Raw genomic sequence first — 56,131 nt, 5'->3', positions numbered from 1 at the left:
CGGCCCATCGCGTCGGCTTGCGGCGCGGGCAGGCGCAACAGCCGGTCGAGGGCGTCGGCCCAGTCGCCGACGTCGTGTCCGGACACCAGCGTGCCCGAGATCCCGTCGGCCACCGCCACCGGCAGACCCCCGACCGCGGCGGCCACAACCGGGGTGCCGCACGCCTGCGCCTCGAGGGCGACCAAGCCAAACGACTCCGAATAGCTCGGCACCGCAACAAGATTCGCGGCACGAAAGAGGGTGGCGAGATCCGCGCGGGACTGCGGCGGCAGGAAGGTCACCCGGTCGGTGATGCCGAGTTCGCCGGCCAGCCGCACCAGTCCGTCCGGGGAAGCCAGCCCGCTGCCCGACGGCCCGCCGGCCACCACGATGCGCAGCCCGGGCAGCTTCGCCGCGGCGCGCAACACGATGTCGGGGGCCTTCAGCGGCTGGATCCGCCCGACGAACGCCACGATGTGTTCGTGCTCGTCGATCGCGAGCCCCAACTCCGCGCGGGCCGCCCGCCGGTCACCCGGGCGGAACGCGTCGAGATCCACACCGGGGTGGACCACGTCGATTCGCGCGGGATCGGCGTGATGGATCGAGATCAGTTGCCGGGCTTCGTCGTCGGTGTTGACGATCAACCGGTCCGCCTCGTCGACGACCTGCTGCTCCCCCACCGTGCGCAGCGGCGGCTCGGGTGAGTCCCCGTCGGCCAGGGCCGCGTTTTTCACCGCGGCCAGCGTGTGGGCGGTGTGCACCAGCGGCACCGCCCAGCGGTCCCGCGCCAGCCAGCCGACCTGACCCGACAGCCAGTAGTGGGAATGCACGATGTCGTAGTAGCCCGGTTCATGGGACGCCTCGGCGCGCAACACCCCGGCCGCGAACGCGCACAGCTGGGTCGGCAGGTCGTATTTGTCCAGCCCCTCGAACGGCCCGGCCACGACGTTGCGGACCAGCACGCCCGGCGCCACGCGGGCGACCGGCGGATCGGCCGAAGCGGTGGCGCGGGTGAAGATCTCCACCTCGATGCCGCGCCGGGCCAGGTGCAACGCGGTCTGCAGCACGTAGACGTTCATCCCGCCCGCGTCGCCGGTCCCCGGCTGGGCCAGCGGTGAGGTGTGCACCGCCAGCACCGCGACCCGGCGCGGGGCGTTCAGCCGGAAGAGCTCGTCGTGGCGCACGCTCTCATCTTTACAGGACGGGCCGCGGCCGGACTCAAGCGCGCTGGTCTCGCTACGCGGGCGACTCGTCGGCCGCGACCTCCGGCAGCCGCGACTCCAGCGCCCCCGCGCGTCGCATCGCGCCCAGCGGGTCGGCATACAACCCGCCCAGCGACACCGCCCCGGCCCCGGCCTCCTGCACCCGGTTGCCGAAGGCGGCGACGCGGATGTCGCGCGGCGCCAGCAACGAGCGCGCGGCGAACGCCGCCTCCACGTGCTCCATCGCCTCCGGGTACTCGGTGAACGCCTGTCCGCCGACCACCAGCTCGTCCGGGTTGAGCATGTCGCGCAGCAGCGCGACGGCCTCGCCGAGCACGCGGGCCCGCTCGGCCAGCAGGTCGCGGGCCTGCTCGTTGCCGGCCCGGGCCACCCGCAGCAGGTCGGTCATCGCGGTCGTGGACCCCGAGCCGCGGGCCCCGGGGGCCGCCGGCGGGAGGCCGGGCAGGATCTTCAGCCGGCGCGCCGCGGCCAGCACCGCTTCGTCGCTGACCGTGGACTCCAGCTGACCGGTGCCGCCGAGCAGCTCGGAGTGGACCGGCAGCGCCGCAATGGTGCCCGGGCCGCTGGCGGGGCAGTGCACCCGGCCCCCGATCACCAGCGCATAGCCCACGGTCTCGCGGGCGTAGACGTACAGGCTCGTCGGCGAACTCGGGGCGAACCGCCGCAGGCCGAGCAGCAGCTCGGCGCCGGCCATGGCGTCGACGTGGGAGGCCACCGACAGCGGCAGGCCCACCGCGTCGGCCAGCACCGGCCCGACCGGCGCCTGCCGCCAGCCGAGCCGCGGGTGGTCGACGAGTCCGGAGGCGCTGTCGACGGTGCCACCGATCGCCACCCCGACCCACAGCGGGCGCCGCCGATGCCAGCGCCGCAGGTACCGGCAGGCGCTGTCGGCCAGCGACGCCAGCGCGGGCCCTGCGGGGCTGAGCGGCGTGGGGGTCTCGACGGTGTCCAGCGTGCGGCCGAACAGGTCGGTCGCCACGATGCTGGTGGTGCGCGCGCCGACGTGGATGCCCAGCGTCACGAACGGTTCGTGGTTGATCTCCACCGGCACCCGCGGGCGGCCGATGGCCCCGGAAACGGCCAGGTCGGCGCGCTCGCGCAGCAGGCCGGCGTCGAGCAGCGCGATCACCTGGCGGTTGACCGTCGCGATGCTCAGCGAGGTGACCGCGGCGATGACGTCACGGCCGACCGGGCCGCGCAACCGCACGGCCCGGAAGACGGATGCCGCCGCGGAATCCGAGATGTGCAACGCAGGCGGCAGGATCTGACGATGCATCCGCACACCGCCTTTGCGGCTGGGGGAATGGTGGCTATGGGTGAGGGTAGTCGAGCGCACGGGCGTCCTTTGTCTTCAATTCCTGATGGCCGGTCCTGGCCACACCTGAATGTCAGGAGCGGCAAAGTGCGCGGCAACAACACGCACTCGCCGCGTAAAGACACGCGGCGGTGTTGTTGAACAGGGCGCTGTGGTGCACCCGGAGAATTTAGCATGTTCACTAAAGTTGTTCCGATGAACGCGACTGGGGTGCCACAACGGGTGGCGGTGGTGACCGGCGCCAGCTCGGGAATCGGTGAGGCGACCGCCAAAACGCTTGCGGCACAGGGTTTTCACGTGGTCGCCGTGGCGCGCCGGGCCGACCGCGTCAACGCGTTGGCCGACGAGATCGGCGGCAGCGCCGTTGTGGCCGACGTCACAGACGACGACTCGGTGCAGGCGCTGGCGGGCGAATTGGGCCGGGTTGACGTGCTGGTCAACAACGCCGGCGGCGCCCGGGGCCTGGAACCCGTGGCCGACGCCGACCTCGAGCACTGGCGGTGGATGTGGGAGACCAACGTGCTGGGCACGCTGCGGGTCACCCGCGCGCTGCTGCCCAGCCTGATCGACTCCGGTGACGGCCTGGTCGTCACCGTCACCTCGGTGGCGGCGATGGAGACCTACGACGGCGGCGCCGGCTACACCGCGGCCAAGCACGCCCAGGGCGCGCTGCACCGCACGCTGCGCGGCGAGCTATTGGGAAAACCGGTGCGGCTCACCGAGATTGCCCCCGGGGCGGTCGAAACGGAGTTCTCCTTGGTGCGCTTCGACGGCGACCAGGAGCGCGCCGACGCCGTCTACAGCGGGATAACCCCGCTGACGGCCACCGACGTCGCCGAGGTGATCGGGTTCGTGGCCTCCCGGCCGTCGCACGTCAACCTGGACACGATTGTCATGCGTCCACGCGACCAGGCCAGTGCGTCGCGCTTTAACCGCCGGGCCTAGAGGTCGTCGTGGTCGTCGTCGTGGTGGGAGTGCCCGACAGGGTCGGCGCGTCCGTCGGGGTGACCGGGGCGGTGACGGGGATCTGCGACGCGGGCGGGTGCGCCGTCGGCGGCGGCAGCGCCGACATGGCCACCCAGGTGTCCCAGTCCACGGCCCAGTCCCAGATGTCGCCGTCGGAATAGGACAGCTGGATCGAGCTGCCGGTCACCTCGACCGGGTCGCCGTAGATCGCGGTGTGGTAGTACTCCTCGGCGTCGCCGGTGGACAGGTTGATGCAGCCGTTGGTGACGTTGGTGTTGCCCTGCGCGCCCGAACTGGCGGGGTTGGCGTGGATGAACTCGCCGTTGTTGGAGATCCGCACCGCCCAGCGCTCGTGGATGTTGCTGTAACCGGCGGCCGGGTTGGACATGTAGAAGTCGGAGTACTTCTCGGTGACCACGTGGATGCCGTTGCGGGTGACGTTGCGCGCCTTGTCGGCCTCGCCGTAGCTGCACGGGAAGTCCATGATGACGCCGGCGTCGGTGACGACCTGGATGCGGTGCGAGGAGACCTCGGCCTTGACCACCTGGCGGCGGCCGATCTGGATGTGCAGGGAGATGTCGTCGGCGCCGTACGCGCCGTCGCCGAACGGGCGCCCGTAGAGCTTGGCGTCGACGTTGACGGCGGTCCCGGCCGGGTAGTACTCGCGCGGGCGCCAGTGCGCGCGTGCGCCCTGCGCCTCGTCGGGCAGCCAGGCCCAGCTGCCCTCGACGGGCGGGTTGGTGGTGACCGTGAGCGCCTTCTCGACGTTGGCCTTGTCGCTGATCGGACCGTCGAACTGGATGATGACCGGCGCGGCGACCCCGACGGTCTGGCCGTCGGCCAACTGGAAGGCCCCTCCGATCTTCTTGCTCGGCGACACGGTGGCGAACTTGCCGGCCACCGGGATCGCCTTGCCCTCGTGGCCGACGGCCGAGCCGCTCCACGTATAGGTCGTGTCGTAGCCCAGCGGTTCGGTGGTCGTGTAGACGGTGCGGTCGGCGTTGAACGCCCCGGCAACCACCTTGCCCGACGCGTTCGTCAGGGCCACCCTCTGGAACCAGCCGTCGGTCACCTGGACGCTGATCGGTGCGATGGGAACCACGTCGGTGGCGTCCGGGCCGTCGAGGGCCGGCTCGAACTTCAGCCGCGGCGCCGGCGTCTCCTTCTTCTCGGCCTGCCTGGCCGCCGGGCCGCCGGCGCACGCCGCCAGCACGCCGGGCGCGAACACGCTCACTCCCAGGGCCGTCAAGGCCAGGCGCCGGTTGATCGGCGGCGGGGAACCGGTGGTGCTCACGAGTCTCCAAGATACCGGGAGAAAAGACCCCTACCGCGCCACGACAATTCGAGGTCGGCGTGCAATTCGCGGGGTTAACCGCTACAGCCTGCAACCGAGCAAAACGGGCTCGGGTGTCAGTGTGATGCCAAACACATCGCGTACCCCATCGCGGATGGTGCGGGCCAGCGCCATGACGTCTGCGGCGCTGGCGCCGCCGCGGTTGGTCAGGGCCAGCGCGTGCTTGGTGGACAGCCGGCAGGGCGCCCTCTCGTCCTCGGGATAGCCCTTGGTGAAGCCGGTCCGCTCCACCAGCCAGCCCGCGGCCAGCTTGACGCCGTCGGGCGCGGGGAAGTGCGGAACCGGTCCCTCGAAGCTGCCGGCGAGCCGCTCGTAGACCTCCGGTGCGACCACCGGGTTGGTGAAGAACGAACCCACGCTCCAGGTGTCGTGGTCGGCGGGATCGAGGACCATGCCCTTGCGGGCCCGCAGCGCCAGCACCGCCTCGCGAACCGCTTTCGGGTCGGCGCGCTCGCCGGCGCTTGCGCCCAAGGCGGCCGTCAGCTCGCCGTAGCGCAGCGGCGCGCTGCGGCCCGACGCGTCCAGCACAAACTCGACTTCCAGTACGACGGAAGGGATTTCGCGCCCCGACTGACCGGACCGCTTGAACACGCTGGTGCGGTAGCCGAAGCCGAGCTGTTCGCCCGGCACCCAGCGCACCTCGCCGCCGGCGCGATCGAGGACCCGCACCCGGGTGATGGTGTCGGACACCTCCGCCCCGTAGGCCCCGACGTTCTGCACCGGGGTGGCCCCGGCGGATCCGGGGATGCCGGACAGGCACTCCAGCCCGCCCAACCCGTGCTCGATGGTCGTGACCACCACGTCGTCCCAGACCGCGCCGGCCTCCGCGCGCACCACGTTGCCGTCGACGGTGATGCCGGCGTTGGCCAGCCGCACGGCGGTCAGGTCGGCCAGGGTGTCGGCGATCACCAGATTGGAGCCGCCGGCAAACACCAGCGCCGGTTGTGGGCCTGCTTCGGAGTCCAGCCGCCGCAATACGTCGACCGCCTGCCCGGTGCTGGTGCACGTGATCAGCCGGCGCGCCACCGGCCCGACCCGCAGGGTCGTCAACGGCGCCAGCGGCACCTCCTCGGCGACTTGCGCACCGGCAAAGAGCGAACCGCCCACAGCCCGTAACGGTAGCCTGACCAGCTATGCCGCGCTCATTCGACTTGTCGGCGGACTACGAGAACAGCGTCGAGCAGATCCATCGGGCCTTCCTTCAGGAGCGGTATTGGAAGGCCCGGCTGGCCGACATTCCCGTGGACGAGGCGCGGCTGGAGTCGCTGCGAGTCGGCGGCGGCGAGGGCGCCGACGGCACCGTCGAGGTGACCACGCTGCAGCTGGTGCGCAGCCACAATCTGCACGCCGTGGTCAAGCAGTTGCACCGGGGCGATCTGTGCGTCCGGCGCAAGGAGACGTGGGGGCCGGTCACCGACGGCGCCGCGAGGGCCTCCATCGCGGGCTCGATCGAGGGCACCCCCGTGACGGTGTCGGGCACCGCCGACCTGACGCCGATCGCCGGGTCCGGCGGCGCCCGGCTCGAGTTCCGGGTCACCGTCGAGGTCCGGGTCCCGCTCATCGGCGGCAAGGTGGAAAGGCTCATCGGCACCCAGCTGGCCGAGCTGGTGAGCCGGGAACAACGGTTGACCGCGGACTGGATCGCCGCCCACGCCTGAACCCACGCCTAGGCTGAATGCCATGCGAATCGCTTTGGCGCAGATCCTCAGCGGCAGCGATCCGGCGGCCAACCTGGACCGGGTGCGCGAGTATGCCGCGCAGGCCGCCGACGCGGGTGCCCGGCTGGTGGTCTTCCCGGAGGCGACCATGTGCCGGTTCGGCGTCCCCCTGGCGCCCGTCGCCGAGCCGGTGGACGGGCCGTGGGCCGACGGCGTGCGCGCGATCGCGACCGAGACCGGGATCACCGTGGTCGCCGGCATGTTCAGCCCCGCCGGCGACGGGCGGGTGACCAACACGCTGATCGCGGCCGGACCGGGCACGCCCAACCGGCCGGACGCCCACTACGACAAGATCCACCTCTACGACGCGTTCGGGTTCACCGAGTCGCGCACCGTCGCGCCCGGCCGCGAGCCGGTGGTGGTCGAGGTCGATGGGGTCACGGTCGGGTTGACCGTTTGCTACGACATCCGCTTCCCGGCGCTCTACACCGAATTGGCCCGCCGCGGTGCCCAGCTGATCGTCGTATGCGCGTCCTGGGGCTCCGGTCCCGGCAAGCTCGACCAGTGGACACTGCTGGCCCGGGCCCGGGCGCTGGACTCGATGAGCTACGTGGCCGCGGTCGGTCAGGCCGACCCCGGCGAGGCCGCGACCGCGTCGGGGTCCGGCTCGGGCGCGCCGCTGGGGGTGGGCGGCAGCCTGGTGGCCTCGCCGCTCGGCGAGGTGGTCGCCTCGGCCGGCGGAAAACCGCAGCTCGTGGTCGCCGACATCGACGTCGACCGGGTGGCCGCGGCGCGGGACAGCATCGCGGTGCTGAGAAACCGCTCAGACTTTGCTCAGCTGGATAGGGCAGAATCGGTGAAGTGACGAACCCACAGGGTCCGCAGGGGCCACCGAACGAGGGCCCGTCGACGTGGGCTCGTCCCGGCAACCAAGGCCCCTTCGGTCAGCCCCCTACTGAACGGCCCACCGAGCGGATCGGCACCGGCGGCCCCGGCCACGCCCCGCCCGGACCCGGTCAGGCGCCGCCGCCGGCCGCGCCCGGCCAGCAGCCCGGCTACCAGACCGAACGCACCGAGCAGCTAAGCGCGCCCAACGCGGGCGTGCACCGGCCCGGCCAGCCACCGCCGGCGAGCTCGGCCGCGGCCCCGACGGATCAGCTGACCACTCCGGGCGAGGAATCGGCACCGGTGCAAAGAAAACGACGCTTCCTGCGCGACCCGCTGTCCATCCTGCTCGTCTGCGTCATCGTCTTCGCGCTCATCATCGCGGGGCTGATCGGCGCCGAGCTGTACGTCCGCCACGTCGCGGACTCCAAGGTCGCCGAGGCGGTGGCGTGCGAGGTGAAGGATCAGGCCACCGCGTCGTTCGGCGTGACGCCGCTGATGCTGTGGCAGCAGATGACCAAGCACTACACCAACATCTCGGTGCAGACGGCCGGCAACAACATCCGCGACGCCAAGGGCATGAAGCTCAGCCTCAACATCCGCGACGTGCGGCTGCAGTCGACGTCCAACTCGAAGGGCACCATCGGCTCGCTGGACGCCACCATCACCTGGACCAGTGACGGCATCAAGCAGTCGGTGCAGAACGCGATCCCGGTGCTCGGTCCGTTCGTCACCAACAACGTGACCACTCACCCGGCCGACGGCACGGTGGAGCTGAAGGGCATGTTGGACAACATCACCGCCAAGCCGGTGGTGTCCGGCAAAGGGCTCGAACTGCAGATCATCAGCTTCAACGCGCTCGGCTTCACCATGCCCAAGGAGTCCGTGCAGTCCACGCTGAACGACTTCACCTCGAACCTGACCAAGAACTACCCGCTGGGGATTCACGCCGACAGCGTGCAAGTCACCGATTCCGGTGTGACGAGCCACTTTTCGACGCAGAACGCCACCATTCCCAACGACAACAGCAACGACCCCTGCTTCGCGCACCTCTAGCGGGCGCTGAGCGTGGGCTGCTAGCTTCCCGGGTCTAACCCGTCGAGCACCGCCCGGCTGCCGGACAGGCCGAGCCGGGTTGCGCCGGCGTCCAGCATCGCCAGCGCGTCGGAGGCGGTGCGGATGCCGCCGCTGGCCTTGACGCCCAGCCGCCCCCCGACGGTCTCGGCCATCAGCGCGACCGCGCGCACCGACGACCCGCCGGCGGGGTGAAATCCGGTCGAGGTCTTGACGAAGTCGGCGCCGGCGTCCTCGGCGGCGCGGCACACGTCGGCCAGCGTGCGCCCGTCCGTTCCGCTGAGCAGCACCGCCGACTCCACGATCACCTTGAGCACGGCGCCGGGCACCGCGGCGCGCACCGCCTCGATGTCGGAGCGCACGGCGACGATGTCCCCGGCCAGCGCCGCGCCGACGTCGACGACCATGTCGATCTCGCCGGCGCCGGCCGCCACGGCCAGCGCGGCCTCGTGCGCCTTGACCGCCGGCACATGCTTGCCCGACGGGAAACCCGCCACCGCCGCCACGCGCAGGGCCCCGCCCGGGGCCGCGGCGGCCGCCGCGGCCGGCACCATCGACGGCGAGACGCACACCGCGTAGACGCCCAGTTCGGCGGCCTCGGCGACCAGGGCGGCCACGTCGTCCGGGGCGGCTTCGGGTTTAAGCAGGGTGTGGTCGATGCGGGCCGCCAACTCGGCCCTGCTGGGCCGGCCCGCCATCAAAGCCCTTCCTGCGGGCCGCCGGGGTTGCAGCCGGTGGCGAACATCTCGGCGTCGTCGACCACCGGGCGCCAGGGTTCCAGGTTCCAGCTGGTCTTGCCCGGCTGCGCCCGTTCGGCGAACTGCCAGTGGCAGACGAACTGCGCGCGCATGCCGGGCGTGTCCACGTCCGGCGCCTGCGCGAGCACCTCGGCCCAGGCGGCCCCGGCCTCCGTGCTGCCCTGCTGCCGGGAGGCCGTCCGCCCGGACGGCGTCGGGAACACCCGCAGGCTGGGCAGGCCCTGCCAGCGCACCCACTGGGTGTGGTCGACGAAGGGGGGCCGCGGGGCGGGAATGGCCGGGCTGGCCGCGCCCGGGTCGGCCCCGGCGGGCGCCACCGGCAGCGACGAACCCGGCAGCGCGAGCGCCACCGCCGCCAGCGCGACGAGCGGGGCCTTCATCCCCGCTAGCGCGACTTGCCTTGAATTTCCAGAAGTTTCGGCCGCACGTCGACGAGATAGATGCCGGCGGCGCCCGCCGCGATCGCCATGCCCAGCACGCCGAGCCACAGACTCACGACCGCGCACACGCCGAGGATCACCAGCCACACCGGCTTGGTCAGCTTCTCAGCCGCGGTATAGGCGTCGGACCGCTGCAGCGCCGCGTGCACGAACGCGTACAGGACCGTCGCCAGCACGGCGAGGCTCAAGACAAACAGGACGGTATTCACGGCGGTCACGCTCCAAGCGTATGCGGCGACCCGCCAAAACGTCGACTCCGAGCCGCCGTGGGGCGACTCGGAGCCGAGTGAGCAGTCGGTTCGTGACTATTTTTGGGTGACCTTCTTGGCGGCAGCCTTCTTGGCCGGCGCCTTCTTGGCCGGCGCCTTCTTGGCCGGCGCCTTCTTGGCGGGCGCCTTCTTGGCCGGGGCCGCCTTCTTGGGCAGCTCGATGCCGACCAACTTGGCCGCCCGCTCACCGACCGCGCGGGTCTGCGACGCGACGGTGCCCAGCGCCTCCTGCGTCAGCTCGACGGCCTGGTCCACGTAGCCCTCGGCGCGGGCGGACGCGTCCTCGAACGGCCGCTGGCTGCGCAGCCGATCGAGGGCCGCCTCGCCCCGCTCGACCAGCTCGTTGTACCGGCTGGTCGCCGCTTCGAGGTACCCCTCGGCGGCCTTGCGCAGCTCGTCCGAGGTGAACTTGTCCCGCAGCTCGGTGAGCTGCTCGGGAAGGTCCTCCTGAAGCTTGGACAAGCGAGCGCGCCGCTCCTCGACACGGCTGCGGGTTTCGGTGCGGGTCTCTCCGGCCCGATCACGCAGGTTGGCGATCAGGTCGTTGACGGTGGCCAGGGCCAGGTCGGCCGCGCCCAGCGCCGCCAGCAGCGGAGCCCGCAAGTCGTCGATGTTCGGGTTTTCAGCCATGGTGTTTCCTTTCATGGTTGTCTCGTTATGGGTGTTAGTGCTCGGGGTAAAGGGCAAGCGGCGGCTCCTCTGGGGGAGTAGTCAGGACCGCGTGGCGACGTAAAACCCGTTCTCCTGGGTAACCAAACGGCCGGGCATCTATTCGTCACCTGGTTCCGCGATCGCGAATCACTCGTGGCAGTCGGATTCGCCCGGACACTCCTCGATATTCGGTTCGTTCTGCTGGGTGAACGACGCGTAGATCTCCAGCAGGATCTGCTTCTGGCGCTCGGTGATCGCCGAGTCGGTGATGATGGCGTCGCGCACTTGGCTCTTGTCGCTGGGCTCGAGCATCCCGGCCCGCACGTAGAGCACCTCGGCGGAAACCCGCAGCGCCTTGGCGATCTGGCTCAGGACGTCGGCGGAGGGCTTGCGCAATCCACGCTCGACCTGGCTCAGGTAAGGATTGCTGACACCCGAACGCTCGGCGAGCTGCCGCACCGAAACCTGCGCGTTCTCCCGCAGGTCGCGGATGAAGCTGCCGATGTCGGAGGCCATGTCGGAGGCCGCGGTGGACACCTTGGCGGAGAGCGTCTCCTCCGGTGGCATCGCGTACTCCTGGACTCGGGGTCATCAACCTTTACGAGGCCCACAGTACGGGCAAGTGCTTGCTTTTGCAAGCACTTGTTAGCACCCCTAGAAAAACAGGTGCGCGACGGCGTAGATGACGAGCCCGGCCAGCGCGCCCACCACGGTGCCGTTGATCCGGATGAATTGCAGGTCACGGCCCACGTGCAGCTCGATGCGCCTGCTGGCCTCCTCGGCGTCCCAGCGCTCGATCGTGTCGGTGATGATCGCGGTGATTTCGACCCCGTACTGGGACACCAGGTGCTGGGCGGCCCGCACGATCCAGTTGTCGACCTTGTCGCGCAGGTCGGAGTCGTCGCGCAGCGACTCCCCGATCCGGACCACGGTGTCGGCGATGCGGGTGTGCAGGGCGCCGGTCGGATCGTCGACCCCTTCGAGGACCAGCCTCTTCAGCGTCTGCCAGGCGGTCGCGGCGGCGCCGGCGATCTCGTCGCGCGCCATCAGCTGCTCCTTGACCGCCTCGGCGCGCGCGATGGTGTCCGGGTCGTTCTGCAGGTCGCCGGCGAATTCGAACAAGAATCGCGTCGCCGAGCGGCGCAATTCGTGGTCGGGGTTGCGGCGCACCTTGTCGGTGAAGTCCATCAGTTCGCGGTGGATGCGGTCACCGACGAGATGGTCGATGAACCGCGGCGACCAGGTCGGCGAGTCACGCTCGACCACCCGCTGAATGACCTCGCCGGCGTTCAGCGACCACTGGAACGCCCGGTCGGCCAGCAACTGGATCAGGGCCTCCTGGCGGTTCTCGGCGAGCAGGGTGCCCAGCACCCGGCCCACCGGCGGACCCCATTGGGGTTCGGCGATGCGGCGCACGATCATCCGGTCGATCACCTGCTGGACGTCCTCGTCGCGCAGCAGCTCCACCAGGACCCGCAGCACCGTCGCCGTCTCGCTCGCAACCCGCTCGGCGTGCGCGGCCTCCGATAGCCACTTGCCCAGCCGGCTGGACACCTGGGCGTCGCGCAGCTTGGTCTCGACGACCGCCGGCGACAGGAAGTTCTCCCGCACGAAGGTTCCCAGACCCTCGCCGAGCTGGTCCTTCTTGCGCTTGATGATCGCGGTGTGGGGTATCGGGATGCCGAGCGGGTGCTTGAACAGCGCGGTCACAGCGAACCAGTCGGCCAGGGCGCCGACCATGCCGGCCTCCGCGGCGGCGCCGACATAGCCGACCCACACGCCCGCCGCCGCGTGGGACTGCGCGTAGCGACAGGCCAGGAAAACGGCCGTGGCGCCGAGCAGGAAGCCCAGTGCCACCATCTTCATCCGCCGCAGCGCCACGCGGCGCTGGGCGTCGGCCTCCGGATCGGCCCCGGCGAAGGATTCCGCGAGTGACGCGCGCGCCCGCTCGGCCGGGGGTGAACCCAGTACGTCGCCCGGGTGTGGGGCTCGGTGTGCCACCACACCATCATGTCCTGCCGGGGCCAGTTAGTGTTACCGCCCTGCTTGAGAGGCCGCGCACGGCCAGCCCATCCGCCGAAACGGACGAGGCAAGCCGTAGTATCAAGAGCGACTTATGAGTGAGAAGCTGACTCTGGCAGAGGAGATTCCGGCGGTGACCGTCAAGGCGGATGGTCGCAAGCGGCGCTGGCACCAACATAAGGTGGACCGCCGTAACGAGCTGGTCGACGGCACGATCGATGCGATTCGCCGGCTCGGCCGCTTTTTGAGCATGGACGAAATCGCCGCGGAGATCGGCGTCTCCAAGACCGTCCTGTACCGCTACTTCGTCGACAAGAACGACCTGACCACCGCGGTGATGATGCGCTTCACCCAGACCACGCTGATCCCCAACATGGCCGGGGCGCTCTCGTCAAACCTGGACGGCTTCGACCTGACCCGCGAGGTCATCCGGGTCTACGTCGAGACCGTGGCGAACGAGCCCGAGCCGTATCGGTTCGTGATGGCCAACAGCTCGGCCAGCAAGAGCAAGGTGATCGCCGACTCCGAGCGCATCATCGCCCGCATGATCGCGGTCATGCTGCGCCGGCGGATGCGAGAGATCGGCATGGACACCGGCGGGGCGGAGCCATGGTCCTACCTGATCGTCGGCGGCGTGCAGCTGGCCACCCACTCCTGGATGTCGGATCCGCGGATGAGCCGCGACGAGCTGATCGACTACCTGACCATGCTGAGCTGGAGCGCGCTCTGCGGCATCGTCGAGGCGGGCGGGTCGCTGGAGAAGTTCCGTGGGCAGCCGCATCCCTCGCCGATTGCGCCGCCGCGAGAACCATGAGGTCGCCGTTCCATGCCTGACGTGAGCGTGCGCTCACGGCTCAGGTCGTGGGCCTACGCGATCCGCACCACCAACCCGCCGCCGGACGGGCCTGTCGACGTTGTCACGCGGTGGCTCGTCGTCACCCGCGCGGCGGTGCTGCCGATGACCCTGGTCTCCGGCCTGGTCGCGGCCCTGCTGGCGGTCGGCCGGCCCGGGCTGGACTGGCGCTGGCTGGTCCTGGCCGTGCTGGGGATCACGCTGGCGCACACCGCCAACAATCTGATGAACGACCTGTACGACACGCGGGTCGGCACCGACAGCACCAGCTACCCCCGCGCGCTCTACGCGCCCCACCCGGTGCTGTCCGGGCTGATCAGCCACCGCACGCTCGGGCTGGCGATCCTGGCGGTGAACATCGCGGACCTGGCGATCCTGGTCACGCTGGCATGGGCGCGCGGGTGGCCGGTGGTGGCCATCGCGCTCGGCGGGTTCGCGCTCAGCGTCGCCTACACGGCGCCGCCGTTGCGGTTGAAGAAACGCGGCCTCGGCGAACCGGACGTCTTCGTCGTGTGGGGCCCGCTGATGGTGTGCGGGACCTACTATTCCGCGATCGGCTCCGTCGGCTGGGACGTCGTGCTGGCCTCGCTGCCCTACGGCCTGTTGTGCACGACGGTGTTGATGGGCAAGCACATCGACAAGATCCCCTACGACGAACCGCTGGGCATTCGCACGCTGCCCGTCCTCCTCGGGGAGGCACGCGCCCGGGCGGCCACGCTGGCGATGATGGCCGGCTTCTACGTGCTGGTCGCCGTCGCCGTCGCGCTGGGAGCCATGCCCTGGCCCGCGCTCGTCGTCGCGTTGGCGCTGCCCCGGCTGGTGAAGGTCTGGCCGTACTTCCGCCGCCCGAGGCCCGACGAGCCGCCGCCGAAGTTCCCGGTCTGGCCGCTGTGGTACGCGGCGCTGGCCTGGGTGCACGTGCGCCAGGCGGGCGCCCTGCTGGTACTGGGCCTGGCGGCCGGCGCCGTGCTGCGCGCCTGGTAAGCTACTTCGCCAGGGTGAACTGGCCGACGTTGCTGATGCCCTTGCGGAAGAAGTCCTCGCAGCCGGTCAGGTAGTGCATGTAGCGGTCGTAGACCGCCTCGGACTGCAGGGCGATCGCCTTTTCTTTGTTGGCCTCCAAATTGGCCGCCCAAATGTTCAGCGTCCGCGCGTAGTGCTCCTGCAGCAATTGCACCTTTTCGACGGTGAAGCCGGCCTGCGGCGCCAACGCCAGAATGTCTTCCTGCGCGGGCAGCTGCCCGCCGGGGAAAATTTCGGTGTAGATGAATCGCGTGAATCGGATGTCGTTCATCGTCAGCTTGATTCCGCGCTCATGCATCTGTTTCTGCGAATGCGCCAGAATCGTGTGCAGCAGCATCCTGCCGTCGTCGGGGAGGATGTCGTGGGCGCGTTCGAAGAACGCGGGCCACCGTTCGGCCTTGAACGCTTCGAAGGCGCCGATGCTGACGATCCGGTCGACCTTGTCCTCGAACTCCTCCCAGCCCTGCAACCGGATCTCGACCTTGCGTTGCGTCGGGTGCCCGGCCAGCCTGCGCTTGCTGTACTCGAACTGGTTGCGGCTGAGCGTGATTCCGATGACGTTGACGTCGAACTTGTCGATCGCCCGCTGCAGCGCTCCACCCCAGCCGCAGCCGATGTCGAGCAACGTCATCCCGGGCTCGAGGCCCAGCTTGCCCAAGGCCAGGTCGAACTTCGCGTTCTGCGCTTCCTCGAGGGTCATGTCGTCGCGCTCGAAGTATGCGCACGTGTAGCCCATCGTGGGGTCCAGGAACAGCGCGAAGAATTCATCCGAAACGTCGTAGATGGACTGTGACTCTTCGTAATACGGCTCTAACGCGCCCATGGATTCCAAACACCTCTCGTTCGTTGACCGCGAGAATGCTACCCGACCCATCGCTGGGCCGCCCGAGCCGGTCAGTAAGAGTAGAAGCCGTGCCCCGACTTTTTGCCCAGCCGGCCCGCTTCGACCATACGCAATAACAGCGGCGGCGGACCGTATTGCGGCTCCTTGAATTCCTCGAACATCTTGTCCGCGATGAGTTTGAGGGTGTCCAGGCCGACGAGGTCGGACAACCGCAGCGGGCCCATCGGGTGCGAGAGCCCCGCGACGACGGCCTTGTCGACGTCTTCGACGCTGGCAAAGCCGGCCTCGACCATCCGGATCGCCGACAGCAGGTAGGGCACCAGCAGCGCGTTCACCACGAAGCCGGACCGGTCGGAGCAGCGCACTACCTGCTTGCCCAGGACCGTGCCGGCGAACTCCTCAGTGCGTGCGGCGGCGGCTTCGTCGGTGACCAGCGTGCTGACCAACTCGACCAGCGGCAGCACCGGGACGGGGTTGAAGAAGTGCAGGCCCAGCACGCGTTGCGGGTTCTTGGTGGCCGCGGCGATCTTCATGATCGGGATGCTGGAGGTGTTGGACGCCAGGACCGCGTCGGGGTCGGTGACGACCCGGTCCAACTCTGCGAACACCTGCGCCTTGACGGCCTCGTCCTCGACGATGGCCTCGATCACCAGTTGCCGGTCGGCCAGGCCCTGCAGGTCGGTGGTGAAGGTGAGCTTGCCGAGTGCGCTGTCGCGCTCCCGCTCGGTCACCTTGCCCGCGCTGACGCCGCGCTCCAGCGACTTCACGATGCGGTTGCGGCCCGCCGTGATCAGCGGCTCGGTGGTCTCGAACACGGTCACGTCGACGCCGGCGCGCACGGCGACCTCGGCGATGCCCGAGCCCATCTGTCCGGCCCCGACAACCCCTACTCGTTCGATCATGTTTTTCCTTAACGCTTAACGCCGAGCGTGAAACTGCTGCGAAAAATCAGCCGAAAACTAGCAACAGTTTCACGCTCGGCGCAAAAGCCCTTACTAACTCAGTGGCTCAGGCCCCTTGGTTCCACTTCCTCCTCGCGGCCAAGCCCGCTCGTCGTCAGTGGCTCAGGCCCCTTGGTTCCACTTCCTCCTCGCGGCCAAGCCCGCTCGTCGTCAGTGGAACTGGCCCTCTTCGGTCGAGCCGGTCAGCGCGGTGGTCGACGAGTTGGGGTCGACCGTGGTGGCGATGCGGTCGAAGTAGCCGGCACCGACCTCGCGCTGGTGCTTGGTCGCGGTGTAGCCGCGCTCCTCGGCGGCGAACTCGCGCTCCTGCAGCTCGACGTAGGCGCTCATCTGGTTGCGGGCGTAGCCGTAGGCCAGATCGAACATCGAGTAGTTCAGCGCGTGGAAGCCGGCCAGCGTGATGAACTGGAACTTGAATCCCATTGCGGCAAGCTCCTTTTGGAACTTCGCGATGGTGCCGTCGTCGAGGTGCTTGCGCCAGTTGAACGACGGCGAGCAGTTGTAGGCCAGCATCTGGTCGGGGAATTCGGCCTTGACCGACTCAGAGAATTTGCGCGCGAGCTCCAGGTCGGGGGTGCCGGTCTCCATCCAGATCAGGTCGGCGAACGGGGCGTACGCCTTGGCCCGCGCGATGCAGGGCTCGATGCCGTTCTTGGTCCGGAAGAACCCCTCCCGGGTGCGCTCGCCGGTGATGAACGGCTGGTCGCTCTCGTCGACGTCGGAGGTGATCAGCGTGGCCGCCTCGGCGTCGGTGCGCGCGATCACGACCGTCGGCACGCCGCACACGTCCGCGGCCAGCCGGGCCGAGGTCAGGGTGCGGATGTGCTGCTGGGTCGGGATCAGCACCTTGCCGCCCAGGTGGCCGCACTTCTTCTCCGACGCCAGCTGGTCCTCCCAGTGGGAGCCCGCGACGCCGGCGGCGATCAGGGCCTTCTGCAGCTCGTAGACGTTGAGCGCGCCGCCGAAGCCGGCCTCGCCGTCGGCGACGATCGGCGCCAGCCAGTTCTCCACCGACGTGTCGCCTTCCACCTTGGCGATCTGGTCGGCGCGCTGCAGCGCGTTGTTGATCCGGCGCACCACCTGCGGCACCGAATTGGCCGGGTAGAGGCTCTGGTCGGGGTAGGTGTGGCCGGACAGGTTGGCGTCACCGGCGACCTGCCAGCCCGACAGGTAGATGGCCTTCAGGCCGGCGCGCACCTGCTGGACGGCCTGGTTGCCGGTCAGCGCGCCGAGCGCGTTGACCCACTCCAGGTCGTGCAGTTCCTCCCACAGCACCTCCGCGCCGCGGCGGGCCAGGGTGTGCTCCTCGACCACGGTGCCTTGCAGCGCGACGACGTCCTCGGCGGAGTAGGTGCGGGTGACATCCTTCCACCGCGGATTCGTGTCCCAGTCCTGCTGGATCTGCTCGGCGCTCTTGGGGGTGCCAACGATAGACATTGGGCTTACTCCTTAACGGATTATGTGAACGGGTGTGAAATATCTACGCCGCCGGGCTGTAGCTGGAGGCTCAACTTCGCTGACGTGCTAACTCGACGATGGCACAGCCCATTACCGCAGGTCCACCCGTTTCATTTGCCAATTTCCGCCACGACTTCAGGAGAGTTTGCGAATCTTGCGAAGAAGGAGATCGGCTGAACCGTTTCAGAAGCTACCCGCCAGTAACCACGTTGTCGCAGGTCAGGCCGCGAATTTGCGGCAGTGGCGTTTTTGCTACAGAGCGAAGAGCGCGGCGACGGCTTTCGTCTCGTGGCCGACGGCATATGTGAGCGTTGTAACAGCCCGATCGGCCAGCCCGGGGCCGAATTGATCGGTCGAGCCGGCCGGGTGGACGTGCGAGATGATCTCCAGCTTGTCCCCGAGGGCGACCGGCGCCTCGTGCTCGATCGTGGTGCGCAGCGGCCCCTGCATCAGGTCCGGGTGCGACGCCAGGTAGTCCTCGATGACGCTCCAGTACACCGAGTTGTTCATGTGGTCGAACAGGTCGATGTCGGTCACCCGGACCGGGAACTCGTGGATCTCGGCGGCGTCATCCCGGCCGCCCGGCTTGAGGTATCCCTTCCACCGCAACCGGTCGACGGACGTGGTCTTGTGCAGGCCCGCCAGGAAGTCGTCGGCGATCCGCGACGGCATCTGGGTCTCCCGGTTGATGTTGATCCAGAACGCCTCGGATTCGATCAGGCCACCCTTTCGCCCATCTATGCGGACCCGCATCTCACACCACCGGTTCGAGGTGCCCGAACACCAGCGCCGACACCGCAACATGTCTTGGAACTCGATCGGTCGGATCAGGTCGACCATGGTTCGCCGAACTATCCACAGCGGATGGGTCTCCTCGAAGCCCATCTCGCGCAGTTGGTCCTGCCCGATGTCCTGGATATGGCGGGCGGCGGCGTCCAGCCGAAGCCGGCCGGTGCGGTCGATGTCACCGACGCGCAGCGGCCATTCGCGACCGAATACATCGGGGTGGCCGTCGGGCACCGGCATCATTGTCTTGTCCAGGCTCACGGCTTCTCTCCCGTTGCTCCCGTTTCCCGCGCGTCGGTACCCCAGGTTAACCCCGGACCCCGACGCGAATGATGCCAAATAGCGTCTGGAAAACACCAATTGTGAGCCGAGCGCGCCCGCATGCCAACTCTGCGAACGGCACCTTCGCAGCGGCCGGTAGGCTTCGTCGGGTGGCCAAGACCTTCGTCGGCTCGCGCGTTCGGCAGCTGCGCAACGAACGCGGCTTTTCCCAGGCCGCGCTGGCGCAGATGCTGGAGATCTCGCCCAGCTACCTCAACCAGATCGAGCACGACGTTCGCCCGCTGACGGTGGCGGTGCTGCTGCGGATCACCGAGGTGTTCGGCGTGGACGCGACCTTCTTCGCCTCCCAGGACGACACCCGGCTGGTCGCCGAGCTGCGCGAGGTGACGATGGATCGCGACCTGGACATCGACGTCGACCCGACGGAAGTGGCCGAGATCGTCGGTGCGCACCCGGCCCTGGCGCGCGCGGTGGTCAACCTGCACCGGCGCTACCGGATCACCACCGCGCAGCTCGCCGCCGCCACCGAGGAGCGCTACTCCGACGGCAGCGGCTCAAGCTCCGGGTCTGGGTCCATTTCCATGCCCCACGAAGAGGTGCGCGACTACTTCTACCAACGCCAGAACTATTTGCACGAGCTGGACACCGCCGCCGAAGAGCTCACCATCAAGATGCGGTTGCACCACGGCGACCTGGCCCGCGAGTTGACCCGGCGGCTCACCGAGGTGCACGGGGTGCACATCATCCGGCGCATCGACCTCGGCGACACCGTCCTGCACCGCTACGAGCCCGGCACCAAGACGCTCGAGATCAGCAATCACCTGTCATCGGGCCAGCAAGTCTTCAAGATGGCGGCCGAATTGGCCTACCTCGAGTTCGGCGACCTGATCGACACCCTCGTCGCCGAGGGCAAGTTCACCAGCGCGGAGTCGCACACCCTGGCGCGGCTGGGGCTGGCCAACTACTTCGCCGCCGCCGCGGTGCTGCCCTACCGCCAATTTCACGACGTCGCCGAGAATTTCCGCTACGACGTCGAGCGGCTGTCGTCGTTCTACTCGGTCAGTTACGAGACCATCGCGCACCGGCTTTCGACGTTGCAGCGCCCGACGATGCGGGGGGTGCCGTTCTCGTTCGTCCGCGTCGACCGGGCAGGCAACATGTCAAAACGCCAGTCCGCCACCGGCTTTCACTTTTCCTCCAGCGGCGGGACGTGCCCGTTGTGGAACGTCTACGAGACCTTCGCCAACCCGGGCAAGATCCTGGTGCAGATCGCCCAGATGCCCGACGGCCGCAACTACATGTGGGTGGCCCGCACCGTCGAGCGCCGCGCCGCGCGGTATGGTCAGCCCGGTAAAACCTTCGCGATCGGGCTGGGCTGCGAGCTTCGTCACGCACACCGGCTCGTCTACTCGGAAGGCCTCGACGTCTCGGGAGAGTCAGGAACAGTGGCGACACCGATCGGCGCGGGCTGCCGCGTCTGCGAACGCGACAACTGTCCGCAGCGGGCCTTCCCGGCCCTGGGCCGCGCGCTCGACCTCGACGAGCACCGCAGCACGGTGTCGCCCTACCTGGTGAAGCAGCCGTGACCGCGCCTCGAAACGATCAAGCCGGCCGCATCCCGCCGGGCCGGTTCCGCCAGCTCGGACCGGTCAACTGGGTGCTCGCCCGCCTCGGCGCGCGCACCGTGCGGGCGCCGGAGTTTCATCTGTTCACCACCCTGGGACAGCGCCAGTTGCTGTTCTGGGCGTGGGCGTTTTACGGCGCCCGGCTGCTGCGGGGGCGTCTGCCCACGGCCGACACCGAGCTGGTGATCCTGCGGGTCGCGCACTTGCGCGCGTGCGAATACGAGCTGCAACACCATCGCCGGATGGCGCGCAAGGCGGGACTGGACGCCGATACCCAGGCGGTGGTCTTCGCCTGGCCGGACGTCCCCGGCGGCGACGGGCCGCGAAAGATACTGAGCGCCCGCCAACAGGCGCTGCTGACGGCGACCGACGAGTTCGTCAAGGACCGCACGCTGTCCGACGGCACCTGGCAGCAGCTGGCGAGCCACCTGGATCGGCGCCAGCTCATCGAATTCTGCTTGCTGGCAAGCCAATACGACGGGCTCGCGGCCACGATGTCGGCGCTCGCCATTCCATTGGACAACCCGCGTTAGGCCCGGTCAGAGGTAGACGTCGGCCAGCACGGCCAGCGTCAGCGCCACCGGCAGGATCGGCAGGCCGAAGCCGAACGCCGACCGCGCGTACTTCCCGCGCCGGCGCTGCAGCGACGCCCACAGCGTCGCGCACACCGCCAGCGCGAGCGACAGCAGCAGCACCGTGGGGGCCCACCGGCCCACCGCCGCGTTGTCGTCGGCGACCGAAAAGGCCACCAGCCACAGGACATAACCCGCCGCGGCGCCGCCGAGGAGGCCCAGCACGGTGTCGCTGCGAATCATCATCGGCGGGCTCAGAAGTTGATCATGTGGCCGACCAGGCCGTGAAAGCACTCCTGCAGCGCCTCCGACATCGTCGGGTGGGTGTGCACGTTGCGGGCCAGCTCGTTGGCGGTCAGGTCCCACTTCTGCGCCAGCGTCAGCTCGGGCAGCAGCTCGGACACGTCGTGGCCGATGAGGTGGCCGCCGAGCAGCTCGCGGTAGCGGGCGTCGGCGACCAGCTTGACGAAGCCGCTGGGGTCGCCCAGGCCGTGGGCCTTGCCGTTGGCGGTGAACGGGAACTTGGCCACCACGACGTCGTAGCCCTCGTCGCGGGCCTGCTGCTCGGTGAGTCCGAAGCTGGCGACCTGGGGCTGGCAGAACGTCGCGCGCGGCAGCATGCGGTAGTCGCCGAGCGCCAAAGTCTCTGCGCCGGCGATGGTTTCGGCCGCCACCACGGCCTGCGCCTCGGCGACGTGGGCCAGCTGCAGCAGCCCGGTGACGTCGCCGATGGCGTAGATGTGGTCGACGCTGGTGCGCATGTAGTCGGTGATGCCGATCGCCTTGCGCTCGGTCAGCGCGACGCCGGCCTTCTCCAGCCCGTAGCCCTCGACGTTCGGCGCAAACCCGATGGCCTGCAACACCTTTTCCGCCTTGAGCTCCTCGGCGGTGCCGTCCTTGCTGACGACCACCCTGACCTCGGCGCCGTTGTCGTCGATCGACTCGACCTTGGTTCCGGTGAGGATCTTGACGCCCAGCTTCTTGAACTGCTTTTCGATCTCCTTGGACACCTCGGCGTCCTCGTTGGGCAGCGCGCGCGGCAGGAACTCCACGATGGTCACATCGACCCCGTAGTTGCGCAGCACGTAGCCGAACTCCATGCCGATGGCGCCGGCGCCGGCGATGACGATCGAGGCCGGCAGCTCGCGGGAGAGGATCTGTTCTTCGTAGGTGACGACGTTGGCGGACAGCGACGTCCCGGGAACCAGCCGGGTGCTGCTGCCGGTCGCGATGATGGCGTTGTCGAACGTGACGCTCTCGGCACCACCCTCGTTGAGTTCGACCGCCAGGGTGTTGGCGTCGGTGAACCGGCCGTAGCCGTGGATCTCGGTGATCTTGTTCTTCTTCATCAGGAAGTGCACGCCGGCGACGCGGCCCTCGGCCACCTTGCGGCTGCGGTCGAAGGCGACCCCGTAGTCGAAGGTCGCGTCGCCGTTGATGCCGAATGTCCTGGCTTCTTTGGTGAAGATGTGGGCGAGCTCGGCGTTGCGCAGCAACGCTTTGGACGGAATGCAGCCGACGTTGAGGCACACGCCGCCCCAATACTTCGGCTCCACGATTGCGGTGTGCAGGCCCAGCTGCGCGGCGCGGATGGCGGCTACATACCCGCCGGGACCCGCCCCGAGGACGACGACGTCGTAATGAGTCACGGCGTCCACCCTAGTGGCCTCGGCCTACGGCCAGATCGTTAGTACGGGATGACGCCGATCAGGCAGTGGCCGGTGTGCGCGCAGTAGTAATAGCCGTACAGCGGGGCGGCCGCGGCGACCGCCGCGCAGGGCCCGGACATCACCGCCAGCGACAGCGCCGAGACGACCGAATTGCCCGGCACCATCGCGAGCATGACCCCGGCCACCGCGCACGCCACGACGTAGACCAGGACCGAGAACACCGCCGGCGTCTTGTCGACCGAGTGGTACCACCAATAGAACAGCCCGAGCCCGACGACGGCCGCCACCGCCCACACACCCACGAGCACCAGGACCAGCTGCCACCACTTGAGGTAGAGGTAGCGGCCGGGGACGGTGACCGGCTGCACCGGCGCGCCGTCGTCGACTGGCTCCGGCTCTTCGACGGGCGGGGCGGCCGCGGCCGGCGCGTCGGGCTCCTCCGGCACTTCGGGCTTACGGGGCTCCTCAGCGACCGGGACCGGCTGCGAGCCGGTGTCGTCTTGATCATCCGAGAAGTCCGGGACGAACGCCTCGGTCCCCGGGTTCGCCTCGCGATCGGCCTTGTCCGTGCCCTTGTCAGCCACCGCTGGCCACCTGCACCGCGACGAGCACGCCGAACCACCCCGGCGCCAGCGACAGGACGAACGCGCCCACCATGGTGACCCAGCGGCGCCCGGAGAACAGGACGGTCAGCAGCCCGATGCCGGTGGGAATGCCGGCCACCAAGGCGATGACGACGTCCGGGCGCAGCCGCGCGTGGACCAGCACCGTGAGCGCAACCCCGGCCAACAGCCCGACCGCGCAGCCGACCAGCATGGCGCCGGCCAGCAGCCGGGGACGCGGCAGCGGGATCACGCCACCACCCGGCCGCGCTGCCGGGGGCGCTCGCCGCGCTCGTAGGCGGCGCCGGTGATGACCGGCGCGCCGAGCAGCGCGGCCCGCTCGTCGTCGGTGAACAGGCGGCCGCGCGAGAGGAAACGCACGCCGTCGGGTGCCTCGAGGCTGAATCCGCCGCCGCGGCCCGGCACCACGTCGATCACCAGCTGGGTGTGCTTGTCGGCGTAGTGGGCCTGGTACTGCGGGCCCGAAATCCACACCGGCACCCCATCAGAGCCGTCGCCCACGTCGAGCACGCCGAGCAGCACGTCGCGGTCGCCGACCAGGAAGTCGCCGCGCGGGTAGCACATCGGCGACGACCCGTCACAGCAGCCACCGGACTGATGGAACATCACCGGACCGTGCCGCCGCTGCAGGAGCGCCAGGAGTTCGGCGGCGGCCGCGGTGATGGCCACCCCCGGCGGAGCACCCGACACCATCAGAAAAAGCCCTGCGCCTTGTTGCTGTAGGAGACCATCAGGTTCTTGGTCTGCTGGTAGTGGTCGAGCATCATCTTGTGGTTCTCGCGGCCGATGCCGGACTGCTTGTAGCCGCCGAACGCCGCGTGCGCTGGATACACGTGGTAGCAGTTGACCCACACCCGGCCGGCCTGGATGTCGCGGCCCGCCCGGTAGGCGGTGTTGCCGTCGCGGCTCCACACCCCGGCGCCCAGCCCGTAGAGGGTGTCGTTGGCGATCGAGATGGCGTCGTCGTAATCGGCGAACGACGTCACCGTCACCACCGGACCAAAGATCTCCTCCTGGAAGACCCGCATCTTGTTGTCGCCGCCGAAGATGGTCGGCTGCATGTAGTAGCCGCCGGACAGGTCGCCGCCGAGCTCGGCGCGCTCCCCGCCGGTGATGATCTTGGCGCCCTCGTTTCGGCCGATCTCGATGTAGGACAGGATCTTTTCCAGCTGGTCGTTGGACGCCTGGGAACCCAGCATCGTCTCGCTGTCCAGCGGGTCGCCCTGCCGGACCGCCTTGGTGCGGATCGCGGCCAGTTCCAGGAACTCGTCGTAGATGTCGGCCTGGATCAGGCTCCGCGACGGGCAGGTGCACACCTCGCCCTGGTTGAGGGCGAACATCGTGAAACCCTCCAGCGCCTTGTCCTGATAGTCGTCGGCCTTGGCGAGCACGTCGGAGAAGAAGACGTTGGGGCTCTTGCCGCCGAGCTCCAGGGTCACCGGGATCAGGTTCTGGCTGGCGTATTGCATGATCAGTCGCCCGGTGGTGGTTTCCCCGGTGAACGCGATCTTGGCGATCCGGTTGCTCGACGCCAGCGGCTTGCCCGCCTCGGCGCCGAACCCGTTGACGACGTTGAGGACACCCGCCGGCAGCAGGTCGCCGATCAGCGACATCAGGTAGAGCACCGAAACCGGCGTCTGCTCAGCGGGTTTGAGCACCACCGCGTTGCCCGCGGCCAGCGCCGGTGCCATCTTCCACGCGGCCATCAGGATCGGGAAGTTCCACGGGATGATCTGCCCCACCACCCCGAGCGGCTCGTGGAAGTGATACGCGACGGTGTCCTCGTCGATCTGCGACAGCGACCCCTCCTGCGCGCGGATCGCCCCGGCGAAGTACCGGAAGTGGTCGGCGGCCAGCGGGATGTCGGCGGCCAGCGCCTCGCGCACCGGCTTGCCGTTGTCCCAGACCTCGGCCACGGCCAGCGCGGCCGTGTTCTGCTCGATCCGGTCGGCGATCTTGTTCAGGATCGCCGCGCGCTCGGCGGGCGCGGTCCTGCCCCACGCCGGGGCCGCCGCGTGCGCGGCGTCTAGCGCCTTGTCGATGTCGGCCGCCTCGGAGCGGGCCACCTCGCAGAACGCCCGGCCGGTCACCGGCGTCGGGTTGTCGAAATAGCGCCCGCTCACCGGCGCGACCCACTCGCCCCCGATGAAGTTGTCGTACCGGGACTCGTACGACATCAATGCCCCGGCAGAGCCCGGACGTGCGAAAACAGTCATCTGCCCGCCTCCTCGTGCGACCTGGTGTAACACACCTCACACTACCGCCGGGGTCACAATGGCTCCCATGACTCCCATCGCTCCTGATCCCTACCTGTGGCTCGAGGAAGTGACCGGCGACGACGCGCTGGCCTGGGTGCGGGCGCGCAACGAACCCACGCTGGCGGAATTCGGCGGCGAGGAGTTCGAGCGGATGCGCGGCGAGGCACTCGAGGTGCTCGACACCGACGCGCGGATTCCGTACGTGGTGCGCCGCGGCGAGCATCTCTACAACTTCTGGCGCGACGCCGCCAACCCGCGCGGGCTGTGGCGGCGCACCACGCTGGACCGCTACCGCACCGACGCCCCGGACTGGGACGTGCTGATCGACGTCGATCAACTGGGCCGGATCGACGACGAAAAATGGGTGTGGGCGGGCGCCGGGGTGATCCAGCCCGACCACACCCGTGCCCTGGTCGGCCTGTCCCGCGGCGGCTCGGACGCATCGATCGTGCGCGAATTCGACATGGCGACACGCGAATTCGTCACCGACGGGTTCGAGCTGCCCGAGGCCAAATCGCAGATCGCCTGGGCCGACCCGGACACCGTGCTGGTGGGCACCGACTTCGGCGCCGGCTCGCTGACCGACTCCGGCTATCCGCGCGTGATCAAGCGATGGCGGCGCGGCACGCCATTGGCCGCCGCGGAGACCGTCTTCGAGGGTGCCCGCGCCGACGTCCGCGTCTCCGCATCGGTCGACCGCACGCCCGGGTTCGAGCGCACCTTCATCGGCCGCGCACTGGACTTCTGGAACGAAGAGGTCTACGAACTGCGGGGCCAGGAGCTGATCCGCATCGACGCGCCCACCGACGCGAGCGTGTCGATACACCGCGATCAGATCCTGATCGAGCTGCGCACCGATTGGCACCGCGGTGACGCCACCTACCGGGCAGGCTCGCTGCTGGCGGCGGGATACGACGAGTTCCTCGCCGGCACAGCACAATTGCCGGTGGTCTTCGAGCCCGACGAGCACACCGCACTGAACCACTACGCCTGGACCAAGGACCGGCTGCTGATCGTCACGCTCGCCGACGTCGCCAGCCGCGTCGAGGTCGCCGCACCGCCTTCGTGGCGCCGCGAACCCGTCGCCGGCATCCCCGCCGCGACCAACACCGTCGTGGTCGCCGCCGACGACACCGGCGACGAGTTCTTCCTGGATTCCAGCGGATTCCTCGCACCGTCGCGCCTGATGCGCGGCGCCACGGACGCGCCGCTCGAACCGATCAAGTCCGCCCCTTCTTTCTTCGACGCCGAAAACCTCTCCGTCACACAGCATTTCGTCACCTCGGACGACGGCGCGCAGATCCCGTACTTCGTCGTCGGCCCTACCGACACCGACGGCCCCTCCCCCACGCTGCTGAGCGGATACGGCGGGTTCGAATCGGCCAACACCCCGGCCTACAGCGGCGTGCTGGGCCGGCTGTGGCTGGCCCGCGGCGGGACCTACGCGGTGGCCAACATCCGCGGCGGTGGCGAGTACGGTCCCGGCTGGCACACCCAGGCCATGCGCGAGGGCCGGCACAAGGTGGCCGAGGACTTCGCCGCGGTGGCAACCGATTTGGTCAAGCGCGGGATCACGACGCCCGAGCGGCTGGGCGCGCGTGGCGGCAGCAACGGCGGGCTGCTGATGGGCATCATGCTCACGCAGTACCCCGAGAAGTTCGGCGCGCTGGTCTGCGACGTGCCGCTGCTGGACATGCGCCGCTACCACCTGCTGCTGGCCGGGGCGTCGTGGATGGCCGAATACGGCGACCCCGACGATCCCGACGACTGGGAGTTCATCTCCGAATACTCCCCCTACCAGAACATTTCGGCGGCGCGCGACTACCCGCCGGTGCTGATGACCACGTCCACCCGCGACGACCGCGTGCACCCGGGCCACGCCCGCAAGATGACCGCCGCCCTCGAGGCAGCGGGTCACCGGGTCTTCTACCACGAGAACATCGAGGGCGGCCACGCCGGCGCGGCCGACAACGAACAGGTCGCGTTCAAGTCGGCGCTCAGTTTCTCGTTCCTGTGGCGGACGCTCACCGCGTGAGCGCGCAGGGTCGAGCCGCTAAGCTCGATCCCGACGTAGCGGACGCTGTCGAGGAAGGCACGGATCATGGGCGCACTGAGGTTCGCCGGCATGGCGCTGGTGGCGGCGGTCGCCCCGATCGTGGTCCTCGCCGGAAGCGGCCCGGCGCACGCCGATTCCGATATCGGCAAAGCATGCTCGCCGGAGGGCGCCAAAGTGTGGGGCAACCCCGGCCCCATCTATTGCGGACGCCAGGCCGATGGGCAACTGCAATGGGTGTCGATTCCCGTCGAAGCGATGTGTGTGGCGTTCTGCGTGAACCACCCCTAGAGGGGGTCCTCGCTGCGGTTCCGGCGGTTGATCAGCCAGGCGACCAGGGCGGCGGCGATCACGAGCCCGCCGTAGCTCAGCGCCGGGCGCCACCAGCGTTCGGCGGATTGGCCGGGCTCCTTGATGGCGGCCAGCGCCACCAAGAGGGCGCCGTTGTCGGTCGGCCCGGCGCCCGGTAGCGACTGGGTCCTGACCACGCTGATCTGGGCGGGGCTGCCGGAATCGTTCACCTGCCCCCAGGCCAGCGTGGAGTCGTCGAGCAGGAAGGTGTCCCGGCCGCCGGCGGGCTGGAGATCGTCGTGGCCCAGCGGCTCCACCTGCCCGACCGCCACCGTCTGGTTTGCCGCGACGACGTAGACGGAGACGTTGTGATACACTTCTGGGCGTTGCGGCGGCGTGTATTTCGGCGGCGGCGGGCCGTCCGACCCGGGGGGCGGTATCGAGGCACCGCCGTGAAAGCTCCCCGCCGCCACATGGCTGTAGCCGACCGCGGTGAACGGGAACAGGCCAACGGCGGCGGCGTCGAGCACGATCCGCCCGCCGGCCGGCACGAACGCCTCCCGATAGGCGCCGTCGTAGAAGTAGCGGAAGGTCATCGCCTCGCTGAGCGGGTTGTACAGGACCGGCCGGTAATTGGCGTCGTAGTCGATGTAATCCCAATGTCGGGGGCGGACCAGTTGCTGATTGTCGGCCTCGACCAGGTCAACGTTGCCGCGATGGGCGTCGACCACGTTCTGCACCTGGTGGCTGAAGTCGTACACCCGGCTCGGCGGCTCCAGCGGGCTGGCGGGGTTGATCCGGGTGGCGGGCGCGGCCTTGGCGTCCGCGATGGCCTGCGGCGGCGCCTCCAGACCCTTCGGCGGTGCGACCACCGCGGCGTTTCTCGACGCCCCGGGGGACAGCGGGTTGAGCTTGGGGATCTGCGCCGCCGTCGTGGTCGGGGACGGCGGACTCGGCGGGACGAGCTGCGGCGGGTGTGCCGGCGGCGCGGGCTCATCCGGCGGCGGCACGGGCGGGGCCGCGGGAGTCCAGGTGGGCACCGGGCTCGGGGACGGGCGCGGCGGCGCGGGGTTGTAGCAGACGTTCGCCGTCCCGTACGCCGCCACGTAGGCCAGGCAGTTCTGGCAAGACACGGGGTTTGCGCCTGCGCCGGCACACGGAGCCGCTTGTGCCACAACGGGTGTGGTCGCTACCACCCAGAACGGGGCGAGCACCATCGCGGCCGCCGCCGTCGCTAAAACCTTGCCCATTCCGCCCTGACCATCGACGACGCTTTTCACACCCCCTGATGGGAAATGCTAGACCCCATAAAATCGTCGGCGTGACGACGACCGACCGCATCGAACTCACCCTGCTGGCGACGGGGCTGATCTTCATCATCGCCGGGGCGGCGCAGGCGCGATTCCGCTTCATCAGTGACCGCCGCGCGGGCCGCCGCTTCTACTGGGCCACCTCGGCCATCGGCATCGTCTCCTTCGCGGCCGGGGTGGGCAAAATCTGGCCCAACGCCGTCATCGCGACGGCCATCTTTTGCGCCGTCGTCGTCTTTTCGGCCTACCTCACGACGCCCTATCTCAAAATCGGCGACCGCATCTATGCGTCATCGCCGGAAAATCGCGAGCCCGATCCCTAAGTTTGGGCCATGCGCACACCCGATTTCGAGACGTTGCTGTACAAAACGGCCGGCCCGGTCGCCACCATCACGTTGAACCGCCCCGAGCAGCTCAACACCATCGTCCCGCCGATGCCCGACGAGATCGAGGCGGCCATCGGGCTGGCCGAGCGCGACGGCGACGTCAAGGTCATCGTGCTGCGCGGCGCCGGGCGCGCCTTTTGCGCGGGCTACGACTTCGGCGGCGGCTTCGAGCACTGGGGCGAGGCGATGATGACCGACGGCCGGTGGGACCCGGGCAAGGATTTCGCCGTCATCACCGCCCGCGAAACCGGACCGCACCAGAAGTTCATGGCCATCTGGCGGGCCACCAAGCCGGTGATCGCGCAGGTGCACGGCTGGTGCGTCGGCGGCGGCAGCGATTACGCGTTGTGCGCCGACCTCGTCGTCGCCAGCGACGACGCCGTGATCGGCACGCCCTACAGCCGGATGTGGGGCGCGTATCTGACCGGGATGTGGCTCTACCGGCTGGGCCTGGCCAGGGTCAAGTGGCATTCGCTGACCGGCCGACCGCTGACCGGCACCCAGGCCGCCGAGGTCGAGCTGATCAACGAGGCGGTGCCGTTCGAGCGGCTGGAAGCCCGCGTCGCCGAGATCGCCGCCGAGCTGGCGCGCATCCCGCTGTCGCAGCTGCGCGCCCAGAAGCTGATCGTCAACCAGGCCTACGAGAACATGGGGCTGGCGTCCACCCAGCTACTGGGCGGCATCCTCGACGGCCTGATGCGCAACACCCCCGACGCCCTCGATTTCATCACGACCGCCCGGACCGAGGGGGTGCGCGCGGCAGTCGAACGCCGCGACGGCCCGTTCGCCGATTACAGCCAGGCACCGCCGGAGCTGCGGCCGGATCCGCGGCACGTCATCGTCCCTGATCGCGATAGTTAGTGAGATGGGCTACGAATTTCGGTCAGGCCCGCCCGCGCGGGACGGGAAAGTGTTACGGTAACGACTATGTCTCGGCTGAGTTCCGCCCTGCGTGCAGGCGCCGTTTTTGTTGCACTTTCGCTGGCCGCTGCGGCCTTCCCCAAAACCGCCGCGGCTGATTCGACGGAAGACTTCCCGGTCCCCCGCCGGCAGATCGCGACCACCTGCGACGCCGAGCAATACCTGGCGGCCGTCCGGGATACCAGCCCGGTGTACTACCAGCGCTACATGATCGACTTCAACAACCACCCCAACGTCCAGCAGGCGACGATCGACAAGGCGCACTGGTTTTACTCGCTGTCACCGGCGGACCGCAGGAATTATTCCGAGAATTTCTACAATGGCGATCCGCTAACGTTCGCGTGGGTCAACCACATGAAGATCTTCTTCAACAACAAGGGCGTCGTCGCCAAGGCAACCGATGTGTGCAACCAGTACCCGCCGGGCGACATGTCGGTATGGAACTGGTCGTAAAATCCACCCTGGCCTTTATTGGCCCGCGAGTTTAAACTCGGCGACTGTCGGGAACCACGTTTTTCCCCGAGTTTGGGGAACAAATCAACAGTTCTTGACTGGCATTCCGCGGATGCGGAAACGCCAGTCCGCTCGACCAGTGTTAGCCAGGACTTACATCATGCTCATGCCGGGATGCGCAACCCCCGCGAGGACGCGATGAGCGTCGTCGACCCGCAGTCAGACGCGCTGGCCGCGCTCGACTGGCAGGACATCGCCTGCCAATCCGACGCCGGCTGCACCAACCGGGCCACCCACATCGTCTACCGGCACGCCGTCGACCAGTGCAACCGGCCGAATCTCGACCCGTCGGGAAACATCGTCGAGCTGCTGTGCATCGGCTGCGTACGCCGGCTCAAGGCTCAGGTCTTGGCTCAGGTCGACCGCATCAACCGCTGCCCGGGCGGCTACTGCCTGACGTGTGGGGCGCCCGTGCACAAGCTCAGCGACGTCATGCGCAAGATGGTGCAGCTGCGCACCTACGCCTGAAGATCAGCGCGGTTGTACCACCCCGCCCGCCGGGCGCTCCTCGACGTCGCTGCGGATCAGCTCGCGCACGGCGGGACGCGGTCCGAATGGCCGCAGCATGGTGCTGGCCGGCCGTGGCCGCACGTGCTGCGGCCACCAGAACCAGCGCCCGAGCAGGGTCGCCAGCGACGGCGTCATGAACGCCCGCACGATCAAGGTGTCGAACAGCAGACCCAGCGCGATCGTCGTACCCACCTGGGCCATCACCAGCAGCGGGCTGAACATGAACGTGGCCATAGTGGCGGCGAACACCAGACCGGCGGAGGTCACCACCGAGCCCGAACCGGCCATCGCGCGGATCGTCCCCGTCTTCAGCCCGGCATGGATTTCCTCTTTGAAACGCGATATCAGCAGCAGGTTGTAGTCCGAGCCGACCGCCAGCAGCAGGATGACCGCCATCGCCAGCACCATCCAGTGCAACTTCAAACCCAGGATGTACTGCCATAAGAGCACGGAGAGTCCGAATGAGGCGCCCAGCGACAGCAAGACCGTACCGACGATCACGACGGCCGCCACGACGCTTCGGGTGATCACCAGCATGATGATGAAAATCAGTGTGGCGGCGGCGATTCCGGCGATCAGCAGGTCGATGTCGGAGCCGTCGTGCATGTCCTTGTACGTCGCGGCGGTGCCGCCGAGGTAGACCTTGGCGCCCTCCCAGGGGGTGCCCTTGATCGCCTCGTGCACGGCCTGCTTGATCGGCTCGATGTGCTTGATGCCCTCGGGAGTCGCCGGGTCGCCTTCATGGGAGATGATCAGCCGGACGGCGTGCCCGTTCGGCGATATGAACTGCTTGAGACCTCGCGCGAAGTCCGGGCTCTTGAACGCCTCCGGCGGAAGGTAGAACGTGTCGTCGTTCTTCGCTTTGTCGAAGGCGTCGCCCTGCGCGGTGGCGTTGTCGGACTGCGCTTTCGCCTGTGCGTTGAGACCCTGCGTGGTCGCATAATTCGACATGATGGTGTCGAGGTTGTGCTGCTGGCTCTCGATCTGCGGCGGTATCAGCGCCACCAGCTGGGGCTGTATCTGATCCAGCTTGTCGAGGTTGGCGCTGAGGTCCTCGATGTTCTGGGTCACCTGGTCGATGCCGTCGAGCGCGTTGAAGATCGACCGGATCGCCCAGCACGCCGGAATGTCGTAGCAGTGCCTCTCCCAGTAGAAGTAGCTACGGATCGGCCGGAAGAAGTCGTCGAAGTAGGCGATGTCGTCGCGCAACGCTTCGGTGATCTTCACGGTTTCTTTGGTGAGCTGGGTGGTTTCGTGCGTCGTGTTGCTGAGGTCCTGGGTGACCTGCATCTGATGATGCAGCGTTGCCATCGTCTTGCGCAGCTCGTCCGCCTGCTTGAGCAAGTTGTTCGCCTGCTCTTCCTGGTAGTGCTGCGTCTGGATCCGCCCTGCGGCCTGTGCCCCCATCTGAAAACCGAGGGTGCTGTGGTCCAGCGGCGTGCCCAGCGGCCGGGTGATGGTCTGCACCCGGCCGATCCCGGGGATGTGGAAGACCGCCTTGGCGACCTTGTCCAGGACGAGGAAGTCGGCCGGGTTACGCAGGTCGTGATCGGTCTCGATCATCAACAGCTCGGGATTGAGCCGAGCCTGGTCGAAGTGCCGGTCCGCGGCGGCATAACCGACATTGGCCGGGGTGTCGGCCGGCAGGAAGTGGCGGTTGTCGTAGTCCGTCTTGTAACCGGGCAGGGCGAGCAGACCAACCAATGCGACCGCGATGGTCACCGCGAGAACCGGTGCGGGCCAGCGGACGACCGCGGTGCCCATGCGACGCCAGCCCCGGGTCTGCAACTTGCGCTTCGGATCCATGAGCTTGAAGAACGACGCCACCGTCAGCACCGCCGGGCCCAGCGTCAATGCCGCGAGGACCGCCACCAGCATGCCGACGGCACACGGCACCCCCAACGACTCGAAATACGGCAACCGGCAAAAGCTCAGGCAGTACATCGCGCCGGCGATGGTCAATCCCGACCCGAGCACGACATGCGCGGTGCTGTGGAACATGGTGTAGAACGCTTTTTCGCGCGATTCGCCCAAACCGCGCGCTTCGTGGTAGCGGCCGACCACAAAGATCGCGTAGTCCGTTCCCGCGGCGATCGCCATCAGCACCAGCATGTTGTTGGCGAAGGTGGAAAGCCCGATGATTCCGTAGTTTCCCAGGACTGCGACGACGCCACGGGCCGCTGCCAGCTCGATGAACACCATGACCAGCATGATCAGCATGGTGACCACGGACCGATAGACGAACAGCAGCATCAGGATGATCACTGCGAAGGTGACGAGCGTGACCTTCGCTACGCCCTTCTCACCCGCGTGGGACTGATCGGCGAACAGCGGGCCCGCGCCGGTGACGTATGCCTTGATTCCCGGCGGCGCGGGCACCGAGTCCACGATCTTGCGAACGGCCGCGGCAGACTCGTTCGCCAGGCCGCCGCCCATGTTGCCGGCGAGGTAAACCTGGACGTACGCGGCCTTTTGATCGTGGCTCTGGGAACCCGCCGCCGTCAGCGGATCACTCCAGAAATCCTGGACGTGCTGAACGTGTTTGGTGTCTTGCTCGACGCGCCTGACGATCTCGTCGTAGTAGCGGTGCGCTTCGGCCCCGAGTGGCTTGTCGCCCTCCAGCAAGATCATGGCCGAGTTGTCGGAGTTGAACTCTTTGAACGTCGACCCGACCTTCATCATCGACTGAAAAGATTCCGCGTCAGTCGGACTCATCGACACCGAGTGGGTTTTGGCGACGACCTCCAGCTGCGGGGCCACGGTGTTCGTGACGAACACGATGCCCAACCACACCAGGACGATCGGCAGGGCCAGCCGGTGGATCATCCGCGGCAGGAACGGCGGGATCAGCGGCTGATCGACGCGCGGCGGCACCTCGCCTGGCTCGCTCATGCGGACTTGTCCAGGCAATAGACGAAGGCGTTCACGGTTTGGTCGGGGTCCGAGCGATTCGGAGTCTTGATGACGTCACCGCTCCCGTCGTGCTTGTTCACGACGAATTGGCAGGCGATCCAACTGCCGTCTCCTTGCGCCACCAGGTTTGCCGGGATGCCGGGCTTCGTTGAACTCAATACTTTGCTCCAGGGCAAGGGCACGTTGAGGGCCTGCTGCGGATGGGAGTTTTCGTCGAGGTAGTTGATGGTTGCCGTGCTGCCCGGTGGACCCCAGACCTGGAGCGTGATGGTCTTGGCGTTGAACTCGTCGAGGACCTCGCCCGAGGTGCCACCACCGAACGAACCGCGGTGAACGCCGAAGACGCCGTGCAACCGGTGCACCACGAATCCCGACAGCGCGACCACAGCCACGATCGTGAGCACCAACCAGAAACGGCCCAGCAACCCCTTCTTCTTGGCGCGCTGCGCGGCAACCTCGTTGCCCTCGCTGCCGGCGGAGCCCTGTTTCATTAGCGGCTCCGTCCTTGGCTCAGTCGTCGTCATGGGCGCTTCAAGTCCTTCACCACGGGCGAAACAATAATTGGCCTATGCGTAGCCCTAGCGATGACCCACAGTTTCCTGTGGATGTCGCTGCGGCGCTTGGCATTCGGCGGCCGCGGCGTGGCCTCCAGCGCCATACCGGTTGTTCGCCAGGCCACAGCGCCCTGGTCTCGTTTCCTGTTCATGACGATTCGGAGACCAGGCCGACGCAGGTAGCCGTCAGCACTCGGGCAAGTGCGGATGCGAAATCGATGTTCCACTCCGGCGGGACGGCCTCCGGCTCCTCGGCGTAGGCGTCGGTGAGCCGCTCCGGCGGGTTCGCGATGTGCCAGAAGGCGGCGGCCAGGGAGTAGGCGGCGATCAGGGTGTCGAAGGCGCCGGACCGGCCGAGCACGGGCAGGGCGCGCTCGATCGCGTCCGCGAGCGCGGTCGCCGCCGCGGTGATGGTGCGCCGGATCTCGACGACCCGGTCGACGTGCACCTCGTGCTCGAGGTGCAGGTGGAAGTTGGCGAGCAGGTCACAAAACAGCGGGTCGGCGACAAGCCCACTGGCCAGCGTCTCGGCCACCCGCGCCGGCTGCAGTGACTCCCGTGGTCCCGGCTCGGCCAGTTGCTCGCACACCGTGCCCGACCACCGCACCCAGCCTTCGGCGGCCAAGTGCAACAGGACCTCTTTGTGCGAGGTGAAGTAGCGGCGCACCGCCGAATAGTGGATCCCGGCGCGGCTGGCGACGGCGGTCAGGGTGACCGACGCGACGCCGGTCTCCAGCGCGAGCGAACGCGCGGCCTCGACGAGCGCCGCCGCGCGCTGGCGTTTGTTTTCCTCCGTGCGGGCACGCTGGAAGGCGAGTTGCGCCATCGGCAGAGGATAACGCACATTATGTGATTTGTATAACGCACGTGGCGTGATTTGTGTGGACCCACCCTTAGCAGAAGTTTTCCGTGTTACGCACGTGATATGCGTTACACTTCAGGCGCGCGGGGACGGAGTCAGCGGTCCCGTCCGGGTCGTGACCCGGCCATGATTTACTTAGGCAAGCCTTAGCTGCGCCACCCCGGCGGCCGCGCCGGCGCTCCGCGTGCAGAAACGCTGAGACCTGAAAACACTGAAAGGGATTTCCGATTCTCAAGGTGCTGTCCCGAACGTGGATTCCGCTGGTCATCGTGGCGGTGCTGGTGGTCGGTGGATTCGTCGTGGCCCGGGTGCACGGCTATTTCGGGTCGCAGAAGCGCGAATCGTATGCCGACAGCAACCTGCAAAACCCCAAGCCGTTCAACCCGAAACGGATTGTCTACGACGTGTTCGGCCCGCCCGGCACGACGGCCGACATCAGCTATTTCGACGTCAACGGCGACCCCCAGCGCATCGACGGGGCCGCGTTGCCGTGGTCGCTGCGGGTCACCACCGACAAGGCCGCCGTCATGGGCAGCCTGATGGCCCGCGCCAGCGGCGATAGCGTCGGCTGCCGCATCACGGTGGACGACGTGGTCAAGGCCGAGCGCATCTCCAACGAGGTCCACGCCTACACCTTCTGTCTGGTCAAATCCGCGTGACCACACCGCAATTCGCCGACGTCTCCGGCGCGAACTCCCACGCCGAAAGGCCGTTCCTCGCGCGGATGATCCACACCTTCGCGGTGCCGATCATCCTGTGCTGGGTGGGAATCGCCGTCGTGCTCAGCCTGTTCGTCCCGTCGCTGGAGATCGTCGGGCAGGAGCGGTCGGTGTCGCTGAGCCCGCGGGACGCGCCGTCGGTCGTGGCGATGAAGCGCATCGGGCACGAATTCCAGGAGGGCGAAACCGACAGCGCGGCGATGATCGTGCTGGAGGGCGACCACCCCCTCGGCGACGAGGCCCACAAGTACTACAACGAGATGATCCGCAAGCTGCGTCAGGACAAGACGCACGTGCTGAGCATCCAGGACTTCTGGGGTGATCCGCTCACGGCGGCGGGCGCGCAGAGCAACGACGGCAAGGCCGCCACCGTACAGGTCAACCTCGCCGGCAACCAGGGCGAGCCGCTGGCCACCGAATCCGTTGAGGCCGTGCGCAAAATCGTCAACAGCGTGCCCGCGCCGCCCGGCGTCAAGGCCTACGTCACCGGGGCCGCGGCGCTCGCCGCGGACCTGCACCACAGCGGCGACAAATCGATGCTCAAGATCACGGCGACGACGATCGCGGTGATCCTGATCATGTTGCTGTTCGTCTACCGCTCGATCATCACCGTGATCCTGCTGCTGATCACGGTCGCCTTCGAGCTGACCGCGGCGCGCGGGGCGGTCGCGCTGATCGGCCACTTCGGTTGGATAGGGCTCTCCACGTTCGCGGTGTCGCTGTTGACCTCGCTGGCGATCGCGGCCGGCACCGACTACGGGATCTTCATCATCGGCCGCTACCAGGAAGCACGCCAGGCCGGCGAGGACCGCGAAACGGCCTTCTACACCATGTACCGCGGGACGGCGCACGTCATCCTGGGCTCGGGCCTGACGATCGCCGGAGCGACGTTCTGCCTCAGCTTCGCCCGCATGCCGTACTTCAAAACGCTGGGCATCCCGTGCGCGGTCGGCATGCTGGTCGCCGTGGCGGTCGCGCTGACGTTGGGCCCGGCGGTTCTGACCGTCGGCAGCCGGTTCGGCCTGTTCGATCCCAAGCGCAAGCTCGGGGTCCGCGGCTGGCGGCGGGTCGGCACCGCGGTGGTCCGCTGGCCGCTGCCGATCCTGGCCGTCACGTGCGCCGTCGCCCTCATCGGCCTGATCACCCTGCCCGGCTACAAGGCCAGCTACAACGACCGGGAGTACCTGCCCAGCTTCATCCCTGCCAACGAGGGTCTGACGGCCGCCGACCGCCACTTCTCCCAGGCCCGGATGAAGCCGGAGATCCTGATGATCCAGTCCGACCACGACATGCGCAATCCGGCCGACTTCCTGGTGCTGGACCGGCTGGCCAAGGGCATCTTCCGGGTCCCGGGCATCTCCCGCGTACAGGCGATCACCCGGCCCGACGGGACGACCATGGACCACACGTCGATCCCGTTCCAGATGAGCATGCAGAGCGCCGGGCAGATGCAGAGCATGAAGTACCAGCGCGACCAGATGGACAACATGCTCAAGCAGGCCGACGAGATGACCAAGACAATCGCCACCATGCAGCGCATGTACTCCTTGATGACGCAGCTCGTCGCCACCACGCACCGCATGGTCGGCGATACCGAAGAGATGCAGCAGATCACCAACAAGCTGCGCGACGAAATCGCCAATTTCGACGACTTCTTTCGGCCGCTCCGCAGCTATTTCTATTGGGAGAGGCACTGTTTCGACATTCCGGCCTGTTGGGCGATCCGCTCGATCTTTGACGCGCTGGACGGCGTGGATCAGATCACCGACAAGCTTGACTCGCTGGTCGGTGACATCAAGGAGCTCGACCGGCTGATGCCCGAGATGATCGCCCAGTTCCCGCCGATGATCGAGACCATGTCCAATATGCGGACCATGATGCTGGACATGCACAGCACCATGTCGGGGATCTTCGCCCAGATGGACGAAATGAGCGACAACGCAACGGCAATGGGCCACGCCTTCGACGCCGCCAAGAACGACGACTCGTTCTACCTGCCGCCCGAGGTCTTCAAGAACGCGGACTTCAAACGCGCCATGAAGAACTTCCTGTCCCCGGACGGACACGCGGCGCGCTTCATCATCCTGCATCGCGGCGACCCCGCGTCGGCCGAGGGCATCGCGAGCATCGACAAGATCCGCACCGCGGCCGAAGAGTCGCTCAAGGGAACGCCTTTGGAGGACGCGAAGATTTATCTCGCCGGCACGGGCGCCGTCTTCAAGGACATCTCCGACGGCGCCAAATGGGACCTGGTGATCGCCGGCGTCTCCTCGCTGTGCCTGATTTTCATCATCATGCTGATCCTCACCCGCGCGCTGGTTGCCGCCGCGGTCATCGTCGGCACGGTCGCGGTTTCGCTCGGGGCTTCGTTCGGGCTGTCGGTGCTGTTCTGGCAACACATCCTGGGCATCCAGCTGCACTGGCTGGTGCTGGCGATGTCCGTCATCGTCCTGCTGGCCGTGGGGTCGGACTACAACCTGCTGCTCGTGTCGCGGTTCAAACAGGAGATCCACGCCGGCCTGAACACGGGCATCATCCGTTCGATGGGCGGCACCGGCAAGGTCGTCACCAACGCCGGGCTGGTGTTCGCGTTCACGATGGCGTCCATGACCGTCAGCGACGTGCGGATCATCGGCCAGGTCGGCACCACCATCGGGCTGGGCCTGCTGTTCGACACGCTGGTCGTGCGCGCGTTCATGACGCCGTCGATCGCGGCGCTGCTGGGCCGCTGGTTCTGGTGGCCGATCCGGGTGCGGTCGCGGCCCGCCCGGGTCCCGTCGCGGCCGGTGGGGCCGCGCCCGCCGGAACGCTCGGTCGTCTACAGCGACTGAGCTAGCCCGACGGCTTTCTCGGGAGGCCGCCGAGGATCGCGACGAGCACGCCGAACCCGATCAGCGCGGCCCCGGCGACCAGGGTCACGTCGAGCCACTGACGCAGGCTTGCCTCGGCGTAAGCGAACATCACCTCGGCGATCCGGCGGACGTCGCCGGTGGTGCGGTTGAGCGCGTCGTTGACGTAGCGGCCGCCGGCCTCGGTGCCCGCCCATCCCGCCGCCCCGACGAGCAGCGCCGAGACGCCGAGACCGGTCAGGGCCCTGCCGCGGCGCCGGGCGGCGGCCAGGGTCAGCAGCGCGAGAAGACCGCTCAGGGCGGCCGCGCCGATGCTCACCCAGGGGCCCCACGCCGCCAGCCGGCTCAGCTGTCCCCGCCGCAACGATGACGGCATCGTCACGGTCAGCGGAATCGTCAGGGTGGCGGGGACCGCCACGTGGTGGCGGCTCAGCACCGGCGCAAACGCGGCGTCGTGCAGCATCGGGGCCACGTCGACGACCCACTGCGCGCCGCCGGGCCGCGGATCGGCGAACAACCAGCCGTGCGCGGCCCGGTTCACCCGCGCGAACAGCGGCGGAAACGAGGGGCCCGCCGTGAAGGCGTCGGCGGCGTCGTGCACCTCGGAGCCGTCCACCGGGGAGCGGCCGCCGCCGTGCGCGGCGACGAGGGCCATCGCGCGGGTGGTGAGTTCGGCCGCCATGGCCGACTGCAGGCCGGGATCGGCCGCGGCCCGTTGCGCCAGCGCGGCGTAGCCGTCCTCCCCGATGACGTTGAGCTGTGCCCAGACCGACGGGATCGCCACGGCCAGCGCAACGGTGGTGGCCAGCCACAACGCCGCGCGGGAGATCGCGGCCGCGAATCGCACTCCTAGAATCTGCTGAATCCCCGCACGTAGGCGGCCTGCCCGAGGTGTTGGGCGCAGTCGTCGATGATGCTGACCAGCCGCGCGCTGGCGGTCACCGGCGGATCCCAGTTGGTGTCGACCACCCGCGCCAGTTCCTCGGCGGTCACGCCGGCGACGTATTCGAGGGTCAGCTCGTGCACCGCGTGGTAGTAGCCGGACAGCAGCGCCGCCGGCGCCGTGACCTTGGCGACCTCGTCGGGGCCGTGCCCGTAGCCGGTGTCGTTGCGCGGCAGGTCCAGCCCGAACCGGTCCACCCAGCCGTCGCGGATCCACACCTGCTCCACCCCGGCCACGTCGGCCAGCTGAATGTCCTGCACCCGCGCGCTGTGCCAGATCAGCCAGGCGATGCTGTTGGTGGTGGGGGTCGGGCGGTAGGTCGCGGTCTGGTCGGTCAGCCCGTCGGTGAGCTCGTCGACGTGCTCGATCAGCCGGGTGAACGCATCGCGAAGCAGTTCCCCCGCGGCGCGGTCGGTGCTGGAGGTGTCGGCCATACCTGCGACCCTACGGGCCGCCGTGCCAGACCGCCTCGACGTTGTTGCCCTCGGGGTCGCGCACGAACGCGCCGAAATAGCCGGGGTGGTATTCGGGCCGCGGAGTGGAGGCGCGCACCGCGCCTTCGTCCGCGGCGGTGAACGCGATGTGGTTTTTCCCGGTTGGGTCCCACGGCGGCCCCCTCGGATATCCAGAACGAGGCGTGGCCGTCGCACCCGTATCCGATGGCCCGGCCGAAGTCGAGCTGCCGTGACCCATCGTAAAAACGCCGCGATTTCGGGTAGTCGGCGCAGTTGATTCCGATGTGGTCAATCATCCGAAGATCCTGGCACGAGCCACCGACGCGGTCGTAGATTGTTTGAATGACTTACGACCTCATCATCCGCAACGGCACCATCGTCGACGGGCTGGGGGGCGAGCCGTACGTCGGGGACGTCGCGGTGCGGGACGGGGTCATCGCGGCGGTCGGGTCGGTGAACGGCCTGAATGGGGGGGCCGCCGCGCGGGAGATCGACGCCACCGGGCTGCTGGTCACGCCCGGGTTCGTCGACCTGCACACCCACTACGACGGACAGTCCATCTGGTCGGAGCGGCTGACCCCGTCGTCGGCGCACGGGGTGACCACGGTGGTGATGGGCAACTGCGGGGTGGGCTTCGCGCCGTGCCGCCAGGAAGACCACGACGTCCTGGTCGACGTGATGGCCGGCGTCGAGGACATCCCCGGCGTCGTCATGACCGACGGCCTGCCCTGGACCTGGGAGACCTTCCCCGAATACCTCGACGCGCTGGATGCGGGCCGGCGCGATATCGATGTGGCCGCCTACCTGCCGCACTCGCCGCTGCGGGTGTACGTGATGGGTCAACGCGGCGCCGACCGCGAGCCGGCCACCGCCGAGGACCTCGCCAGGATGCGAGCGCTGGCCAAGGAGGCGATCGAGGCCGGCGCGCTGGGTTTCGCGTCCTCGCGGCTGACGATCCACAAGACCGAGAGCGGCTCGCCGATCCCGAGCTACGACGCCGCGCGCGAGGAGATCGAACAGATCGCGCGGGGCGTCGTCGACGCCGGCGGGGGCCTGCTGCAGTTCGTGCCCGACATTCCCTCGGGCGGCTACCAGCCCGTGCTGCAGACGGTGTTCGACGTGGCCGACGAGGTCGGCCTCCCGGTGACGTTCACCCTGGTCGTCGCCAACGCCGGGGACCCGACCTGGCCGGACGCCATCACGATGATCGAGAAGGCCAATGCGGCCGGTGACGGCGACATCCGCGTCACCGCGCAGCTGCTGCCGCGCCCGATCGGGCTGATCATCGGGTTGCAGCTGACCGCCAACCCGTTCGTGCTCTACCCCAGCTACCGCGAGATCGCGCACCTGCCGCTGGCCGAGCGGGTGGCCGAGATGCGCAAGCCGGAGGTCCGCGCCCGCATCCTCGCCGACAAGCCCGGCGCCGGGCACCCGATCCTGTACGTGGCGCAGATGTGGGACTGGATCTTCCCGCTCGGCGACACCCCCGACTACGAGCCCGACCCGTCGACCAGCGTCGGCGCGCGCGCCCGCGCCCGCGGGGTGGACCCGATGGAGGAGGCCTACGACCGGCTGCTCGACGACGACGGCCACGCCATGCTGCTGGTGGCCACCAGCAACCTGCAGGGCGACTCGCTGGACACCGTCGGCGAGCTGCTGCACCGCGAGGACGTGGTGCTCGGCCTCGGCGACGGCGGCGCCCACTACGGGATGATCTGCGACGCGAGCTACTCGACGTACTTCCTGGCCCACTGGGCGCGCGACCGCAAGTCCGGGCGGTTCACCGTGCCCGAAGCCGTGCGCGAACTCACGTCGGTGCCGGCGCGGGTGTCCGGGCTGGGCGACCGCGGCCGCATCGCGGTCGGCTACAAGGCCGACCTCAACGTCATCGACCACGCCGGGCTGCGGCTGCACAAGCCGGTCATCACCCATGACCTCCCCGCCGGGGGGCGGCGCCTGGACCAGACCGCCGACGGTTATGTCGCCACGATCGTGTCCGGCGAAATAATTGCTGAAAATGGCGTTCCCACGGAGGCTCGGCCCGGGAAGTTGGTCCGCGGACGAAAGCCCACCCCGGTACCTGCTCGATAACGCCACGAAGGGCGCCCTATCCCGGTTAAGTTGGGTTAGTGACGAGCCCGCATTTTGCGTGGTTGCCGCCAGAAATCAACTCGGCACTAATCTTCGCCGGACCCGGGGCGGCGCCATTGCTTGCTGCGGCCCAAGCATGGGACGGGTTGGCCGGGGACCTGGCTTCGTCGGCGTCGTCGTTCTTCTCGGTGACGAACGATCTGGCCAACGGTTCGTGGCAGGGCCCGTCGGCGGCGGCGATGATGACCGTCGCGACCCAGTATGTGAGCTGGCTCAGCGCGGCGGCCGCCCAGGCCGAGGCGGCGTCGAGCCAGGCCTCGGCCATCGCGGCCGCGTTCGAGACCGCGGTGGCGGCGACCGTTCAGCCTGCGGTGGTGGCGGCGAACCGCGCCCTGGTGCAGGCCTTGGCGTCCACCAACTGGTTCGGCTTCAACATTCCGGCGATCATGGACACCGAAGCCGCCTACGAGCAAATGTGGGCCGCGGACGTGGCGGCGATGTTGGGCTACCACGCCGACGCGTCGATGGCCGCCTCGCAATTGGCGCCCTGGCAACAGGTTCTGCAGAAATTGGGCATCTCGTTCAACAATGGCCAACTCAGTCTCAGCCCCGGAACCTCGAGTAGCACTAACACCAACCTCGGTTTCGGTAATAGCGGCAGCCAAAACCTCGGTTCCGGAAATTCGGGGAACAACAATATCGGTCTGGGCAACCTCGGCAACGGAAATATCGGCTTCGGCAATACCGGTCACAATGACTTCGGTATCGGGCTGACCGGCGATAATCAGTTCGGCTTCGGTGGTTTCAATTCGGGTACCGGCAACATCGGTTTATTCAATTCCGGTAACAATAACATCGGCTTTTTCAACTCGGGTAATGGAAACTTCGGAATCGGTAACGCGGGCAATTCCAATACCGGATTCTTGAACTCGGGATCGGTCAACGCCGGCTTCTTCAACAGCGGCGCCGGCAATACCGGCTTCTTCCAGGACAACTCGTTGACGGCGCAGGGCAGCGCGGAGTCCATGGTCAACTCCAGCCATTACGTGACGGGCGGAGTCGGCGCGGCAAACTTGAGCTCGAGCCTGCTCAACTCGGTCAACGCCTCGACCGGCGCACTGACTCCGGCGAGCGCGGCCCTGCTCAATCCGGGCAGCGCCTTCTCCGGCACGGCCGACGCCGGCGCCGTCGCGGCCGCGAGCGCCGGGGCGAGCCACGCGGGTTCCGGGGTCAGCGCCGCGAGCGGACCGACCCCCACCCCGCCGGCCCTGCGGACCACCACGGCCGGCCCGTCGGGCTTCTTCTCCGCCGCAGGCGGCTCCGCCAACGACTCCGGCTTCCGCGGCCAGGCCGGCACCCGGGAGCCGGGCATACCCAGTTCGGGCTTCTTCAACAAGGGCGAGCGCGGCCCCGATGTGCCCGAGCCGGGCTTCCGGCTGCCGGACCTGCCCGAGTAGCTCGCGCCGCCCTATCCTCGAATGATGCGCACCAAGAAGAAGGTCGACGTGGAGCGGCTGGCCGCGGCGCTGGCCGACTACCCGTTCGCGTATCTGATCACCGTCGACGACGGCTACCGCGTGCACACCGTGACGGTGGAACCGACGCTGCGCGAGGCGACCCTCGACGTCGGGCGCATCGGCGGCCGCACGCGCCAGAATCTGGCCTCGCGCCGCGACGTCACGCTGTTGTGGCCCCCGACCGAGCCCGGCGGCTACTCGCTGATCGTCGACGGCGAAGCCGAAGTGACGGGCCCGGAGGACCCGGCCGACGAGGCCGCGCGCCTGGGGGTGGTGCCCACCCGCGCGCTGCTGCACCGCGAGGCCGACTCCCCCAGCGCCGCCAAGGGGTGCCTGCACGACTGCGTGGTGTTCTCGCTGCCGGCCTAGCGGGTCGCCGCCATCGGCCTGGGGCACGCCGTACAGTCTCATCCGTGAGCCGCGTCGCACCGCTCGCTCCGCCGTGGAGCTCAGAAGATGCCACCGCCATCAACAGCTGGGGCCATCCGGACCGCAGCTACGAGCCGCTGCTTCTGGTGCGGTGCCTGCAGCGCCATCCGGCGCTGGCCTCCCGGCTGCGCAAGCTCGGTGAATCCCTTTATGTCGCAGCGCTTTTGCCGCCGCGGACGCGCACGATCGCGATTTTGCGCTGCTGCGCGCTGCTGGGCTGCGAGTACGAGTGGGGCGGGCAGGCCGCGTTCTGGGGTCCGATCGCCGGGGTCGGCGACGACGAGTGCGACGCGCTCGTCTTGGGTGGCCCCGACGACCCGCGCTGGGGGCCGGATGAGCGGGTCCTGATCGAGGCGGTGGACGAGCTGGAGCGCACCGGCTCGTGGTCGGAGCCGACCTGGGCGGCGCTGGGGCGCTTCCTCGACGACGAGCAGCGGATCGAGTTGCTCACGGCCGTCGGCTGGTACCGCACGATCTGCACGCTGTGCAACGCGCTCGCGCTGCCGGTGGAGGGCTGGATGCGGCGCTGGCCGTCAGGTCGCTGACCGGTCTCTTTTCAGGCCCGGGTGCTGACTTTTCAGTAGCGGCAGCAGCAGCCGTCGCGGCATGAACTGAAACAGCCTCGTGCTGAGCTGGCTGGGCAGCCCGGCGATGACCGTGCCACGGTCGTGCTCGAGCGCGTCGACCCCGATGCGCGCCACCTCGCGCGAGGGCTTCCACATGAACTTCGGGAAAGCGTCGGCGAAGTCCCGCTCGTTCATGCCCGCGCTGGTCAGGAACTCGGTGCGCACCGGCCCGGGGCACAGCAGCGCCACGGTCACCCCGGTGCCGGCGAGTTCGCCGCGCACGCCTTCGGTGTAGGTGTTCACGAACGCCTTGGTGGCGGAGTAGCCGGCCTGCCCGGGGAAGGGGTGGTAGCCGGCGGTGGAGCCGACGTTGAGGATCGCGCCGCGTCCGCGTGGCACCATCTGCTGGACCGCGCGGGTGGTCAGGTCGATGACGGCCTCGACGTTGACGCGCACCTGGGCGATCTCGTCGCCGAGGTTTGCTTTCGTCACCGCCCCGATGGTGCCGACGCCGGCGTTGTTGACCAGGATGTCGGCGGTCAGTCCGCGGCGGGCGACCTCGTCGAACAGCCCGGCGCGGGCGCCGGCGTCGGCGACGTCGCAGCCGATCACCTCGACGCGCACGCCGGCGGCGAGTTCGTCGGCCAGCTCGCGCAGCCGGTCCTCGCGGCGGGCGACGAGCGTGACGCCGTGGCCGCGGCCGGCGAGCTCGCGGGCGATGTCGGCGCCGATGCCCGACGATGCCCCGGTGACGATCGCGGTGCTGGTGGGAGAGTGCTGAGGTAGGGCCACGCGTCTACCCTAGGCCGCCGAGCGTGCGGCTGGACGCACGGCCGGCGCCGACCGTGCTGCTGGCTTCACACTCGGCAAAGCCGGACACGAAAAAGCCCGGCCCCCATAGGGACCGGGCTCTTTCGTGCTCAGACTTCTAGAAGTCCATGCCACCCATGCCACCGGTCGGGTCGCCCGCGGGAGCGGCCGCCTTCTCCGGCTTGTCGGCGACGACGGCCTCGGTCGTCAGGAACAGGCCCGCGATGGACGCGGCGTTCTGCAGCGCCGAGCGGGTCACCTTCACCGGGTCGGCAACGCCGGCCTTGAGCAGGTCCTCGTACACACCGGTGGCGGCGTTCAGGCCGGTACCGGCGGGCGAGTTGCTGACCTTCTCGGCCACCACGCCGGGCTCCAGCCCGGAGTTGAAGGCGATCTGCTTCAGCGGAGCCGACAGCGCCACGCGCACGATGTTGGCGCCGGTCGCCTCGTCACCGGTGAGCTTCAGCTCGTCCAGCGACGGGGAGGCGTGCAGCAGGGCGACGCCGCCGCCGGCGACGATGCCCTCCTCGACGGCCGCCTTGGCGTTGCGCACGGCGTCCTCGATGCGGTGCTTGCGCTCCTTGAGCTCCACCTCGGTGGCGGCCCCGGCCTTGATCACCGCAACACCGCCGGCCAGCTTGGCCAGGCGCTCCTGCAGCTTCTCGCGGTCGTAGTCGGAGTCGCTGTTCTCGATCTCGGCGCGGATCTGGGCCACCCGGCCGGCGATGGCGTCGGAGTCACCGGCGCCCTCGACGATGGTGGTCTCGTCCTTGGTGATGACCACCTTGCGGGCCTTGCCCAGCAGCGCGACGTCGGCGTTCTCCAGGGAGAGGCCCACCTCCTCGCTGATGACCTGACCACCGGTGAGGATGGCCATGTCCTGCAGCATCGCCTTGCGGCGGTCACCGAAGCCGGGGGCCTTGACGGCCACCGACTTGAAGGTGCCGCGGATCTTGTTGACGACCAGGGTGGACAGCGCCTCACCCTCGACGTCCTCGGCGATGATCAGCAGCGGCTTGCCGGCCTGGATGACCTTCTCCAGCAGCGGCAGCAGGTCCTTGACGGTCGAGACCTTGGAGCTGACCAGCAGGATGTACGGGTCCTCGAGGACGGCCTCCTGACGCTCGGCGTCGGTGACGAAGTAGCCCGAGATGTAGCCCTTGTCGAACCGCATGCCCTCGGTGAGCTCGAGCTGCAGGCCGAAGGTGTTGGACTCCTCGACGGTGATGACGCCCTCGTTGCCGACCTTGTCCATCGCCTCGGCGATCAAGTCGCCGATCGACTGGTCACCCGCGGAAATCGCGGCGGTGGCCGCGATCTGGTCCTTGGTCTCGACCTCCTTGGCCGACTTCAGCAGGGTCTCGGTGACCTTCTCGACGGCCTTCTCGATGCCGCGCTTCAGGCCCAGCGGGTTGGCCCCGGCGGCGACGTTGCGCAGCCCTTCGCGCACCAGCGCCTGGGCCAGCACCGTGGCCGTCGTCGTGCCGTCACCGGCGACGTCGTCGGTCTTCTTGGCGACCTCCTTGACCAGCTCGGCGCCGATCTTCTCGTACGGGTCCTCCAGCTCGATCTCCTTGGCGATGGACACACCATCGTTGGTGATCGTGGGGGCGCCCCACTTCTTCTCCAGGACGACGTTGCGGCCCTTGGGGCCCAGCGTCACCTTTACCGCGTCGGCGAGGCTGTTCAGGCCCCGCTCGAGGCCGCGACGGGCCTCCTCGTCGTACGCAATTGTCTTGGCCATTGCGAAGTGATTCCTCCGGATCGGGAATGAAACAGGGGTCAGTCACCCCGTTACTTACGCTGGCCGGGCGCAGTGCCCGCGACGGACGACCAGGCTGGTCTCACCGTCCCGACCTAGCACTCGCCGGTCGCGAGTGCCAACGTCATTCTTAGCACTCGCCTATGCCGAGTGCAAGAACGGCCGGTGCGCTCGGCAGGGCCACACTGGAGTCATGTCCCTCGCCGTTCCGCCCTACCCGCCGCCCCGCTACACCAAGGACGAACCCGAAGTCAGCGCCTGGCTCAAGCGAGCCGACGAGGCCCCCGACTACGAAACCTCCGGCACCAAGTACCACTACCTGGCCAATCAGCAGGCCACCGACGGCGACTACGGCCTGTACCGGGTGGACATCGCGCCGGCCGGCGGCGGGCCGGGACCGCACTTTCACCGCGCCATGTCCGAGGCGTTCTTCGTCCTGTCCGGAACGATGAAGCTCTACGACGGCACCCAGTGGGCCGACGGCCACCAGGGCGACTTCCTCTATGTCCCACCCGGCGGCGTCCACGGCTTCCGCAACGAGGCCGACGAACCGGCGTCGATCCTGATGCTGTTCGCGCCCGGCGCACCGCGCGAGACGTACTTCGAGGGCTTCGCGTCGCTGGCGGACATGACCGACGACGAACGCCGGGAGTGGTTCGTCCGCCACGACAACTACTGGATCCAGTAGGCGCACAATGGCCGGGTGCGTTCAGTCGAAGAGCATCAGCGAGTCGTAGCCGAGATGATCCGCGCCCGCCCGGCGGTCGCGGTCCCGCTGATGCAGGCCCAGGGGCGGGCGTTGGCCGACGACGTGGTCGCGCCGCTGGCGCTGCCGGTTTTCGACAACTCCGCGATGGACGGCTACGCGGTACGCGCCGAGGACACGACCGACGCCACGCGCGACCACCCGGTGGTGTTGCCCGTCGCCGAGGACATCCCCGCCGGGCGCACCGACGAGCTGACGCTGCAGCCGAAAACGGCGCACCGCATCATGACCGGCGCGCCGCTGCCGGCCGGCGCGACGGCCGTCGTCCCCGTCGAGGACACCGACGGCGGTGTGGACGAGGTGGCGATCCTGGCGCCCCGCGGACCGGGGAAGCACATCCGGCGCGCCGGCGAGGACGTCGCGCCGGGCACCACCGTGCTGCGCAAGGGCCAGGTGGTGACCCCGGCCGTGCTGGGTCTGGCGGCGGCGCTGGGAATGGCGCAGCTGCCGGTGGTTCCGCGCCAGCGGGTGCTGGTGGTCTCGACCGGCTCGGAGCTGGTGAGGCCGGGCGAGCCGCTGCGGCCCGGACAGATCTACGAGTCGAACTCGATCATGCTGGCCGGGGCGGTGCGCGAGGCCGGCGCCGAGGTGATCGCGGTGGCGACCGCCGAAGACGATGTGGCGCAGTTCAGTTCGCTGCTGGACCGCTACGCCGCCGACTGCGACGTGATCATCACCAGCGGCGGCGTCAGCGCCGGGGCCTACGAGGTCGTCAAGGACGCCTTCGGCCGCGAGGGCGACCAGGGGGTGGAGTTCGTGAAGGTGGCGATGCAACCCGGCATGCCGCAGGGCATCGGGAGGGTGGCCGGCGCCACGATCGTCACCCTGCCCGGCAACCCGGTCAGCGCGTTGGTCTCCTTCGAGGTGTTCCTGCGCCCCGCGCTGCGCCGGGCCATGGGCCTGCCTGATCCGGAGCGTCCGCACCGGCCCGCGGTGCTCGCCGAATCGCTGACCTCGCCGGGCGGCAAGCGCCAGTTCCGGCGGGCGTTACTCGACCTCGACGAAGACGGGACAGCCAGCGTCACCAGCTACGGGCCGCCGGCGTCGCACCATCTGCGGTGGCTGGCGTCGGCGAACGCGCTGCTGGACATACCCGAAGACGTCGTCGAGGTGCCGGAGGGAACCGAACTGCAGGTCTGGGACCTCACCTAACCGGCGGGGCTGCCCGCCACGTCGCGGTGGAACTCGTCGGCCTTGTCGAACGCGCCCGTGCGGCGGATGGCGAGCGCGGCCACGCACATCATCACCGGAATCGTGACCAGCGCCGCCGACAGCCCAACCCATCCGGCCAGATGCCCGATCAGCGGCGGGCCGAGCAGGTAGCCCACCCAGCCGGTCGCGGCGACGATCGCGATCGCCGACCCCGCGCCGCTCGCCGAGTAGGCCGCGCTGAACGCCGTCGGCACCAGCAGCGCCACCCCGGCCCCCAGGCCCGCGAACCCGACGACGCTCACCACGGGGTCGGCCGTCGCCAGCGTCACGCTCATGGCGACCACGGCGAGCAGCGCGAGCGCCGGCAGCAACGCGCGGCTGGAGACCCGCGCGTGCAGCCGCGCGGCGCCGAACCGCGTCACGACCATCGTCAGCGTGTAGGCCACGTAGCTCAGGGCGGCGACGCCGGGGCCGGCGCCGACGACGTTGCGTACGTAATTGGCCGACCAGTCGGTGGCGGCGCCCTCGCACAGGAAGGACGCAAACGCCACGGCCGCAAGGATTCCCACGGTCTTCGACTTCCAGGCCATCCAGGGCCGCCCCGGTTGGCCGGGGTCGGTCCCGGCCGCGTCGTCGGGGATCAGGCGCCGGGTCAGCGCTGCCACAACGAGCAGGACCGCGGCCCCGAGGACCGTCAACTGCGCCAGCAGGCCGACGCCCGCGCCGACGCACGCCGCGCCGATCAGGGCGCCCAGCAACGCGCCGACGCTCCACATGCCGTGGAAGCGGGCCATGATCGGCGTGCGGCCCAGCCGCTCGACCGCGGCGGCCTGGGTGTTCATCGCGACGTCCAGGCCGCCCTGGAAGAAGCCCCACAGCGCCAGCGCCGCGAACAGCCAGGCCCCCGACGCGGCCAGCCCGACCGTCGTGCCCGCGGCCGCGTAGCCGGCCATCGTGAGCGGTACCAGCCTGCGGCTGCCCCAGCGCGGCAGCGCCCAGTGGGCGAACGCCGTGGCCGCGACCGAGCCCAGCGGCGCCCCGAACAAGGCCGTGCCCAGGGCCGCGTCGGACAGGCCCAGTTCGGTCTTGACCCGCGGGATGTGGGCGGCCCACGAGGAGAACGCCACGGCGTGGGCGACGAAGGCGGCGGTGACACCGATCTTCGCGCGGCGCAGTCGGGTCGCGCGTCCGTCGTCTGAAGGCATGTCCCCCGCATCGTTCCCCGTGCGCGCCGATGCGAACCACCGGGGCTCAGTAAGCTGGCCGCGTGGCAAGACGCCCCCGCACCGTCGCCCCGACCGCCGAGGACCCGGCCTTCAGCCCCCAGCACGCGTTGGAGTTGGTGCGCTCCGCCGTTCCGCCCGTGCATCCGGCCGGCCGCCCGTTCATCGCCGCCGGCCTGGTCACCGCGCTGGCCGGACGCAACCACCGCTGGCTGCGCCGGGCCGGCCTGCTGGCCGCCGGCGCCTGCGCGGGGTTCTTCCGTCATCCCCCGCGGGTGCCGCCCACCCGGCCCGGCGCCGTGGTCGCGCCGGCCGACGGGGAGATCTGCGTGATCGACGCGGCCGCCCCACCCGCCGAGCTCGGCATGGGCGAGGCGCCGCTGCCGCGGGTCAGCATCTTCCTGTCGCTGCTGGACGCGCACGTGCAGCGGGCCCCGGTCAGCGGCGAGGTGATCGCCGTGCACCACCGGCCGGGCCGCTTCGGCTCGGCCGACCTGCCCGCGGCGAGCACCGACAACGAGCGCACCAGCCTGCGGCTGCGCACCGACACCGGCGCCGAGGTGGTGGCCGTGCAGGTCGCGGGGCTGCTGGCGCGCCGCATCGTCTGCGACGCCCGCGCCGGGGACAAGTTGTCGATCGGCGACACCTACGGCCTGATCCGGTTCGGCTCCCGGCTGGACACCTACCTGCCGCCCGGGACCGAACCGCTGGTGAAGGTGGGCCAGCGCGCCGTCGCCGGCGAGACCGTCCTGGCCGAACTGCCATGATCAGCAGGCCCCGCGGGCGGGCGATGAACCTACAGATCCTGCCGAGCGCGATGACGGTGCTGTCCATCTGCGCGGGACTGACCTCGATCCGGTTCGCGCTGCAGCACCAGCCGGTGCCCGCGATGGCGCTGATCGTGGCGGCGGCCATCCTGGACGGGCTCGACGGCCGGGTGGCCCGCATGCTAGACGCGCAGACGCGCATGGGGGCAGAGATCGACTCGCTGGCCGACGCCGTGAATTTCGGGGTGACGCCCGCGCTGGTGCTCTACGTGTCGATGCTGTCGAAGTGGCCGATCGGCTGGGCGGTGGTGCTGTTCTACGCGGTGTGCGTCGTGCTGCGCCTGGCGCGCTACAACGCGCTGCAGGCCGACGGGACGCTGCCGCCCTACACGCACGAATTCTTCGTCGGGATGCCCGCGCCCGCGGGCGCGGTCTCGATGATCGGCCTGATGGGGCTCAAGCTGCAGTTCGGTGAGGGCTGGTGGACCTCGGTGTGGTTTTTGTGCATCTGGGTGACCGGGACCGCCATGCTGATGGTCAGCGGGATCCCGATGCGCAAGATGCACACCGTGCGGGTGGCGCCGAACTACGCCACCGCCGTGCTGCTGGTGCTGGTGCTCTTTGCCGCCGCCGCGGTGTTGCAGCCATTCATCACCATCTGGGTGATCATCATCGCCTACCTGTGCCACGTGCCGTTTGCGATCCACACCAAACGCTGGCTCGACAAGCACCCCGAGGTGTGGGACGACCAGCCCAAGCAGCGGCGCGCGGTGCGGCGCGCGAACCGCCGGGCGCAGCCCAACCGGCGGTCGATGACGCGGCTGGGGCTGCGGAAGCCGAGCGGGCGCCTGAGATGATGCCCGGCCCCGGTGCGGCGCGTCAGCTCACCCTCACCGCCCGGCTGAACACCTCCGCCGTCGACTCGCGCCGTGGCGTGGTTCGCCTACATCCGAATGCCGTTGCGGCGCTTGGGATCCGGGAGTGGGACGCGGTGTCGCTGACCGGGTCGCGGACCACGGCGGCGGTCGCGGGCCTGTCCGGCCCGGACACGCCGGTCGGCACGGTGCTGCTCGACGACGTGACGCTGTCCAACGCCGGGCTGCGGGAGGGCACCGCGGTGATCGTCACCGCGGTCACGGTCTATGGCGCGCGGTCGGTGACGCTGTCCGGCTCGGCGATGGCCGCCACCTCGCTGACGCCGGTCGCGCTGCGGCAGGCGTTGCTGGGCAAGGTGATGACGGTCGGCGACGCGGTGTCGCTGCTGCCCCGCGACCTGGGGCCCGGCACGTCCACCTCAGAGGCCACCCGGGCGCTTGCCGCGGCCGTCGGGATCAGCTGGACCTCCGAGCTGTTGACCGTCACGGGCGTCGACCCCGACGGGCCGGTCAGCGTGCAGCCGAACTCGTTGGTCACCTGGGGAACCGGGGCGGCGGTGTCGTCGCGCGAACAACTGACCACCGGCGCCCCGGACGTCCTCGTCGAGGAGCTCAAGGGCTCGCAACCACAGGCCGCCAAGCTCGCCGAATGGCTCAAGCTCGCGCTCGACGAGCCCCACCTGCTGCAGACCCTCGGCGCCGGCACCAACCTCGGGGTGCTGGTGTCGGGGCCGCCCGGCGTGGGCAAGGTGACGCTGGTGCGGGCGGTGTGCGACGGCCGCCGGGTCATCGAACTGGACGGCCCCGAAGCCGGCGCGCTGGCCGCCGACGACCGTCTGAAGACGGTGGCCACGGCGGTGCAGCGCGTGCGCGACGGCGGCGGCGTCCTGCTGATCGCCGACGCCGACGCCCTGCTGCCGGCCGACGCGGAACCGGTGGCCGCCCTGATCCTGGGCGAGCTGCGCGCCGCCGTCGCGACCGGCGGCGTCGCCCTGATCGCCACCTCGGCACGACCCGACCAGCTCGACGCGCGGCTGCGGGCACCCGATTTGTGCGACCGCGAGCTGGGCCTGCCGCTGCCCGACGCCGCCACCCGCAAGGCGCTGCTGGAGGCGCTGCTCAAGCCGGTTCCCGCCGGCGATCTCGACCTCGACGAAATCGCCGGGCGCACGCCGGGTTTCGTCGTCGCCGACCTCGCCGCCCTGGTGCGCGAGGCCGCGCTGCGGGCGGCCTCGCGGGCCAGCGCCGACGGCCGGCCGCCGAAGCTGAACCAGAACGACCTCGCCGGCGCGCTCAGCGTCATCCGGCCGCTGTCGCGTTCGGCCGGCGAGGAGATCACGGTCGGTAACGTGACTCTGGACGACGTCGGCGACATGGCCGAGGCCCGCCAGGCGCTGACCGAGGCGGTGTTGTGGCCGCTGCAGCACCCCGACACCTTCGCGAGGCTCGGCGTCGATCCCCCGCGCGGGGTGCTGCTGTACGGCCCGCCGGGCTGCGGCAAGACGTTCGTGGTCCGCGCCCTGGCCAGCACCGGGCAGCTGAGCGTGCACGCCGTCAAGGGCTCCGAACTGATGGACAAGTGGGTGGGCAGCTCGGAAAAGGCTGTGCGAGAACTGTTTCGGCGGGCCCGGGACTCGGCCCCGTCGCTGGTGTTCCTCGACGAGGTGGACGCGCTGGCCCCGCGGCGCGGGCAGAGCTTCGACTCCGGCGTGACCGACCGGGTGGTGGCCGCGCTGCTGACCGAGCTGGACGGGATCGACCCGCTGCGTGACGTCGTGGTGCTGGGCGCCACCAACCGGCCCGACCTGATCGACCCGGCGCTGCTGCGCCCCGGCCGGCTGGAGCGGTTGGTGTTCGTCGAGCCGCCCGACGCCGCGGCCCGCGGCGAAATCCTGCGCACGGCGGGCAAATCCATTCCGTTGAGCGCCGACGTCGACCTCGACGGGGTGGCCGCCGGCCTGGAGGGCTACAGCGCCGCCGACTGCGTGGCGCTGCTGCGGGAGGCCGCGCTGACCGCCATGCGGCGCTCCCTCGACGCCACCGACGTGACGGCCGCCGACCTCGACGCGGCCCGCGCGGCGGTGCGCCCGTCGCTGGACCCCGCGCAGGTGGAGTCGTTACGCGCGTTCGCCGAATCGGGATAGCGCCGCTCACGGCTCCGGCAGCGGCGACCAGTCTGCCGAAAGCCGCGAACTGAACCGCGGCGGCCGGCGGTCCAGGAACGCGCTGACCCCCTCGCGGGCGTCGGCGGTGCCCATCACCCGTTGGTGCAGCAGGGTTTCCAGCGACGCGACCTGTCGCGGGCTGTAGTTGTTGATCGCGGCGTCCCACAGCAGCCGCTTGCACAGCGCCGCGGACATCGGGGCCACGTGGGCCGCGATGTCGCGCGCCATCTCCAGCGCGTGGCCGAGCACCCGCTCGGCGGGCAGCGCCCGGTTGGCGACGCCGAGCGTCACCGCCTCGCCGCCGCTGAAGGTGCGCCCGGTGAGCAGCAGCTCGGCGGCCACCCCCAGGGTGGCCAGATGCGTCAGGGTCCAGTGCGACATGCAGTCCGGGATCACCCCCCGGCGCACCTGCACCACACCGTATTTCGCGTCCTCGGCCACGATGCGGATGTCGGCCTGCAGGGCGATGGTCAGCCCGATGCCGATGGCGTGCCCGTTGAGCGCGGCGATCACCGGTTTGCGCAACTCGAAGGCGGCCGGGTCGATCGGCGACGCGGAGAACGCGCTGTCGCCGGCCGGGGCGTCGAACGGCGAGATGTTGCCCGAGAAGTCCGCACCGGCGCAGAAGGCACGGCCCGCCCCGGTGACCACCACAGCGCGGACGTCGTCGTCCGCGTCGCAGTCCCGGTACGCCCGGCTCAGCAAGCGGCCCATCTCGGCGGTGTAGGCGTTGAGGTGGTCGGGGCGGTTCAGCGTCAGCACCGCCACACCCTCGTCGATCTCGATCGTCAGGTCGGCACTCATCGCGTCACCCCTATTCGGACAGCTGGAACTCCACCACGTCGGCAAGCGCGTCGACGGCCTCGCTCAGCGCGGCGAGCCGGTCCGCGGCCGACGGGGCCGACAGCACGCCGTAGCGATCGGCCGCGCCGATCGGGATGCGCGACGCCAGCGCGAAGAGCCTTCTCCCGGGGTCGGATTCGCGCTCACCCAAAAGCACCTCGCGCTCCGGCAGTTGCGCGCCGCGAGCCTGCGCGATCCGCTCGAACAACGCCATCACCCGGTCCTCGAGGTCGAGCAGCGCCGCGTCACCGACCGGATCCCCCGGCTCGTCGGGCCAGACCGCCGCCGTCGCGCGCGGGTACGGATCGTCGGGCAGCCACTGCGACACCCGGATCC

55 protein-coding genes and 2 pseudogenes (2 of these 57 cut by a window edge) are annotated in these 56,131 nt (G+C 69.1%); 25 read left to right on the top strand and 32 right to left on the bottom strand.

What is annotated here, in order from left to right; translation table 11 throughout:
• Both mshA and AC5Y43_RS17675 read right to left on the bottom strand, forming a co-directional pair.
• Nucleotides 1–1,163, bottom strand: the 5' portion of a protein-coding gene (gene mshA / locus AC5Y43_RS17680) for a D-inositol-3-phosphate glycosyltransferase (protein ID WP_499974528.1). Its footprint begins 184 nt before the window's first position; only the first 1,163 of its 1,347 coding nucleotides appear in the window; its start codon is at nt 1,161–1,163; the stop codon falls past the left edge of the window.
• Nucleotides 1,164–1,215: 52 nt separating this feature from the next.
• The gene (locus AC5Y43_RS17675) at nt 1,216–2,478 is read right to left on the bottom strand and encodes an ROK family protein (RefSeq protein ID WP_499974526.1); all 1,263 of its coding nucleotides are present in this window, start codon (nt 2,476–2,478) and stop codon (nt 1,216–1,218) included.
• Nucleotides 2,479–2,712: 234 nt separating this feature from the next.
• On the opposite strand from AC5Y43_RS17675, the gene AC5Y43_RS17670 reads away from it, so the two are divergent.
• A complete protein-coding gene (locus AC5Y43_RS17670) occupies nt 2,713–3,462 on the top strand; it encodes an SDR family NAD(P)-dependent oxidoreductase (protein ID WP_499974525.1) in 750 nt (249 codons plus the stop codon).
• On the opposite strand, the gene AC5Y43_RS17665 is transcribed toward AC5Y43_RS17670, so the two are convergent.
• Both AC5Y43_RS17665 and AC5Y43_RS17660 read right to left on the bottom strand, forming a co-directional pair.
• The gene (locus tag AC5Y43_RS17665; protein ID WP_499974524.1) at nt 3,446–4,777 is read right to left on the bottom strand and encodes a L,D-transpeptidase; all 1,332 of its coding nucleotides are present in this window, start codon (nt 4,775–4,777) and stop codon (nt 3,446–3,448) included. The two genes, AC5Y43_RS17670 and AC5Y43_RS17665, sit on opposite strands and share 17 nt — an antisense overlap.
• An 81-nt stretch (nt 4,778–4,858) precedes the next feature.
• A complete protein-coding gene (locus tag AC5Y43_RS17660) occupies nt 4,859–5,944 on the bottom strand; it encodes a UDP-N-acetylmuramate dehydrogenase (protein WP_499974522.1) in 1,086 nt (361 codons plus the stop codon).
• A 26-nt stretch (nt 5,945–5,970) separates the two neighbouring features.
• Here AC5Y43_RS17660 and AC5Y43_RS17655 point away from each other — a divergent pair, with 26 nt between their 5' ends.
• From AC5Y43_RS17655 to AC5Y43_RS17645, 3 genes are read left to right on the top strand one after another with little or no spacing between them, the layout of a single operon-like run.
• Complete coding sequence (locus AC5Y43_RS17655) at nt 5,971–6,495, top strand: DUF2505 domain-containing protein (RefSeq protein WP_499974520.1); 525 nt, start codon at nt 5,971–5,973, stop codon at nt 6,493–6,495.
• A 22-nt stretch (nt 6,496–6,517) separates the two neighbouring features.
• Nucleotides 6,518–7,360, top strand: coding sequence for a carbon-nitrogen hydrolase family protein (locus AC5Y43_RS17650; protein ID WP_499974519.1), 843 nt, complete (start codon nt 6,518–6,520; stop codon nt 7,358–7,360).
• Nucleotides 7,357–8,436 (top strand): LmeA family phospholipid-binding protein, encoded by a 1,080-nt coding sequence (locus tag AC5Y43_RS17645; RefSeq protein WP_499974517.1) that lies wholly within the window; start codon nt 7,357–7,359, stop codon nt 8,434–8,436. The genes AC5Y43_RS17650 and AC5Y43_RS17645 overlap by 4 nt, the downstream gene beginning before the upstream one ends.
• Nucleotides 8,437–8,456: 20 nt before the next feature.
• Here the strand turns inward: AC5Y43_RS17645 and deoC are convergent, their stop codons facing one another.
• From deoC to AC5Y43_RS17615, 6 genes and pseudogenes are all read right to left on the bottom strand, one after another.
• Nucleotides 8,457–9,152, bottom strand: coding sequence for a deoxyribose-phosphate aldolase (gene deoC / locus AC5Y43_RS17640; RefSeq protein ID WP_499974515.1), 696 nt, complete (start codon nt 9,150–9,152; stop codon nt 8,457–8,459).
• On the bottom strand, nt 9,152–9,592 hold the full coding sequence (locus AC5Y43_RS17635; RefSeq protein ID WP_499974513.1) for a DUF2599 domain-containing protein: 441 nt from the start codon (nt 9,590–9,592) through the stop codon (nt 9,152–9,154). The genes deoC and AC5Y43_RS17635 overlap by 1 nt, the downstream gene beginning before the upstream one ends.
• Nucleotides 9,593–9,597: 5 nt before the next feature.
• The gene (locus AC5Y43_RS17630; RefSeq protein WP_499974569.1) at nt 9,598–9,861 is read right to left on the bottom strand and encodes a DUF2516 family protein; all 264 of its coding nucleotides are present in this window, start codon (nt 9,859–9,861) and stop codon (nt 9,598–9,600) included.
• A 96-nt stretch (nt 9,862–9,957) separates the two neighbouring features.
• Nucleotides 9,958–10,551 (bottom strand): heparin-binding hemagglutinin HbhA, encoded by a 594-nt coding sequence (gene hbhA, locus AC5Y43_RS17625; RefSeq protein ID WP_499974511.1) that lies wholly within the window; start codon nt 10,549–10,551, stop codon nt 9,958–9,960.
• Between the two features lie 167 nt (nt 10,552–10,718).
• Nucleotides 10,719–11,139 (bottom strand): annotated as a pseudogene (locus AC5Y43_RS17620) (helix-turn-helix domain-containing protein); the annotation flags it as partial.
• Nucleotides 11,140–11,226: 87 nt separating this feature from the next.
• On the bottom strand, nt 11,227–12,576 hold the full coding sequence (locus AC5Y43_RS17615; protein WP_499974509.1) for a DUF445 domain-containing protein: 1,350 nt from the start codon (nt 12,574–12,576) through the stop codon (nt 11,227–11,229).
• A 130-nt stretch (nt 12,577–12,706) separates the two neighbouring features.
• Here AC5Y43_RS17615 and AC5Y43_RS17610 point away from each other — a divergent pair, with 130 nt between their 5' ends.
• Nucleotides 12,707–13,408, top strand: a complete 702-nt coding sequence (locus tag AC5Y43_RS17610; RefSeq protein WP_499974568.1) for a TetR/AcrR family transcriptional regulator — start codon at nt 12,707–12,709, stop codon at nt 13,406–13,408.
• A gap of 12 nt (nt 13,409–13,420) precedes the next feature.
• Complete coding sequence (locus tag AC5Y43_RS17605) at nt 13,421–14,431, top strand: prenyltransferase (protein WP_499974508.1); 1,011 nt, start codon at nt 13,421–13,423, stop codon at nt 14,429–14,431.
• 1 nt (nt 14,432) lies between these two features.
• Here AC5Y43_RS17605 and AC5Y43_RS17600 read toward each other — a convergent pair whose 3' ends face one another.
• The 4 genes from AC5Y43_RS17600 to AC5Y43_RS17585 form a co-directional block, all read right to left on the bottom strand.
• Nucleotides 14,433–15,293 carry a cyclopropane mycolic acid synthase family methyltransferase gene (locus AC5Y43_RS17600; protein ID WP_499974506.1) on the bottom strand — a complete coding sequence of 287 codons (861 nt, stop codon included), beginning with the start codon at nt 15,291–15,293 and terminating at the stop codon, nt 14,433–14,435.
• A gap of 71 nt (nt 15,294–15,364) precedes the next feature.
• Nucleotides 15,365–16,216 carry a 3-hydroxybutyryl-CoA dehydrogenase gene (locus AC5Y43_RS17595; RefSeq protein ID WP_499974504.1) on the bottom strand — a complete coding sequence of 284 codons (852 nt, stop codon included), beginning with the start codon at nt 16,214–16,216 and terminating at the stop codon, nt 15,365–15,367.
• Nucleotides 16,217–16,426: 210 nt separating this feature from the next.
• Nucleotides 16,427–17,713, bottom strand: coding sequence for an isocitrate lyase (aceA, locus tag AC5Y43_RS17590; protein ID WP_499974502.1), 1,287 nt, complete (start codon nt 17,711–17,713; stop codon nt 16,427–16,429).
• A 273-nt stretch (nt 17,714–17,986) separates the two neighbouring features.
• A complete protein-coding gene (locus tag AC5Y43_RS17585) occupies nt 17,987–18,781 on the bottom strand; it encodes an acyl-ACP thioesterase domain-containing protein (protein WP_499974500.1) in 795 nt (264 codons plus the stop codon).
• Nucleotides 18,782–18,951: 170 nt separating this feature from the next.
• On the opposite strand from AC5Y43_RS17585, the gene ramB reads away from it, so the two are divergent.
• Nucleotides 18,952–20,388 carry an acetate metabolism transcriptional regulator RamB gene (ramB, locus tag AC5Y43_RS17580; RefSeq protein ID WP_499974497.1) on the top strand — a complete coding sequence of 479 codons (1,437 nt, stop codon included), beginning with the start codon at nt 18,952–18,954 and terminating at the stop codon, nt 20,386–20,388.
• A complete protein-coding gene (locus tag AC5Y43_RS17575) occupies nt 20,385–20,960 on the top strand; it encodes a carboxymuconolactone decarboxylase family protein (protein ID WP_499974495.1) in 576 nt (191 codons plus the stop codon). Before ramB ends, AC5Y43_RS17575 begins: the two co-directional genes overlap by 4 nt.
• A gap of 6 nt (nt 20,961–20,966) precedes the next feature.
• Here the strand turns inward: AC5Y43_RS17575 and AC5Y43_RS17570 are convergent, their stop codons facing one another.
• Genes AC5Y43_RS17570 through adh form a run of 6 tightly spaced genes read right to left on the bottom strand, consistent with a single transcriptional unit; the run spans nt 20,967 to nt 25,508 of the window.
• Nucleotides 20,967–21,242 carry a hypothetical protein gene (locus tag AC5Y43_RS17570; RefSeq protein ID WP_499974566.1) on the bottom strand — a complete coding sequence of 92 codons (276 nt, stop codon included), beginning with the start codon at nt 21,240–21,242 and terminating at the stop codon, nt 20,967–20,969.
• Between the two features lie 11 nt (nt 21,243–21,253).
• On the bottom strand, nt 21,254–22,648 hold the full coding sequence (lpdA, locus tag AC5Y43_RS17565) for a dihydrolipoyl dehydrogenase (protein WP_499974494.1): 1,395 nt from the start codon (nt 22,646–22,648) through the stop codon (nt 21,254–21,256).
• Between the two features lie 38 nt (nt 22,649–22,686).
• On the bottom strand, nt 22,687–23,253 hold the full coding sequence (locus AC5Y43_RS17560) for a hypothetical protein (protein WP_499974493.1): 567 nt from the start codon (nt 23,251–23,253) through the stop codon (nt 22,687–22,689).
• Nucleotides 23,246–23,524, bottom strand: a complete 279-nt coding sequence (locus AC5Y43_RS17555; RefSeq protein ID WP_499974491.1) for a putative holin — start codon at nt 23,522–23,524, stop codon at nt 23,246–23,248. Before AC5Y43_RS17555 ends, AC5Y43_RS17560 begins: the two co-directional genes overlap by 8 nt.
• Entirely contained in the window at nt 23,521–23,985 is a 465-nt protein-coding gene (locus tag AC5Y43_RS17550) for a DUF779 domain-containing protein (protein WP_499974490.1), read from the bottom strand. Before AC5Y43_RS17550 ends, AC5Y43_RS17555 begins: the two co-directional genes overlap by 4 nt.
• Complete coding sequence (gene adh, locus AC5Y43_RS17545) at nt 23,985–25,508, bottom strand: aldehyde dehydrogenase (protein ID WP_499974487.1); 1,524 nt, start codon at nt 25,506–25,508, stop codon at nt 23,985–23,987. Before adh ends, AC5Y43_RS17550 begins: the two co-directional genes overlap by 1 nt.
• 67 nt (nt 25,509–25,575) lie before the next feature.
• Here adh and AC5Y43_RS17540 point away from each other — a divergent pair, with 67 nt between their 5' ends.
• Entirely contained in the window at nt 25,576–27,585 is a 2,010-nt protein-coding gene (locus AC5Y43_RS17540; RefSeq protein WP_499974485.1) for a prolyl oligopeptidase family serine peptidase, read from the top strand.
• A 66-nt stretch (nt 27,586–27,651) separates the two neighbouring features.
• Nucleotides 27,652–27,894 (top strand): hypothetical protein, encoded by a 243-nt coding sequence (locus AC5Y43_RS17535; RefSeq protein WP_499974484.1) that lies wholly within the window; start codon nt 27,652–27,654, stop codon nt 27,892–27,894.
• Here AC5Y43_RS17535 and AC5Y43_RS17530 read toward each other — a convergent pair.
• Nucleotides 27,891–29,144, bottom strand: coding sequence for a hypothetical protein (locus AC5Y43_RS17530; RefSeq protein WP_499974565.1), 1,254 nt, complete (start codon nt 29,142–29,144; stop codon nt 27,891–27,893). The genes AC5Y43_RS17535 and AC5Y43_RS17530 overlap by 4 nt on opposite strands.
• Before the next feature lie 71 nt (nt 29,145–29,215).
• On the opposite strand from AC5Y43_RS17530, the gene AC5Y43_RS17525 reads away from it, so the two are divergent.
• The 4 genes from AC5Y43_RS17525 to AC5Y43_RS17510 all read left to right on the top strand — a co-directional run bounded on the left by AC5Y43_RS17525 (nt 29,216) and on the right by AC5Y43_RS17510 (nt 31,492).
• Complete coding sequence (locus tag AC5Y43_RS17525) at nt 29,216–29,527, top strand: hypothetical protein (protein ID WP_499974483.1); 312 nt, start codon at nt 29,216–29,218, stop codon at nt 29,525–29,527.
• A 9-nt stretch (nt 29,528–29,536) separates the two neighbouring features.
• On the top strand, nt 29,537–30,451 hold the full coding sequence (locus AC5Y43_RS17520; RefSeq protein WP_499974481.1) for a crotonase/enoyl-CoA hydratase family protein: 915 nt from the start codon (nt 29,537–29,539) through the stop codon (nt 30,449–30,451).
• A gap of 66 nt (nt 30,452–30,517) precedes the next feature.
• On the top strand, nt 30,518–30,964 hold the full coding sequence (locus AC5Y43_RS17515; RefSeq protein WP_499974478.1) for a DUF5078 domain-containing protein: 447 nt from the start codon (nt 30,518–30,520) through the stop codon (nt 30,962–30,964).
• Nucleotides 30,965–31,138: 174 nt separating this feature from the next.
• Nucleotides 31,139–31,492, top strand: coding sequence for a hypothetical protein (locus AC5Y43_RS17510; protein ID WP_499974476.1), 354 nt, complete (start codon nt 31,139–31,141; stop codon nt 31,490–31,492).
• A gap of 3 nt (nt 31,493–31,495) precedes the next feature.
• Here the strand turns inward: AC5Y43_RS17510 and AC5Y43_RS17505 are convergent, their stop codons facing one another.
• The 3 genes from AC5Y43_RS17505 to AC5Y43_RS17495 form a co-directional block, all read right to left on the bottom strand.
• Entirely contained in the window at nt 31,496–34,426 is a 2,931-nt protein-coding gene (locus tag AC5Y43_RS17505) for an MMPL/RND family transporter (RefSeq protein ID WP_499974472.1), read from the bottom strand.
• Complete coding sequence (locus tag AC5Y43_RS17500; RefSeq protein ID WP_499974468.1) at nt 34,423–34,971, bottom strand: MmpS family transport accessory protein; 549 nt, start codon at nt 34,969–34,971, stop codon at nt 34,423–34,425. The genes AC5Y43_RS17505 and AC5Y43_RS17500 overlap by 4 nt, the downstream gene beginning before the upstream one ends.
• Nucleotides 34,972–35,149: 178 nt before the next feature.
• The gene (locus AC5Y43_RS17495) at nt 35,150–35,845 is read right to left on the bottom strand and encodes a TetR/AcrR family transcriptional regulator (RefSeq protein ID WP_499974466.1); all 696 of its coding nucleotides are present in this window, start codon (nt 35,843–35,845) and stop codon (nt 35,150–35,152) included.
• A gap of 254 nt (nt 35,846–36,099) precedes the next feature.
• Between AC5Y43_RS17495 and AC5Y43_RS17490 the strand changes: the two genes are divergently transcribed.
• Both AC5Y43_RS17490 and AC5Y43_RS17485 read left to right on the top strand, forming a co-directional pair.
• Nucleotides 36,100–36,522, top strand: coding sequence for an MmpS family transport accessory protein (locus AC5Y43_RS17490; protein ID WP_499974465.1), 423 nt, complete (start codon nt 36,100–36,102; stop codon nt 36,520–36,522).
• A gap of 65 nt (nt 36,523–36,587) precedes the next feature.
• A complete protein-coding gene (locus AC5Y43_RS17485) occupies nt 36,588–39,413 on the top strand; it encodes an MMPL/RND family transporter (RefSeq protein WP_499974564.1) in 2,826 nt (941 codons plus the stop codon).
• 1 nt (nt 39,414) lies between these two features.
• Here AC5Y43_RS17485 and AC5Y43_RS17480 read toward each other — a convergent pair whose 3' ends face one another.
• From AC5Y43_RS17480 to AC5Y43_RS17470, 3 genes and pseudogenes are all read right to left on the bottom strand, one after another.
• Nucleotides 39,415–40,278, bottom strand: coding sequence for a hypothetical protein (locus AC5Y43_RS17480; RefSeq protein ID WP_499974463.1), 864 nt, complete (start codon nt 40,276–40,278; stop codon nt 39,415–39,417).
• Between the two features lie 2 nt (nt 40,279–40,280).
• On the bottom strand, nt 40,281–40,808 hold the full coding sequence (locus tag AC5Y43_RS17475; RefSeq protein WP_499974459.1) for a mycothiol transferase: 528 nt from the start codon (nt 40,806–40,808) through the stop codon (nt 40,281–40,283).
• 10 nt (nt 40,809–40,818) lie between these two features.
• A pseudogene (locus tag AC5Y43_RS17470) lies at nt 40,819–41,125 on the bottom strand (VOC family protein).
• Nucleotides 41,126–41,171: 46 nt separating this feature from the next.
• On the opposite strand from AC5Y43_RS17470, the gene AC5Y43_RS17465 reads away from it, so the two are divergent.
• From AC5Y43_RS17465 to AC5Y43_RS17450, 4 genes are read left to right on the top strand one after another with little or no spacing between them, the layout of a single operon-like run.
• Nucleotides 41,172–42,920 (top strand): N-acyl-D-amino-acid deacylase family protein, encoded by a 1,749-nt coding sequence (locus AC5Y43_RS17465; RefSeq protein ID WP_499974457.1) that lies wholly within the window; start codon nt 41,172–41,174, stop codon nt 42,918–42,920.
• 38 nt (nt 42,921–42,958) lie between these two features.
• Nucleotides 42,959–44,377, top strand: coding sequence for a PPE family protein (locus tag AC5Y43_RS17460; RefSeq protein WP_499974454.1), 1,419 nt, complete (start codon nt 42,959–42,961; stop codon nt 44,375–44,377).
• 24 nt (nt 44,378–44,401) lie between these two features.
• Nucleotides 44,402–44,806 (top strand): pyridoxamine 5'-phosphate oxidase family protein, encoded by a 405-nt coding sequence (locus AC5Y43_RS17455; protein ID WP_499974451.1) that lies wholly within the window; start codon nt 44,402–44,404, stop codon nt 44,804–44,806.
• 44 nt (nt 44,807–44,850) lie between these two features.
• Complete coding sequence (locus tag AC5Y43_RS17450) at nt 44,851–45,411, top strand: carboxymuconolactone decarboxylase family protein (RefSeq protein ID WP_499974447.1); 561 nt, start codon at nt 44,851–44,853, stop codon at nt 45,409–45,411.
• Here the strand turns inward: AC5Y43_RS17450 and AC5Y43_RS17445 are convergent.
• Together AC5Y43_RS17445 and groL are read right to left on the bottom strand one after the other, a co-directional pair.
• Nucleotides 45,400–46,224 (bottom strand): SDR family NAD(P)-dependent oxidoreductase, encoded by an 825-nt coding sequence (locus tag AC5Y43_RS17445; protein ID WP_499974443.1) that lies wholly within the window; start codon nt 46,222–46,224, stop codon nt 45,400–45,402. The two genes, AC5Y43_RS17450 and AC5Y43_RS17445, sit on opposite strands and share 12 nt — an antisense overlap.
• Nucleotides 46,225–46,360: 136 nt before the next feature.
• On the bottom strand, nt 46,361–47,986 hold the full coding sequence (gene groL / locus AC5Y43_RS17440; RefSeq protein ID WP_499974440.1) for a chaperonin GroEL: 1,626 nt from the start codon (nt 47,984–47,986) through the stop codon (nt 46,361–46,363).
• A gap of 211 nt (nt 47,987–48,197) precedes the next feature.
• Between groL and AC5Y43_RS17435 the strand changes: the two genes are divergently transcribed.
• Both AC5Y43_RS17435 and moeA read left to right on the top strand, forming a co-directional pair.
• Entirely contained in the window at nt 48,198–48,692 is a 495-nt protein-coding gene (locus AC5Y43_RS17435; protein ID WP_499974439.1) for a cupin domain-containing protein, read from the top strand.
• A 15-nt stretch (nt 48,693–48,707) separates the two neighbouring features.
• Nucleotides 48,708–49,922: a molybdopterin molybdotransferase MoeA gene (moeA, locus tag AC5Y43_RS17430; protein ID WP_499974438.1), complete on the top strand. Its 1,215-nt coding sequence runs from the start codon at nt 48,708–48,710 to the stop codon at nt 49,920–49,922.
• On the opposite strand, the gene AC5Y43_RS17425 is transcribed toward moeA, so the two are convergent.
• Entirely contained in the window at nt 49,919–51,127 is a 1,209-nt protein-coding gene (locus tag AC5Y43_RS17425; protein WP_499974436.1) for an MFS transporter, read from the bottom strand. The genes moeA and AC5Y43_RS17425 overlap by 4 nt on opposite strands.
• A gap of 62 nt (nt 51,128–51,189) precedes the next feature.
• On the opposite strand from AC5Y43_RS17425, the gene AC5Y43_RS17420 reads away from it, so the two are divergent.
• From AC5Y43_RS17420 to AC5Y43_RS17410, 3 genes are read left to right on the top strand one after another with little or no spacing between them, the layout of a single operon-like run.
• Complete coding sequence (locus AC5Y43_RS17420) at nt 51,190–51,912, top strand: phosphatidylserine decarboxylase (protein WP_499974433.1); 723 nt, start codon at nt 51,190–51,192, stop codon at nt 51,910–51,912.
• Nucleotides 51,909–52,769, top strand: a complete 861-nt coding sequence (gene pssA / locus AC5Y43_RS17415) for a CDP-diacylglycerol--serine O-phosphatidyltransferase (protein ID WP_499974431.1) — start codon at nt 51,909–51,911, stop codon at nt 52,767–52,769. The genes AC5Y43_RS17420 and pssA overlap by 4 nt, the downstream gene beginning before the upstream one ends.
• Nucleotides 52,769–54,931, top strand: a complete 2,163-nt coding sequence (locus AC5Y43_RS17410) for an AAA family ATPase (RefSeq protein ID WP_499974562.1) — start codon at nt 52,769–52,771, stop codon at nt 54,929–54,931. The genes pssA and AC5Y43_RS17410 overlap by 1 nt, the downstream gene beginning before the upstream one ends.
• Nucleotides 54,932–54,937: 6 nt before the next feature.
• On the opposite strand, the gene AC5Y43_RS17405 is transcribed toward AC5Y43_RS17410, so the two are convergent.
• A complete protein-coding gene (locus AC5Y43_RS17405) occupies nt 54,938–55,756 on the bottom strand; it encodes an enoyl-CoA hydratase-related protein (protein ID WP_499974429.1) in 819 nt (272 codons plus the stop codon).
• A gap of 10 nt (nt 55,757–55,766) precedes the next feature.
• Nucleotides 55,767–56,131 carry the 3' portion of an LON peptidase substrate-binding domain-containing protein gene (locus AC5Y43_RS17400; protein ID WP_499974426.1) on the bottom strand. 271 nt of this gene lie beyond the right edge of the window, so 365 of the gene's 636 nt are visible here — the last part of the coding sequence; the start codon falls outside the window, past its right edge — the gene reads right to left on this strand; it ends in the stop codon at nt 55,767–55,769.

Source organism: Mycobacterium sp. NGS57 (assembly GCF_059812405.1).
Note: the sequence above shows the minus strand (reverse complement) of the source record. Positions and strands in the feature narration are given on the sequence as shown.

What these genes read in the sequence shown, in the direction of transcription:
- AC5Y43_RS17515 (WP_499974478.1), top strand. Translation starts at nt 30,518, where the DNA reads ATGTCTCGGCTGAGTTCCGCCCTGCGTGCAGGCGCCGTTTTTGTTGCA.
- AC5Y43_RS17435 (WP_499974439.1), top strand. Translation starts at nt 48,198, where the DNA reads ATGTCCCTCGCCGTTCCGCCCTACCCGCCGCCCCGCTACACCAAGGAC.
- aceA (WP_499974502.1), bottom strand. Translation starts at nt 17,713, where the DNA reads ATGTCTATCGTTGGCACCCCCAAGAGCGCCGAGCAGATCCAGCAGGAC.
- AC5Y43_RS17570 (WP_499974566.1), bottom strand. Translation starts at nt 21,242, where the DNA reads ATGATTCGCAGCGACACCGTGCTGGGCCTCCTCGGCGGCGCCGCGGCG.
- AC5Y43_RS17655 (WP_499974520.1), top strand. Translation starts at nt 5,971, where the DNA reads ATGCCGCGCTCATTCGACTTGTCGGCGGACTACGAGAACAGCGTCGAG.
- AC5Y43_RS17540 (WP_499974485.1), top strand. Translation starts at nt 25,576, where the DNA reads ATGACTCCCATCGCTCCTGATCCCTACCTGTGGCTCGAGGAAGTGACC.
- AC5Y43_RS17535 (WP_499974484.1), top strand. Translation starts at nt 27,652, where the DNA reads ATGGGCGCACTGAGGTTCGCCGGCATGGCGCTGGTGGCGGCGGTCGCC.
- AC5Y43_RS17500 (WP_499974468.1), bottom strand. Translation starts at nt 34,971, where the DNA reads ATGACGACGACTGAGCCAAGGACGGAGCCGCTAATGAAACAGGGCTCC.
- AC5Y43_RS17595 (WP_499974504.1), bottom strand. Translation starts at nt 16,216, where the DNA reads ATGATCGAACGAGTAGGGGTTGTCGGGGCCGGACAGATGGGCTCGGGC.
- AC5Y43_RS17635 (WP_499974513.1), bottom strand. Translation starts at nt 9,592, where the DNA reads ATGAAGGCCCCGCTCGTCGCGCTGGCGGCGGTGGCGCTCGCGCTGCCG.
- AC5Y43_RS17675 (WP_499974526.1), bottom strand. Translation starts at nt 2,478, where the DNA reads ATGCATCGTCAGATCCTGCCGCCTGCGTTGCACATCTCGGATTCCGCG.
- AC5Y43_RS17465 (WP_499974457.1), top strand. Translation starts at nt 41,172, where the DNA reads ATGACTTACGACCTCATCATCCGCAACGGCACCATCGTCGACGGGCTG.
- AC5Y43_RS17530 (WP_499974565.1), bottom strand. Translation starts at nt 29,144, where the DNA reads ATGGGCAAGGTTTTAGCGACGGCGGCGGCCGCGATGGTGCTCGCCCCG.
- groL (WP_499974440.1), bottom strand. Translation starts at nt 47,986, where the DNA reads ATGGCCAAGACAATTGCGTACGACGAGGAGGCCCGTCGCGGCCTCGAG.
- AC5Y43_RS17510 (WP_499974476.1), top strand. Translation starts at nt 31,139, where the DNA reads ATGCGCAACCCCCGCGAGGACGCGATGAGCGTCGTCGACCCGCAGTCA.
- AC5Y43_RS17505 (WP_499974472.1), bottom strand. Translation starts at nt 34,426, where the DNA reads ATGAGCGAGCCAGGCGAGGTGCCGCCGCGCGTCGATCAGCCGCTGATC.
- deoC (WP_499974515.1), bottom strand. Translation starts at nt 9,152, where the DNA reads ATGGCGGGCCGGCCCAGCAGGGCCGAGTTGGCGGCCCGCATCGACCAC.
- AC5Y43_RS17650 (WP_499974519.1), top strand. Translation starts at nt 6,518, where the DNA reads ATGCGAATCGCTTTGGCGCAGATCCTCAGCGGCAGCGATCCGGCGGCC.
- AC5Y43_RS17405 (WP_499974429.1), bottom strand. Translation starts at nt 55,756, where the DNA reads ATGAGTGCCGACCTGACGATCGAGATCGACGAGGGTGTGGCGGTGCTG.
- AC5Y43_RS17455 (WP_499974451.1), top strand. Translation starts at nt 44,402, where the DNA reads ATGCGCACCAAGAAGAAGGTCGACGTGGAGCGGCTGGCCGCGGCGCTG.
- AC5Y43_RS17425 (WP_499974436.1), bottom strand. Translation starts at nt 51,127, where the DNA reads ATGCCTTCAGACGACGGACGCGCGACCCGACTGCGCCGCGCGAAGATC.
- adh (WP_499974487.1), bottom strand. Translation starts at nt 25,508, where the DNA reads ATGACTGTTTTCGCACGTCCGGGCTCTGCCGGGGCATTGATGTCGTAC.
- AC5Y43_RS17475 (WP_499974459.1), bottom strand. Translation starts at nt 40,808, where the DNA reads ATGGCCGACACCTCCAGCACCGACCGCGCCGCGGGGGAACTGCTTCGC.
- AC5Y43_RS17605 (WP_499974508.1), top strand. Translation starts at nt 13,421, where the DNA reads ATGCCTGACGTGAGCGTGCGCTCACGGCTCAGGTCGTGGGCCTACGCG.
- AC5Y43_RS17520 (WP_499974481.1), top strand. Translation starts at nt 29,537, where the DNA reads ATGCGCACACCCGATTTCGAGACGTTGCTGTACAAAACGGCCGGCCCG.
- AC5Y43_RS17550 (WP_499974490.1), bottom strand. Translation starts at nt 23,985, where the DNA reads ATGGTGTCGGGTGCTCCGCCGGGGGTGGCCATCACCGCGGCCGCCGCC.
- AC5Y43_RS17600 (WP_499974506.1), bottom strand. Translation starts at nt 15,293, where the DNA reads ATGGGCGCGTTAGAGCCGTATTACGAAGAGTCACAGTCCATCTACGAC.
- pssA (WP_499974431.1), top strand. Translation starts at nt 51,909, where the DNA reads ATGATCAGCAGGCCCCGCGGGCGGGCGATGAACCTACAGATCCTGCCG.
- hbhA (WP_499974511.1), bottom strand. Translation starts at nt 10,551, where the DNA reads ATGGCTGAAAACCCGAACATCGACGACTTGCGGGCTCCGCTGCTGGCG.
- AC5Y43_RS17410 (WP_499974562.1), top strand. Translation starts at nt 52,769, where the DNA reads ATGCCCGGCCCCGGTGCGGCGCGTCAGCTCACCCTCACCGCCCGGCTG.
- AC5Y43_RS17485 (WP_499974564.1), top strand. Translation starts at nt 36,588, where the DNA reads ATGATCCACACCTTCGCGGTGCCGATCATCCTGTGCTGGGTGGGAATC.
- AC5Y43_RS17670 (WP_499974525.1), top strand. Translation starts at nt 2,713, where the DNA reads ATGAACGCGACTGGGGTGCCACAACGGGTGGCGGTGGTGACCGGCGCC.